Source organism: Caulobacter sp. 602-2, assembly GCF_011043625.1.
In the GTDB taxonomy this organism is placed as follows: Bacteria; Pseudomonadota; Alphaproteobacteria; order Caulobacterales; family Caulobacteraceae; genus Caulobacter.
Map to the genome: position 1 here is coordinate 1 of NZ_JAAKGT010000010.1, position 55,206 is coordinate 55,206.

Below are 55,206 nucleotides of genomic sequence, written 5' to 3' on the forward strand. Positions count from 1 at the left end.
CTGGACGAGGTGGATCCGGAACTGGCCAAGGCCTCGGCCTGATCCACCCCACGATCATCGAAACAGGAAGGGCGGGACCTCGCGGTCCCGCCCTTTTCTTTTGCCGCCGCCTCGAACGGGACGACCTAAAACGCCCCTTCAGGTGGTAAAAAAGGGGCGGCTTGACCATTGACGGCGAGGCTTCCAGGCCCAATCTTTCGCGCGAGGGACTGTGAGGATGAACGCAATGGTCAAGTTGAAAACCATCGCCCTGGCCGGTCTGGCCGGCGCGCTTCTCGCGGGCCCGGCCCTGGCGACCGAAGGCGCGGCCGCCGCCGAGAAGGCGCCCCGCCAGTGCTTCCAGCTGTCGGACTGGCAAGGCTGGAGCGCCCCCGACAAGAACACGCTCTACATGAAGGTCCGCAACCGCGACGTCTATCGCGTGGACCTGTCGTGGGGCACCAACTCGCTGACCGCGCCCGGCAGCTACCTCGTCTCGAACGTGCGCGGCATCGACACCGTCTGCCGCCCGCTGGACCTGGACCTGCGCGTCGCCGACGGCACGGGCTTCGCCATGCCGATCCGCGCCAAGGCCATCACCAAGCTGACGCCGGAAGAAGTGGCGGCCATCCCGCGCAAGGACCGTCCGTAGGACGCATCCGGCGCAAGGCCGAACACGTGAAGGGCGCGGATCGAAAGGTCCGCGCCTTTTCCTTATGCCCGCTCGCCAAGCGCGCTGGATCGGGTCTTAATCGCTCCCACGTCGGGCGGGCCCGCGGCGGGCCAGCGACGATCGAGCGGAGCGAGACATGAGCCTGCTGGACAATCTGATGGGCGCGCTGGGCGGCCAGGGCGATATCGCCGAAACGGTGAAGAGCCTGGGCGTCACCGGCGGGGTCGGGGGCCTCGTCGACGCCTTCCAGAAGGGCGGCCTTTCCGAAGTCGCCCAGTCGTGGGTGTCGAACGGCGCCAACCTGCCCGTGTCGCCCGAACAGATCCAGGCCGTCCTCGGCTCGGGCGCCGTCGGCCAGTTCGCCGAGAAGCTGGGAGTCGACCCGCAGACCGCGGCGGCCAAGCTGTCGGAGATCCTGCCCGGCCTGGTCGACAAGCTGACCCCCGGCGGCAAGCTGCCCGACGAGGGCCTGGGCGGGGCGGTCAGCGACCTCCTGGGCGGCTTCCTGAAGAGCTAGCCGGCCTCAGGGCGCGGGGCGCGCCAGCCGGCGCGCCTCGGCCAGGAACGGCGCGCGATCGTCGGCGAGAAAGGCGTGAGTGATGCGCCCCTGACGCCCATCGCTCCCGGCCGTCAGAACCACGTAGGCCGCCTGCCGGCTCATGCGCCGGGCGAACGGCTCCGCCCCGCACGACAACAGCGTCAGATCGGCGACCCACGCCCCATAGGCCGCGGCCTCCTTCGTCTGCAAGACCGGTTCGGGCGGCGGACCATCGACGACCTGGATGGCGGACGCCTGCTCGACCCACTCCTCTCGCGACGGCCCCTTCAGGGTCTCGACCACATGCACGCGCGTCCGGCCGGGGATGCAGGCCCCAAGATCTGCCTCATAGCTACGCCAGAGCTCTGCGAACTCAGCCTTCTGGGCCTTTCCTCGCGCCAACTCGGCCGGCGGCGGCGGATGGATGTTTCTGTCGCACGGCATCGGCCAAGCCGCGCCTTCAAGCGGCCCGGCGTCTGACACCATCACGAGATGCACCCCATCCGCCTTGACGAACCACTCGCCGAACGTCTCCCGCCAGGCATCGTCGAGCGGCAGCAGCGCCGGCTTCCGGACCGGCGAGCAGGCGAACGCCTGCTCCAGGGGCTGCAAGGCCAGGATGGCGACGACGGCGGCGGCGAGGACCTTCATGCCCCATCCCACCGCGAACCTGGCTGAACGGCAAGGCTTGTTCGCTACGCCCCCGCCGCCTCCAGCAGCGCCACGACCATGGCGTTGACCGGCGTGGCGACGCCGTGGACGGCGCCCTTTCGGACGATGACGCCGTTGCGGGCGTCGATCTCCATCGGGCGGCCGGCCTGACGGTCGGCGTGCAGCGAGTTGACGCCGTCGGCCGGACCGGCGCGATAGCCGGCGATCACCTGCCGGGGCAGGTCGTCCGGCAGGTCCGCGCCCTGCGCCCGACCGACGGCGACGCATTCGGCCACCAGATCGCGCATGATCGCGGCGATGTCGTCGCGGTGGGCGACGCCGGCCGGCTTCAGGGTCAGGGCGTTGACCGCCCCGGCGCAGTTCAGCGCCAGCTTGCTCCAGGCGACGGTGGCGAAGTCCTCGGTGGTCGCCACATCGATCGGCGCATGGGCGAAAAGGTCGACGAACGCCTGCCCGGCCTGACCGTCCGGAACCTTGATCCAGCCCATCCGCCGCTGGCGGATGACGCCCGGCGCCGTGCGCTCGGCCGGGATGTCGACCACCGCGGGCGTGATGCGCTCGGCCGGCAGCCAGGGCGTGAAGCGCTCGACGTGCTCGACGCCGTTCTGCAGCACGGCCACGCGGGTCTGCGGCCCGACCAGCCCCGCCAGCCAGGCCGCGGAGCCGGCGGCGTCATAGGTCTTGGTCGTAACCAGCACCCAGTCGACGGGCGCGGCGGCGGCCGGGTCGGTCAGCACCGTCGGCGTGGCGACGAGCGGCCCCTCGGGCGTCTCGACCTGCAGCCGGTCGAAGGCGGTGCGGGCGCACAGGGTCACCTCGTGGGCCTGCGAGAGCCAGGCCGCCAGGGTTCCACCGACCGCGCCAGGACCGATCACCGCGATGCGCATGGAATGCTCCCCCAAACGAAAAACGCCGCCGGGAATTACCCGGCGGCGTTCGTGTCGTCACGACGATTTGGCGAGGCTCAGTGCTCGGCCGGAACGTCGGTGCGCTTTTGCAGCATGGCCTCGAAGCTGGACCACACGCCCTCGGCGCCGTGCCACTGCCCCTTGGTCGCGGCCTTCGAGTATTCGGTGGCGCGGGCCTCGAAGAAGTTGGCGTGCTCGACGCCCGACAGCAGGGCCTGCAGCCACGGCAGCGGGTTTTCCCGCACGCCGTAGACTTCCGGCAGGTCCAGCTGGCGCAGGCGCCAGTCGGCGACGAAGCGGATGTACTTCTTGATGTCGTCCGGGGTCATGCCCTGGATGTCGCCGGCCTCGAAGGCCAGGTCGATGAAGTTGTCCTCCATGCCGACCACGGTCTTGCAGCAGTCGACGATGTCGTCGGCCACGGCCTTGGTCACCGCGCCCGTCTCCTTGTTGAAGGCGTGGTACAGCTTGATGATGCCGTCGCAGTGCAGGCTCTCGTCGCGGATCGACCACGAGACGATCTGGCCCATGCCCTTCATCTTGTTGAAGCGCGGGAAGTTCATCAGCATCGCGAAGCTGGCGAACAGCTGCAGGCCTTCGGTGAAGCCGCCGAACATGGCCAGCGTGCGGCAGATGTCGGCGTGGCTGTCGACGCCGAAGGTCTGCATGTAGTCGTGCTTGGCCTTCATGGCCTCGTATTCCATGAACGCCGAGAACTCGGTCTCGGGCATGCCGATGGTCTCGAGGAGCAGGGCGTAGGCCGCGATATGGATCGTCTCCATGTTCGCGAACGAGGCCAGCATCATCTTCACTTCGGTCGGTTTGAACACCCGACCGTAGCGCTCCATGTAGTTGTCCTGCACCTCGACGTCGGACTGGGTGAAGAAGCGGAAGATCTGCGTCAGCAGATTGCGCTCCTTGTCGTTCAGCTTGACGGCCCAGTCCTTGAGGTCCTCGCCCAGCGGCACCTCTTCGGGCATCCAGTGGACCTGCTGCTGCTTCTTCCAGAAGTCATAGGCCCACGGATAGCGGAAGGGCTTGTAACCGCCGGAGGGGATCATGAGGCCGGGCGTGGTGATCAACGGGGCGGACATGGGCGGTCTCCAGAGCGGTCGGACACGAATCGGTCGGGCGGGTAGTCTCTTCGTAGCCTAGGGCGACACGCCCCATCTAGTGGTCAAATTGACCCATGGCACAACATGTTGTGGGCAGAATGGGTAACCAAAGATGAACAGCGATTACACCATCTATGGCGCGCTCGGCTCCGGATCGGTGCCCGTCGAAGCGACTTTGACCCTATTGGGGCAGCCCTACAAGGTGGTCGAGGCGCCCACCTGGGAGGGCCAGGCGCAGCAGGCCAAGGTCGCCCCCGTCAATCCGATGAAGCAGATCCCGGCGCTTGTCACGCCCCAAGGCGAGACGATCACCGAGAGCGCGGCGATCCTGATCTGGCTGGCCGACAACCATCCGCAAGCCGGGCTGGCCCCGGCCATCGGCGATCCGCGCCGGGGCCAGTTCCTGCGCTGGATGACCTTCATCCCGGCCTCGATCTATTCGCTGTTCTGGGTGCGCGACGAGCCCTCGCGGCTGGCCGGACCCGATCCGGAAGCGCAAGCCCGGGTCAAGGCCGCCACCGCCGACCGCATCGCCGACTGCTGGGCGATGATGGACGCCCAGGTCGAACCGGGCGCCTACATCCTGGGCGACGAACTGACCGTGCTCGACCTCTATGTCGCCGTGGTCAGCCGCTGGGGCTCGCGCCGCGTGCGGTTCTACGAGCGCGCGCCGAAGATGGCCGACGTGGTGCGCCGCGTGGATAGCGATCCGCGACTGGCGGACTTCTGGGCCAAGCGGTTCCCGTTCGTCGACGGCTGGGAAAGCAAGGGGGCCAGCGGATGAGCCGCACTGCGTCCTTCGAGGCTCGGCTACGCCTCGCACCTCAGGATGAGGACCATCCTGCACTGAATTCCCTCATCCTGAGGCGCCCGCGCAGCGGGCCTCGAAGGACGCACCGACTTTACGCCGCCCCGCTTGCCCGCTATTAGCCCCGCTCGATGCAATTGGCCGCGACCAAAATTATTACCCGCAAAACGACCCGCTTCGGCGGGGCGGCGGGCATGCGCGCGATCTAAGCGGCATCCTCAGACCAGCCCCGCACTGCGCGGGGCGGCTCTCAATCCACGAGACCTCAAGGCTCCCCGCGCTCCACCAACCAGGAGACGCTACCCATGAGCCGCAAGTTTTCCCGTTCGAACCCGCCCGCCGTCGGCGTCGTCGGCGCCACCGGCCTGGTCGGCGGCATGATGCTGAAGCTGCTGGCCGAACGGGACTTCCCGCTGTCGGCCTTGCGGGTCTTCGCCTCGGCCCGCTCGGCCGGCCAGACCCTGCCCTGGAAGGACGGCCAGGTGGTCGTCGAGGACGCCGCCACCGCCGACTTCGCGGGCCTCGACATCGTGTTCTTCTCGGCCGGCGGCGGCACGTCGCGCGAGCTGGCCCCCAAGGCCGCGGCGGCCGGCGCGATCGTCATCGACAACTCGTCGGCCTGGCGCAGCGACCCGGAGGTTCCGCTGGTGGTGGCCGAAGTGAACCCCGAGGCCCTGGACGACAATCCCAAGGGCATCGTCGCCAACCCCAACTGCACCACCATGGCCGCCATGCCGGTGCTGAAGCCCCTGCACGACCACGCCGGGCTCAAGCGCCTGACGGTCAGCACCTACCAGGCCGCCTCGGGCGGCGGGGTCGAGGGCATCCAGGTGCTGTCCGAGCAGCTGCGCACGGGCGCTGAAGGCGACCTCGACGGCCTGGCCATGAGCCCGGAGGCCGCCCCGCTGCCGGAGCCGAAGAAGTGGGCCGTGCCGCTGGCCTACAACGTCGTGCCGCTGAACTATGTGCTGGGCGAGGACGGCTACACCGAGGAAGAGCTGAAGCTGCGCGACGAGAGCCGCAAGATCCTGGGCCTGCCGAACCTGCCGGTCAGCGGCACCTGCGTGCGCGTGCCGGTGTTCTCGGGCCACGCCCTGTCGATCAACGCCGAGTTCGATCGCCCGATCTCGGTGGACGAGGCCCTGGCCCTGCTGGCCAAGGCGCCGGGCGTGGTGATCGACGATGTGCCAAACCCGCTGGCCGCCACCGGCCAGGACCCGGTGTTCGTCGGCCGCGTGCGGCCCGACCCGACGGTCGAGCACGGCCTGGCCCTCTTCGTCGTCGGCGACAACCTGCGCAAGGGCGCGGCGCTGAACGCCGTGCAGGTGGCCGAGGTGCTGGTCGGGGCCTAGGGGCCCCGATGCGCGGCCGGGGCCTTGCGCCCCGGCTGCGACAGCATGCCACGCAGCCTGGACGTCAGGATTCACACCCTCTTCATGGCGCGAGCGCGAAGGCTGGCGGCGAGATGAAGATAGCCCAGCCCTACGCCACAGAAGCCGCAACCAGCGGGTCGGCCGTCGCCTATCCTGGCGGCGCGGCCGGCGCGGCGGCGGCGCTGAACGACACCGCCGGCGCGGTCGGGCTGGACCAGAAGCTGTCGGCCTATCACGCCCTGTCCAGTCGCTGGGCCGGCGCCGGCCATGCCGAGCGCGCCAGCCTCGCCCCCGCCCTCAACGACTCGCCGTTCGCAAAGACGGTGCAGTCGGCGCTGAACACCTTCACCAAGGCCGCCTGGGCGGGAGCGGACGCCGCGCCGCCGGCGCCGCAGGCCCAGGCGCTGAAAGCCTTCGACGGGCTTTCGCAAACCGACCAGACCATCGTCGCCTCGCTGCAGGTCGGCGTTCCCGGCGCACGGGGGCCGGCCACCGTCGGCGACTACCGCGCCCGCCTGCAATCGGATCTCGACGCCGCCCAGCCGGCCGCGTCGGCCCCGCGCGACACCGTCACCCTGTCGGCCGAGGCCCAGGCCCGCCTGGCCGGCGCCGCCGTGCCGCAGGCGCCCGCCGCGCCGGTGGTCGAAGCCGCGCCCCAGATGGCCGCCGCCCTCAGCGCCTACGGCAAGGCGGCCGGGTAGGCGACCATTGACGGCCAACTCGGCCGGCCATGTTATGCGCGCCCCTCAAGCGAAGCTCGCCCATGCCGATCCAACTTGTCTGCCGCGCCTGCCGCCGCCCCCTGACCGCCCCTCTGTGCTGGACCGATGAGACCAACCACGTCGTCGGCCAGGACCGCGAGCCGAGCGTGCTGGCCGGTTTAGCGGTTCGTTTGAGCAACGAGTCCGCCAGTTCGATCCACGGCCCCGACGGCCAGATCGTCGGCGTCCACGTCTTCTCTCCCGCCGGGGCCATAGCCACTCACCCCGACGACGTTCCGCCCGAGGCGCTGCGCTCTACGGGCGTCGACAATGGTTGCTGCGGCTCCGACGGTTCTGACGGTCCGAACCGGGCCTGCCTCTGCGGCGCGGTCGTCGGCACCGAATGGAGCGACTGCTGGACCCAAGCTGAACTGCGCTTCCACCCCGACGCCGTCGAGGCCGTTCCCGCCGATTGACCGGCGCCTAGACGTCCGAAGCCGCCTCAATCGCCTGCAGGGCCCGGGTGATCTCGCCCAGCGCCCCGTCGGGCGCCGCCACGGGGTCGTAGGCGAGGTCATAGGCCAGATCGAGAACCAGATCGCCCACGGCCGCCTCGTCCGCCTCGGCCGCGTCCCAGATCAGGGCCTGAAGCGTGAAGACCTGCCGCTGGGTCGGCGCTGCGCCGGCCGCGACCAGATCACGCAGGGCCTGGACGATCTCGGGGGTGGCCGCGGCGTGCGCCGGAGCAGGGATCTTCGTCGGCGTCTCCATGCTGTGACCCTAGCGTTGACGGCGGCGTCCCGCCAATCCCCTGGCTAGCCGACGAACTGGGCCAGCGCCGCCGGCTCGGTGCGGCCGACCTTCACCTCGGCCGCCAGCCAGTCGATGAACACCCGCACCCGCGCGGGCAGCTGGCCGCCATGGCCGACATAGACGGCGTGGATCTGCTCGATGTCGCCGGGGTTGAAGGCCTCCAGCACCGGAACCAGCCGGCCGGCGGCGATGTCGGGGCCGACATGGATCACCGACAGCCGGGCGATCCCCTGTCCGGCCAGGGCCAGGGCGCGGGCGCTCTCGCCATCGCCCACCTCGGCCCGGCCGTGGACCGGACGGAAGGCGACTTCGCCGTCGATCTGGAAGCCCCACGAGTCGCAGTGACGGGCGAAGTTGAAGGTCACCAGCTCCTGGCCGTCGAGGTCGTCGGGATGGGCCGGCGTTCCGGCCCGCGCCAGGTAGGCGGGCGAGGCGACCAACACCATGCGGCTCTGCGCGATCTTGCGGGCCATCAGCTGCGAGGCCCGCATAGGCCCCACTCGGATCGCCACGTCGGCCCGCTCGTCCATCAGGTCGATCACCTGGTCGGTGACGGTGATGTCGAGCTGGATCTCCGGATGCTCGGCCAGGAACCGGGGCGCCAGCGGCAACAGGTAGTGCTGGCCGAACGGGACGCTGGCGTTGACCCGCACCCGGCCGCGCGGGGCGGCGCTGGCGGCCACCGCGCGCTCGGCCTCGTCCAGGTCGGCCAGCACGCGCAGCGAACGCTCGTGGAAGGTCTGGCCCTCGGCGGTCAGGATCAGCTTGCGGGTCGAGCGGTTGACCAGCCGCGCGCCAAGCCGCGCCTCCAGCCGGGCCACCAGCTTGCTGACCGCCGACGGGGTCATCCGCAGGCTCCGCGCGGCCGACGAGAAGCCGCCCTGCTCCACCACGCGGGCGAAGACCTCCATCTCGGCCGTGCGATTGATTTCCTGCCGCGCCATCGTGCCTTCACGTCACAAGTGATAGTCTTGCCAGCAATCTAATTCATCGAAGACACCAGCGCTATCTGACGGCTCGAACAATCATCGGAGCCGGCAGCCATGCCTCTCGCCCTCTACGCCCTGACCGTCGGCGCCTTCGGGATCGGCGTCACCGAATTCGTCATCATGGGCCTGCTGATGCAGGTCTCCGCCGATCTCGGCGTCTCGATCCCCACGGCCGGTTGGCTGATGACCGGCTACGCGCTGGGCGTCTTCGTCGGCGCGCCGATCCTGACCCTGGCCACGCGTCGCCTGCCGCCCAAGACCACCCTGCTGGCCCTGATGGCCATCTTCACCCTGGGCAACCTCGTCGCCGCCCTGGCCCCCAACTTCGCCATACTGATGGGCGCGCGGATCATCACCGCCCTGGCGCACGGCACCTTCTTCGGCGTCGGCTCCCTGGTCGCCGTCTCGCTGGTGCCGCCCGAGCGCAAGGCCTCGGCGATCGCCATCATGTTCACCGGCCTGACGCTGGCCACCCTGCTGGGCGTGCCCTTCGGCGCGTGGCTCGGCCTGGCCTTCGGCTGGCGCTCGACCTTCTGGGCGGTGACCGCGATCGGCGCCGTCGCCCTGGTCGTGCTGGCCCTGCTCGTCCCCAAGGGCGAGAAGGCCGCCGCGCCCGCCGCCCTGAAGGAGGAATTCGCCGTGCTGGCCCGTCCGCAGGTGCAGCTGGGCCTGGCCATGACCGTGCTGGGCTTTGGCGGGGTGTTCGCCGTCTTCACCTACATCCAGCCGATCCTGACCGAGCTGGCCGGCTTCTCGAAGGCCGCCGTCTCGCCGATCCTGCTGGTGTTCGGCGCGGGCCTGGTGGCCGGCAACCTGGTGGGCGGACGCTGGGCCGACAAGGCCCTGAACACGGCGCTGGCCGGCAGCATCGCCATCCTGACCGTGGTCATGCTGGCCGCCGGCTGGGCCTTCCACGACAAGGTCGGCGCGGTCCTGGCCGCCTTCCTGCTGGGCGCGGCGGCCTTCGCCACCGTCGCTCCGCTGCAGATGCGGGTGCTGAGCCAGGCCGGCGGCGCGGGCCAGGGCCTGGCCTCCAGCCTGAACATCGCCGCCTTCAACCTCGGCAACGCCATCGGCGCGGCCCTGGGCGGCGCGGTCATCGCCCACGGCCTGGGCCTCTCGGCCATCGCCCCGATCGCGGCACTGGTGCCCCTGGCGGCGCTGGTCCTGGCCGGGATCAGCCTGGGCCTCGAGCGCAAGACCCGGCTGGCGACGGCCTGACCGACACCGGAAGGGGGCGCCGTGGCGCCCCCTCCCGGACGATCCAAAGCGGCAAGATGCCCGGGGTCGGCCCGGCCCATCCTGCGAAACGACCACGCCCTCTCCCCCTCCCCTTCAGGAGACACGCCATGGAATACCGCAGCCTCGGCCGGTCCGGCCTCAAGGTTCCCGCATTGAGCTTCGGCGCCGGCACGTTCGGCGGCCAGGGTCCGCTGTTCAGCGCCTGGGGCGACACCCGGGTCGAGGAAGCCCGCCGCCTGATCGACATCTGCCTGGAGGCGGGCGTCACCCTGTTCGACACCGCCGACGTCTATTCGAACGGCGCCTCTGAGGAGATCCTCGGAGAGGCCCTGGTCGGTCGTCGCGACGAGGCGCTGATCTCCACCAAGCTGGGCCTGCCGATGGGCGAGGGCCCGCTGGACGCCGGCGCCTCGCGCCTGCGGCTGGTGCGCGGGGTCGAGGCGGCGCTGAAGCGGCTGAAGACCGACCGCATCGACCTGCTGCAGTTGCACGCCTTCGACGGGACCACGCCGGTCGAGGAGACCCTGGCCGCCCTCGACGACCTCGTGCGCGCCGGCAAGGTGCTCTATGTCGGTGCCTCCAACTTCGCCGGCTGGGAGCTGATGAAGTCGCTGGCCGTCGCCGACCGCCACGGCTGGCCGCGCTACGTCGCTCACCAGGCCTACTACTCGCTGGCCGGGCGCGACTACGAGTGGGAGCTGATGCCGCTGGCCGCCGACCAGGGCGTCGGGGCCATGGTCTGGAGCCCGCTGGGCTGGGGCCGCCTGACAGGCAAGATCCGCCGCGGCCAGCCGCTGCCGGAAACCAGCCGCCTGCACCAGACCGCCGACGCCGGCCCGCCGGTCGACGACGAGCGCCTCTACCGCATCGTCGACGCGCTGGACGCGATCGCCGCCGAGACCGGCAAGACCGTGCCGCAGATCGCCATCAACTGGCTGCTGGCCCGCCCCACGGTCTCCAGCGTGATCATCGGCGCCCGCACCGAGGAGCAGTTGCGCCAGAACCTGGGCGCCGTCGGCTGGAGCCTTTCGCCCGAGCAGGTGGCGGCCCTGGACGCCGCCAGCGCGGTCACCCCGGCCTATCCCTACTACCCCTACTGGCGCGAAGGCGGCTTCAGGCAGGTGAACCCGCCGCGGGTGTGAGCGCTTCCCCCATCAACTTCCGTTGTCATCCCGGCCGTAGCGAAGCGGAGCGCCGGGACCTCCCACGCTGGCCACATCTGAAACGTGGGAGATCCCGGCTCTACGGACCGCTGACGCGGTCCTTCGACCGGGATGACACGCTTCTCGCGTGTTCAAGAAGGCGCCCGGAGCATGGTCGGGCGGCGCCCCATGGTCCGCCCGCCCCTCCCCTGCTAAAGCCCCGCCATGCTCACCGACCCCTTCTTCTACGCCGTCGCCATTCCCGCCGTGATCCTGGTGGGCCTGGCCAAGGGCGGGTTCGCGGGGATCGGGGTGGTGGCCACGCCCTTGATGGCCCTGGCGGTCGGGCCGGTGAAGGCCGCGGCGATCCTGCTGCCGCTCTTGATCGTGCAGGACGTCGTCGGCGTCTGGGCCTATCGCAAGACCTGGGACAAGGGCCTGCTGATCCTGATGACCCCGCCGGCGGCCTTCGGCATCTTCCTGGGCTGGGCGCTGGCGGCGCTGGTCTCGTCGGCGGCGGTGGAGCTGGCGGTGGGCCTGGTCTCCATCCTGTTCGCCGCCCAGCGGCTGTGGGCCGAGCGGGCGGTCAAGGCCGCCGCCGCCATCGAGACCGGCCCGGCCCGCCCGTGGCTGGGCGTGCTGTGCGGCATGGCCTCGGGCTTCACCAGCCAGATCGCTCACGCCGGCGGCCCGCCCTTCCAGATCTACGTGCTGCCCCGCCGCCTGCCGCGCGACGTCTTCGTCGGCACCAGCGCCATCTTCTTCGCCGTGGTCAACTGGATGAAGCTGCCGGCCTATATCGCCCTGGGCCAGTTCACGCCTCAGGTGCTGGCCACGGTGGCCGTGCTTCTGCCGGTGGCGATCGCCTCGACCTGGGCCGGCGTCCTCCTGGTGCGCAAGGTGCCGGCCGAGGGCTTCTACAAGGTGATCTACGTGCTTCTGATCCTGGTCGGAACCAAGCTGGCCTGGGACGGCTTCTTCGGATTGGCATGACGATTGGTCACGCTTGCGCGCCGCCCTTTCGGCGCCATGATGATCGACGTTTATACGTCACCGATTTTGAGTAGGCTGGGCGGGCCATGACGATCTCAGACTTCACCAAGCACTACCCGACGACGGGCGCCAAGCTGGCCGACCTGATCGTGCACCTGGCCGGACTGGCCTGCGCCCTGCTGGGCGGCGGCATCCTGCTGGGCCTGGCCTTCGGCCTGGGTTCGCTGGGCCAGATGGCCGCGATCGGGGTCTACACCATCGGCCTGGTGACCATGCTGTCGCTGTCGACCGCCTACAACTTCTCCAAGGCCCGCTGGCAGCCGCTGCTGCGCCGCTTCGACCACGCCGGCATCTTCATCATGATCGCCGCCTCCTACACCCCCTTCACCACCCAGAACCTCGAGGGCTGGTGGGCGATCGGCATGACCACGGCGGTGTGGAGCGTCGCGGCCCTGGGCGTGGCGGCCAAGCTGTTCCTGCCGGGCCTGGACAAGCGTTTCTGGGTCGGCCTCTACATGGCCATGGGCTGGCTGGTGCTGGTCGCCATCAAGCCGATGATCGAGGGCCTGTCGTGGGTGGCGCTGCTGCTGCTGGCCATCGGGGGCCTCGTCTATTCCACCGGCACCGTCTTCTACCTGATGCGCCGGCTGAAGTTCCGCCGCGCCATCTGGCACGGCCACGTGATCGGCGGGGCCGGCCTGCACTATGCGGCCGTGCTGGTCGGGGTCGTCCTGGCCGGCGCCCGGGCCTAGGCCATGGAGCGCGGAGGGGACCGCGGGGGCGACAACAAGATCACGATCCAGGGCTTCTTCCGCGACTGGAAGGGCCCTGATCCCCTGCGCGGCAAGCGCCTGCCCGCCCCGCCGGCCGACGCCCACCACGTCGAGGCGGTCGATTTCCCCGGCGTGCGCCTGTCGATCGAGCAGGCCGAGGACGCGCTGAAGGCCGCGGCCGACCGGCTGGCGCCGGTGCGCTCGCTGATCGGCCTGGACGAATTCAACATCCTGGCCCTGTCGGGCGGCGCAGCGGGCGGAGCCTATGGCGCCGGCGTGCTGACGGGCCTGACCAAGGCCGGCCGGCGGCCCGACTTCGCCATCGTCACCGGCGTCTCGACCGGCGCGCTGATCGCCCCCCTGGCCTTCCTCGGCCCGGCCTGGGACGACCGCCTGACCGAGGCCTATCTGGGCGGTCACGCCGCCGAACTGCTCAGCCTGCGCCGCCTGGCGCCCGCGCTGGGCCCCAGCATCTTCAAGGGCGAAAGCCTGGACGCCCTGGTCGAGCCGTTCGTCGACGAGACGATGATCGACGCCGTGGCGGCCGAGCACGCCAAGGGCCGGCGCCTGCTGATCGCCACCACCAATCTCGACAACCAGCGGGCCTCGATCTGGGACATGGGCGCGATCGCCAGCCGGGGCGGCCCCCAGGCGGTGAAGCTGTTCCGCGAGGTGCTGGTGGCCTCGGCCACCGTGCCCGGCCTGTTCCCGCCCAAGATGATCGAGGTCGAGGCCGACGGCCGGCGGCACCAGGAGATGCACGTCGACGGCGGCGTGGCCGCGCCGCTGTTCCTGATGCCCGACGCCCTGCTGCACTGGCGCAATCTCGGCCAGCGCCTGCGCCGGGGACGGGTCTACGTCATCGTCAACACGGTGCTGGATCCCTCGCCGCGCTCGACCCCGCCGGGCGTGGCCTCGATCATGGGCCGCAGCTTCGAGACCATGCTGCGCTTTTCCTATCGCCAGGCCCTGAGCCTGGCCGAGGGCTTCTGCACGCGCCACAACCTGCCGCTCAGCGTGGCCTCTATCCCTGGCGACTTCGACGGCATCAACATGCTGCGGTTCGAGACGCCGACCATGCGCAAGATCTACGACGCGGCCGAACGTCTGGCGATGGAAGACAAGATCTGGGCCAGTCCCGCGCTGGAGCCGACCGGCTGGCGGGGCCTGTTCAAGCGGGCGGGAGGCCGGCCCAAGGCCGAGCCGGGCGCGAGCAGCCTGGATCCGGCCGCCGACGCTTGAACACCGCCCGTCGTTTCAGGACCGAAATCGAGCGCAGTCATCGCGCAGCACTGCGCCGCTAGGCAGGGCGGGTCTCAGCCACGCTCGATCCGGTCATGCGCAAGTTCATCCTTCCCGCCCTCGCCGTCGCCCTTATCGCCACGACCGCCCACGCCCAGCCGCCCGGCGGCGGTCGGGGCCCTGGCGGCGGCGGCCCGCCTCCCGGCGGCGCGGGCGGTCCGGGCGGAGGCCCCGGGGGCGGCAAGCAGGCCGATCTCGGCAAGGTGGTGGTCGTCGGCGTCGTGCGGGCGATCGATCCCGCGACCGAACGGGTGACCATCGCCTACCAGGCCAACGAGGCGCTGAACTGGCCGGCGGGGGCCATGCCCTTCGCCATGGCCAAGCCCGGCATGCTGGGCGGCGTCGCGGTCGGCCAGACGGTGCGCTTCACCCTGTCGAACCATCGCATCGCCGCCTTCCTGCCGGAGGGCGGCCCCGGCGCCCCGGCAGGTCGGGAAGGCCCTGGCGCGCCTCCGCCGCCCGGCGGCGGGCCGGGCCCCGATGGCGGCGGCGACCGTCCGCCGCCGCCGCCGCGCTGACCTGGCTCAGACCTGGGCCAGGCCGCCGTCGACGAACACCTCGCCGCCGGTCATGAAGCTGGAGTCCGACGAGGCCAGGAACGCGGCCACCGCGCCGGTCTCGGCCGGATCGCCCATGCGCCCCAGCACCGTCGAGGCGCCCATGGCGGCCACGCCGTCCTCCCCCAGCACCTCCTGCGCCAGTTCGGTGGTGATCGGGCCGGGCGACATCACGTTGACCCGAACGCCCGTGCCGCGCAGGTCCAGCGCCCAGCTGCGCGCCAGGTTGCGCACGGCGGCCTTGGTGGCGCTGTAGATGCTGAAGGCCGGGGTGCCCATCACGCCGGTGCTGGAGCCGGTCAGGATGATCGAGCCGCCCTGCCCCATCAGCGGCAGCGCCTTCTGCACGGTGAACACCAGGCCCTTCACGTTGAGATCGAAGATCTGGTCGTAGTGCTCAACCGTGATCTCGCCCAGCGGCGCGAACGATCCAGTGCCGGCGTTGGCCAGCAGGATGTCGAGCCCGCCGCGCTCGGCCTTCACCGTCTCGTACAGCCGATCAAGATCGGCCGCCTCGGTCACCGACCCGCGCACCGCCCGGGCGTTGGGGCCCAGCTCGCGCAGGGCCGCGTCCAGCGCCTCCTGCCGGCGTCCGAAGATGTAGACGAACGCGCCTTCCTCGACGAAGCGCTTGGCCGCGCCCAGGCCGATGCCGCTTGCGCCGCCGGTGATCACGGCGGTCTTGCCTTCAAGTCTGCTCATGTCTTGCCTCCTTCAGTGTGGCGGCAAGGGAGTTGGCGACCTACATACCTATCGACAAGTATGCACCTTTTGGTAAGTGCCCAGAAAGTTCGGATCCCGGAAACATGAGCGACGCTCCCCTCTGCGCGACCGGCTTCAGCTGCGGGCTGGACGCCACGCTTCGCGTGATCTCCGGCAAGTGGAAGCCGCTGATCCTCTATTTCCTGCTGCAGGGCCCCACCCGCTACGGCGAGTTGCGCCGGGCCGTGCGCGGCGTCAGCGACAAGGTGCTGATCCAGCAGCTCAAGGAGCTGGAGGGCGACGACCTGGTCGTGCGCACCGACTACAAGGAGGTGCCGCCCAGGGTCGATTACAGCCTCACCCCGCTAGGGCTGAGCCTGACCAAGGCGCTGGAGCCGTTGTGCCTGTGGGGAACCGAGAACATGGCCGAAGTGGCCCGGGTGCTCGCCCAGCGCCAGAGTTGGCCGGGACGATCGGAGCCGGTCGGCTCGCCTTCAGCTTCTTGAGAACCGGGGCCCGGGCGTGATGGGCAGGGCATCGACCGCCGGACGGATGAGCCCAGACTCGGCGCCCGGTCACCTGGGTCCCGGATAAGCGCTACGCGCTTTCCGGGATGACGGGTGTAGGCGCTTCGATCTTTCGCGTCCGCCCCATCGGATACGGACGCAGGCCTGCGGCTCAGCCGGCCTTCTTCAGGTGGCGGGCGCGCAGCTTGGCGACGTTCGGCGGGTCGGCGCGGAAGTCGGACGCCAGGCCCAGGCGCGCGTTGCACGAGGGGCAGCGCACGTGGTCGCTGTCGGCCAGTTCGACCGGCGGATCAAAGCGGGTGCCGCAGGGCTTGCACTTCCAGTCGCCGACGGCCGGCGGCGGCGGCGGGGCCGGCTCGGGGGTGACGACCTTGGCGGCCTTCTGCAGCCGCTCCAGCGGCGGCGGGCCGCCGGGCGCGGCGACGCCGCTCTTCAGGCTCAGGATCTTGCGGCGCGGGGGCTCGCTCTCGCTCATGACGCTCGACGATTTTGCGGACGGATCGACGCTAGCTGCATGATCGCGGCCGGAAACTCAAGCGCCGCGAGGTCGCGGCGCAAATCAAACGCCGGTCACCAATGCGGTTTGAGGCTGAACGACAGGGCCACGACCGAGTCTTCCTGGGTCGCCATGCCCATGATCTGGTCCTTGGACTTGATCTCGCGGCGGATGTAGCCGACCGAGGCCTGCATCGGCCCGCGCCGCCAGCCCACGCCCGCCTGGGCGTCGCCGACCAGGCGGCTGCCGGTGTCGGAGGTGACGCCGGCCCGGGTCCAGTCGCCGTCCTGGCCGCGCAGAAGATTCATGCCGACCAGCTGACCGCTGGCGCCGGCGAACAGGTACCAGCGCCCGCGGTCGCCGAAGGTTTCGCTGCCGTCACGCACGCCCAGGCCGCTGATCACCCGGTCCTCGACGCTCTTGCCGATGCGAACCATGCCGCCGGCCTCGGCCGAACCGCCGGCCCCGCCGAAGCCCAGGCCCGCATGGGGCGTGAAGTCGACGGCCAGCTTGCCGGCGCCGAACTTGACCGCCGCCGGCCAGCCGCGCGAGACGCTGACATCGACGCTGTCGGCGTCGAAATTGGCCGCGCCGGGGCGCACCAGGCTGAGCGGGGCGCTCTGGGCCAGACGCGAGGAGCTGGCGACCGACACGCGCACGGAATCGACGCTGTGGCCGTTGTCGCCGACCACATAGCTGCCCGAGCGCCAGCTGACCGGCCCGCGCTCGTTGTAGTAGCGGTCGGCGTCCAGCAGGTTGGCGTCGCCATAGAGGCCCGCCGGCGACACCGAGAACAGCTCGCCCTCGGCCTCGACGGCCCGGGAGTCGGCCGGACGGGCGGTGAAGGCGGCGGCCGACGCCGGCGCGGCCTGCGACGGCTCGCGGCGGGTCAGATCCAGTTTCTGCAAGGTGGGTGTAAGAGGCGGCGCGGCGGCCGCCGGCTTGGCCGACGCCTTGCGCTTGCCCTTCCGGACAGCAGCTTCCGACGATGCCGCGGAAAGCGCCAGAGCGGCGCCGCAGCACGTCGCGATCGTCACGCAAACGATACGCATTGCGGATTCCCCAATCCCAATCCTGCCCACCGTATCCGCCTGATCGGATACGTCCACCGGGAAAACGCCGGCGTTCGGTGAACAGTCAGTGACTGTATTGGTTCCGCGCAAAGAAACAGCGGCGCGATGTGTCGCGCCGCTGTGGTTAATCGTCGCTGCCGCGCCCTAGCGCGCCCGCATCACTGGCAGGCGAGGCACTCTTCGTAGTCGGTCTTGGCCGGGGCGTCGAAGCCGCCGGCGGCCTCCTCGCCCTTGCCGTCGGCGCCGGCGTAGGCCGCGCGCTGAACCGACTTGGAGCGCAGGTAGTATAGGCTTTTGACGCCGCGTTCCCAGGCCATCCAGTGCAGCATGTGCAGGTCCCACTTGTCGACGTCGCCCGGCAGGAAGACGTTGACCGACTGGCTCTGGCAGATTTCCGGCGTGCGGTCGGCGGCCAGTTCGACCACCCAGCGCTGATCCAGTTCGAAGGCGGTCTTGTAGACGTCCTTCTCGTCCTGGCTCAGGAACTCCAGGTGCTGGACCGAGCCTTCGTTCTCCAGGATCGAGCCCCAGACCACGTCGGTGTTCTGGCCCTTCTCCTCGAGCAGCTTCTCCAGGTAGGGGTTCTTCACCGCGAACGAGCCCGACAGGGTCTTGTGGGTGTAGATGTTGGCCGGGATCGGCTCGATGCCGGCGCTGGTGCCGCCGCAGATGATCGAGATCGAGGCCGTCGGGGCGATGGCCAGCTTGTGCGAGAAGCGCTCCATCGAGCCGCGGTCGGCGGCGTCCGGGCACGGGCCCTTCTCTTCACCGATCTTGATGCTGGCCTTGTCGGCCTCGCGGCGCAGGTGCTTGAACATCCGCATGTTCCAGCTCTTGGCCAGGGCGCTTTCGAACGGCACGTTCTGGCTTTGCAGGAACGAGTGGAAGCCCATCAAACCGAGGCCCACCGAACGCTCGCGCATGGCGGCGTAGGCGGCGGTCGAGGCCGCGTCCGGGGCGCGATCGATGAAGTCCTGCAGGACGTTGTCGAGGAAGCGCATGACGTCCTCGATGAAGGTCGGGTGGTCGCGCCACTCCAGATAGGTCTCGGCGTTGACGCTGGAGAGGCAGCACACCGCGGTGCGCTCCTGGCCCAGGTGGTCGGTGCCGGTGTGCAGCATGATCTCGCTGCACAGGTTCGACTGGCGCACCTTCAGGCCCAGTTCGCGCTGGAACGAGGGCATGGCGCGGTTCACGCTGTCGGAGAAGATCAGGTAGGGCTCGCCGGTCTGCAGGCGCAGCTCGAGGATCTTCTGCCACAGGCCGCGGGCGTCGACTTCGCGCAGGACCTCGTTGGTCTTGGGCGAGCGCAGGCCGAACTTCTGGCCGTCGCGCACGGCGTGCATGAACTCGTCGGAGATCGAGATGCCGTGGTGCAGGTTCAGGGACTTGCGGTTGAAGTCGCCCGACGCCTTGCGGATCTCGAGGAACTCTTCGATTTCCGGGTGGTGGATGTCGAGATAGACGGCGGCCGAGCCGCGGCGCAGGGACCCTTGCGAGATCGCCAGCGTCAGGCTGTCCATCACGCGGATGAAGGGGATGATGCCCGAGGTCTGGCCCTGGCCCTTGACCTTCTCGCCGATCGAACGGACGCCGCCCCAGTAGGTGCCGATGCCGCCGCCGTTGGCCGCCAGCCAGACGTTCTCGTTCCAGACGCCCAGGATGCCGTCGAGGCTGTCGTTGACGGCGTTGAGGAAGCAGCTGATCGGCAGGCCGCGATCGGCGCCGCCGTTGCTGAGCACCGGGGTGGCCGGCATGAACCACAGGCGGCTCATGTAGTCGTAGACGCGCTGGGCGTGGTCGGCGTCGTCGGCGAAGGCCGTCGAGACGCGCGCGAACATGTCCTGGTAGGACTCGCCCGGCAGCAGATAGCGGTCTTCCAGCGTGGTCTTGCCGAAATCGGTCAGGAGCGCGTCGCGCGAGCGGTCCACCTGGACCTTGCGCACCAGCGCCAGGGCCGGACGCTCCTTGAAGGCCGACGCAGGGCGCGCGGCAGGTTGAATCTTGGTCGCTTCACCAGCGGTCATGAGCAGAACCCGTCCATTTACCATGCGCTTGCGAGAAGCCGTCCGCTTCCAGCGAAGCCGCTAGATATAGTAGGGCGTTGCGCCCCCAGAGCCCATATATGGGGCCACAGGCGCCGCCGTTTCGTCAACGGCTTGTAACGCCTCCGAGGCGAGTTTTTCGTTAACAACCTGTGAACGCGTTGAGGTTCTCGGTGTGGATCAAGGGTTTGCCCACACGATAATTTTTCGCCGCGTCATCGCGCCGCACCGGCGTTAACGAAGCTCCGCGACCGGAGCGCCTGCCCACCCGTCGATTCCGGATTCTTCGGAAGGGTTCGGAGCAAAAAAGAGCGGGGATATTCCAACAGAGATCCCTCTCCCCCTGCGGGAGAGGGTGGCCCCGCAACGCGGGGTCGGGTGAGGGGTCGAAGGCCCTCTGAGCCGCGAAAACCGATCGACCGGGCGCGACGTCAGAATTCTGAGAAACCCCTCATCCGACGGCTGCGCCGCCACCTTCTCCCGCAAGGGGAGAAGGGGAGCCAGACTTGACCAAACAGCAAAAGGCCCCGGAGTTTCCTCCGGGGCCTTCGCATTCGTCGGGAAGCCTGAGCTTCCGTTCGGTCTCGATCTTAGAAGTTGATCGAGATGGTCGAACGGCGGTTCAGCGGTTCCTTCACGCCGTCGCCGGTGGCGACGGCCGGAGCGGTTTCACCCTTCCAGTCGACCGCCAGGGTCGATTGGGCGACGCCCAGACCGACCAGAGCGTCGGCCACGGCCTTCGCACGACGTTCCGACAGGCGGACGTTGTACTTCGGCGAGCCCGAGGTGTCGGTGTGACCGACGACCACCAGGCGGGTGGCCTTGCCGTCGTTGGCGTACTTGGCGGCTTCCGAAACCACCGACTGGGCTTCCGGCGTCAGCACGTACTGATCGAACGGGAAGTAGACGATGAATTCACGCGCTTCGTACACCGGGGCCGGCGGAGGCGGCGGCGGGGGCGGAGGCGGCGGAGGCGGCGGGGGCGGAGGAGGCGGCGGCGGCGGCGGGGGCGGCGGCGGGGGCGGCGGAGCCGCGAACGAGTACCGCAGGCCGACCGTCAGCGACTGGTCCTTGTACTGGCCTTCGAAGGTGCCGGGCTGCAGAGCGCCCGAACCCGTCGACTTCCAGCTGTGGTCGTCGGTCGAGAAGTAACGGTAGGTGACGTCGAGCTTCAGCTTGTCGGTCGCCTTCCAGGCCAGACCGGCGATGCCCTGCCAGGCGATCGCGATGTCGTCGTCGTCGACGGTCAGGTTCTGGATGGCGGCTTGGCCGGCCGGAACGCCCGAGAACTGGCCCAGGGTGGTGACGTCGAGACGGTTGACGCCGAGGCCGGCGCCGACGAACGGGTTCAGCTTGGCGTCCGGAGCGAAGTCGTACAGGACGTTGAACATCAGCGACCACGACTCGATCGAGCCCGACGGCGAACCGCACTTCGGGTTCGCGGCGGTGCGCGTCACGCCCGGGGTGCAGAGGCCGATCGGCTGCTGACGGACGGGGTTGCCGCGGACGCCTTCCAGGTCGCCCGGACGGTAGCCGCCTTCGAGTTCAGCGCGCCAGTTCGGGGTGAACTGGTAGCCCAGACGCACGAAGCCGGCCCAATCGGACTCCGACTTCCAGGTCCAGTGATAGTGCTGACCGTCCGGAGCGTTGGCGTCCGACTCGCTGTTGACAGCCGTCGGCCAGTGGTAGCCGAGGTCGACCGCGCCATACCAGCCGGTCTCTTGGGCCGAAGCGCCCGACGCGGCGAACACCGCGGCCAGGGCGGCTCCCGCCAGGAGTTTGAGTTTCATATCAAGAGCCCTCTATTGCCCTGCACGGCCCAACGGCCGAGCATCGTTATACCAAGGCGCACGTCCCGCGAAAGTGTCGGCTCGGCAACACCGTCCAAAGTTTCACAGCGGCGGAGTCCCCCGCGACACCTCGCGGTCACGCCTTGCGAATTCCCCCCCGCCGAATCCGACGGCGTGGTCTCCTCGAAAGGCGCCCGCGCCTCTCGGTTCGCACGCAAAGCGTTTCCGCGCAAGGCCTTCCGTAGCGTCCGGCCGGTCTTGAGGGCTGAAAAGCGACGCAAATAGTCAAGTTTTGATCGCGGTGTCGGGATACCAACCGGGCGAGCCGGCGATCTCGCCCCCTTCCCCTCACCCCGCGTCGCGAAGACGGCGGCGGCGTCCGCCCAGGGCGTCCGGACGGTTGAGCACCTTGCGATACTCGTCGCGACGCTCGTGGATCGAGGCGATCACCAGCCCCATCGGCACGCCGACGTCGACCAGAACCGCCTCCGACAGCTGCAGCGAGGCCTCGATGGTCTCGGGCACGGCGTCGGTGGCGCCCAGCTCGTACAGGCGCGCGGCGTGGCGGGCGTCGCGGGCCCGGGCGACGATGGTCAGGTCGGGACGATGGCCCCGCGCGGCCTCGACCACCGCCTCGGCGGCTTCCGGACCGTCCATGGTGACCACCACCGCCCGGGCGTGGTCGAGGCCGCAGCGCTCGAGCAGCTCCACGCGTGCGGCGTCGCCGAAATAGACCCGGTGGCCGGCGCGGCGGCCCTGCTCGACCAGGCGCGGGTCGCGGTCGATGGCGATCCACGGCAGGTCGTGGCGGTCGAGCATCTCGCCGACCAGCCGGCCGACGCGGCCGAAACCGACGACCAGCACCCGGCCCTTGGGCTCTTCCACCGACAGGTCGACGCCGTCCGGCGCCTCGGTGGTCTCGGCCGGCGCCTTGCGGCCGAGCCGCGCGCCGATCCCGGTCAGGACCGGGATCAGGAACATGGTCAGGGTGGCCGCGACCAGCACCGCCTGGCCGATGGCCGGCTCGACCACCTCGGCGTCCATGGCGTTGGCCAGCAGCACGAAGGCGAACTCGCCGCCGGCCGCCAGGGCCAGGGCCGCCTCGCCCGAGGCCCGGTTGGAGAGGCCGAACAGCTTGCCCAGGCCGAACACCATGGCGGCCTTGATCACCACCAGGCCCACCGCCGTGCCCAGCACCAGAACCGGCGAGGCGACCAGCAGCGACAGGTCCAGGCGAATGCCCAGCGACACGAAGAACAGCGACAGCAGAAGGCCCTTGAACGGCTCGATCTTGACCTCGACCTCGTGGCGATACTCGGTCTCGGCCAGCAGCACGCCGGCGACGAACGCGCCCAGCGCCATCGACAGGCCCGACAGCGAACTGACCAGGCCCGCGCTGATGATCACCAGCAGGCAGGCGGCCATGAACATCTCTTCGCTCTTGGCCTTGGCGACCGAGCGCATCATCGGACGCAGGGCCAGGCGCCCGACCAGCACGATGACGCCCAGGCCCAGGGCCGCGGGCAGCAGCGCCAGCAGGCCGCGGGCGTCGAACTCGCCGTGACCGCGCCCCAGGATCGCCAAGGTGATCAGGATCGGCGCCACCGCCAGGTCCTGGAACAGCAGCACCGAGAAGGTCGCCCGCCCGCCTTCGGCGTGCAGCCGCTTGCGCTCGGCCAGCACCGGCACGGCGATGGCGGTCGACGACAGGGTCAGGGCCGAGCCGATGGCCAGGGCCGCCACCGGCGTCTGGCCCAGCATCATCGCCACCGCGCCCAGCGCCAGCGAGCAGCCGATCACCTGGGCCGCGCCCAGGCCGAACACGTACTTGCGCAGCAGGCGCAGCCGCTCCCACGACAGCTCCAGCCCGATCATGAACAGCAGGAAGACGACGCCGAACTCGGCCAGCTGGCCGATCTCGTCGGGATTGTCGACGGTGACGTAGTCGAGCCACGGGGCGACGCCGATCAGGCGGCCCAGGCCGAACGGCCCCAGGATCACGCCGGCCAGCAGGAAGCCGAGGATGGGATTGATGCGAAGGCGCTTGAACAGCGGCGCGACGATCCCGGCCGTGGCCAGGAACAGGACCAGATCCTTGTAGTCCGCCGGTGAAACCTCGTGGTTCAACGCCCCCGCCCCTCCTCGATCAGGTTTCTGTCCTAGTCCACGACCATCTTAAGCCGCACGCCCGGTCCCGGCTCGCCGGTCTCCGCGCCCGGGATCAGCACCGCGCCGCCCGCTTCCAGCGCCTCGATGAGGAGCCTTTCGGTGCTATGGTGCAAGGCGTGGCGCTCGGTCTCGAAGTCCTTGACCGTGCTGCGCGACACCCCCGCCTTGTCCGCGAGCTCGCCTTGCGACCAGTTGAGCAGCCCGCGGGCGCCCCGACACTGGGCAGGAAGGAGAATTTTTGCGTGTGGCATCTGGAATCCCACGGGCTCGTCACCCATAATGGGTGAGTACGCCCGAAAAAGATGACCGTCAAGGAGGCCCTTTGCACCACACCTCGCTGATCGCCACCATCGTCGCGGGCCTGGGCCTGGCTTTCGTCTTCGGCGCGCTCGCCAATCGGTTGAAGCTGCCGGTGCTGGTCGGCTACCTGCTGGCCGGGGTCATCGTCGGGCCGTTCACGCCGGGCTATGTCGCCGACCAGGAACTGGCCCCGCAGCTGGCGGAGATCGGCGTCATCCTGCTGATGTTCGGGGTGGGCCTGCACTTCTCGGTCAAGGACCTGATGGCGGTGCGCAAGATCGCCATCCCCGGCGCGGTGGCCCAGATCACCGCCGCCACCCTGATGGGCGTGGGCCTGGCCGTGGCGCTGGGCTGGGGATGGGGGCCGGGCGTGGTGTTCGGCCTGGCCTTGTCGGTGGCCTCGACCGTGGTGCTGCTGCGCGCCCTGCAGGAGCGCCGGCTGATCGAGACCGACCGCGGCCGCATCGCTGTCGGCTGGCTGATCGTCGAGGACCTGGCCATGGTGCTGGCCCTGGTGCTGCTGCCGGCGCTGTCGGGCGTGCTGGGCGGAACCGCCCCGGCCCACGCCTCGGGCGGCATCCTGGGCGCCTTCGCCCTGACCATCGGCAAGGTCGCCGCCTTCGTCGCCTTCATGCTGATCGTCGGCCGCAGGGTCATCCCGTGGATCCTGCATCGCATCGCCCACACCGGCTCGCGCGAGCTGTTCCGCCTGGCGGTGCTGGCCATCGCCCTTGGGGTGGCGTTCGGCTCGGCCGCGCTGTTCGGCGTCTCGTTCGCGCTGGGCGCCTTCTTCGCCGGCATGATCATGGCCGAGAGCGAGCTGTCGCATCAGGCCGCCAACGAGACCCTGCCCCTGCGCGACGCCTTCGCGGTGCTGTTCTTCGTCTCGATCGGCATGCTGTTCGACCCGATGGTGCTGCTGCGCGAGCCGCTGGCGGTGCTGGCCACCGTGGCGATCATCGTGCTGGGCAAGTCGGTCGCCGCCTATTTCATCGTCGTGGCCTTCAAGCGCCCCAAGAGCGTGGCCCTGACCATCTCGGTCAGCCTGGCCCAGATCGGCGAGTTCTCGTTCATCCTGGCGGGCCTTGGCGTGTCGCTGAAGCTGCTGCCGCCGGAGGGTCGCGACCTGATCCTGGCCGGCGCGATCCTGTCGATCCTGATCAACCCGCTGCTGTTCGCCTGGCTGGACAAGGCGCTGGTCAAGGTCTCGGCCAAGGAGGGCGCCAGCGAGCCGGTGGCCGCCGCCGCCCAGCCGCACGCGGTGCTGGTCGGCTACGGCCGGGTGGGCAAGGCCGTGGCCGAGGGCCTGAAGAACCGCACGCCGCTGGTGGTCATCGAGGACGAGGTCGAGCGCGCCGCCGAGCTGCGCGAGGCCGGCTACGAGGTGGTGCAGGGCAACGCCGTGCGCCCCGAGGTGCTGATGAAGGCGGGCCTGGACAAGGCCACCCACGTCTTCGTGGCGGTGCCCAGCCCCTTCGAGGCGGCGCGGATCATCGAGCAGGCCCGCGCGGCCAATCCCGACGCCCGCATCATCGCCCGCGCCTACACCGACGCCGACGTCGAACTGCTGGGCCAGATGGGCGCCACCGAGGCCCTGATCGGCGAGCAGGAGATCGCCCGCGGGATGCTCCAGCGCGCCCCAAGGCGGCAGCCGCCGCCGGCTCCGGCGCATTGAGATCAAAAGAAACGCCGCGACAGCCCAAGCCGTCGCGGCGTTTTCATTCGGGGCGAAGACCCCCTCAGTCGCTTCGCGACAGCTCCCCCAACGGGGGAGCATTCTGGCGCTCAAGATCCTCCCCTTCTGGGGGAGGTGGCCCGGAGGGCCGGAGGGGGCCGCCCCGCCAGGGGCGGCTACTCCTTCTTGTGCTTCCGCTCCGCCGCGCGGCGCGAGAGCATGTTCAGGCCCTCGACGCCGGCCGAGAAGGCCATGGCGGTGTAGATGTAGCCCTTGGGCACGTGCACCCCGAAGCCCTCGGCGATCAGCACCGTGCCGATCATCAAGAGGAAGCCCAGGGCCAGCATGACCACGGTCGGGTTGGCGTTGATGAAGTTGCCCAGCGGGTCGGCGGCCAGCAGCATCACGGTCACGGCGGCGATCACGGCGATGACCATGATCGGCAGGTGATCGGTCATGCCCACGGCGGTCAGGATCGAGTCGATCGAGAACACCAGGTCCAAGAGGATGATCTGGAAGATCGCCGCGCCGACGTTCGAGATCACGACGCCCGTCTTGTCGAGCACGTCGCCGCTCTCGTGCTTGGGGTCGACCGTGTGGTGGATCTCCTTGGTGGCCTTCCAGATCAGGAACAGGCCGCCGGCGATCAGGATCAGGTCGCGCCAGGAGAAGGCCGTCTCGAAGGCCGGCTCGCCGTGGCTGCCCAGCGGGCCGACGATGCCCAGATTGAAGACCGGGGCGGTCAGGCCGACGATGAAGGCGATGGTCGACAGCAGCGCCAGGCGCATGATCAGCGCCAGCGAGATGCCGATGCGGCGCACGCGCTGGCGATGCTCGGGCGGCAGCCGGTTCGACAGGATCGAGATGAAGACCAGGTTGTCGATCCCGAGGACGATTTCCATGGTCACCAGGGTGACGAGGGCGGCCCAGGCGCCCGGGTCGGTGGCGAGTTGAAGGAGTTCGTTCATGGGTCCCGGTTAGGCTGAGTGAGAATTGAGCAGGTCCCAGCCCGCCGCAGAGCCCGCCGCGGCCGCCAAACGGCGGTCGGCGAATTGCGGCGAAACTCGGACACGGAAGAAGCAGATATGCCTGACGCCGCCCATATCAAGCCCCTAACCGCTTTGCGGTTTTTCGCCGCCTTCTGGGTGGTGATGTACCACTACTGGCCAAACCTCGCCGTGGACGGAACGGTTCCCGGCGTCGTGGCCAAGGGCTACCTGGGCGTCGAGGCCTTCTTCATCCTCTCGGGCTTCATCCTCTGCCACGTCTATCTGACGGCTTTCGGCGAGGGCCGGTTCGGCTATGGCGGCTTCCTGTGGAACCGGCTGGCGCGGGTCTATCCGCTGCACCTCTTCACCCTGGCGGGCGTGGGCCTGATGGCGGTCGCCGCCGGGATCGCCGGCATCGCCGTCGACAAGAACATGCTGGCCTGGGACGCCCTGCCGGCCAACCTGCTGCTGGTCCAGGCCTGGGGCTTCGCGCCGGTGTCGGGCTGGAACCACCCCTCGTGGTCGATCTCGGCCGAGTGGTTCGCCTATCTCAGCTTCCCGGCCTTCGCCTTCGTCGCCTGGAAGCTGCGGCAACGGCCGCTGGTGCTGCTGGGCGCGGCTCTGCTGGTGATCGCCGGGCTCTATCCGGCCTTCGAAAAGCTGGCCGGATTCTCGCTGACCGAGGCCACGATCCGCTGGGGCGCCCTGCGCATCGTGCCGTGCTTCTTCTACGGCTGCGCCCTCTACACCCTGTGGAAGAGCCAGGACCTGAGCCTTCGCGGCGCGGGAATCGGCGCCGCTTTCGCGGGCCTCCTGCTGCTCGCTACAGTGCAGCTCCAGGCGCCCGATGCGTTGATCGTGACCATTTTGGGCGGATTTATTCTATCCCTGGCGCGCCTGGCCAAGGCCGGTTCGACCTTCGCTTCGCAAAGCATGTTCGTGTATCTGGGCGAGATCAGCTACTCGACTTACATGATCTGCATCCCGTGGAAGATCCTGGCGATCAACGGCGCGGCAAAGCTCTTGAACATAGAGGGCGACAAACTGCCGCTGGCCGTCTGGGCGTTAATCGTCGCAGCCTTGGTTCCACTGTCGGCGGCGTCGTATCACCTGGTGGAAAAGCCGGCCCGAGACTTCATGAAATCTGTGGCCAAGCGACGCCGTAGCGCGGCCGCAACCGCCACTGTGGCCTAATAAACACTCTTTTCATATTTTTCCGTCAGGGTTATCCCCCTACCCAGTGACGCGGGGGAGTACCCAAGCATGACGAAACGGAAGAGAGCCCTTTGGGGTTCCCTGGCCGCTGCGGCCATGATCAGCCTCGCGCCGATCTCGAGCGCCGTGGCCGACGGGTACTGGCAGTGCGTCCCCTTCGCCCGCCTGATGTCGGGCATCCAGATCTTCGGCGACGCCCGCACCTGGTGGGGCCAGGCCACCGGCAAGTACGAGACCGGTTTCACGCCCAAGGCCGGCGCCGTCCTCTGCTTCAAGCCCACCGGCCGCATGAACCTCGGCCACGTCGCCTTCGTTTCGCAGGTGCTGACCGACCGGGTGATCCAGGTCACCCACGCCAACTGGTCCGTCATGAACGGCGCCCGCGGCCAGGTCGAGAAGGACGTCACCGTCGTCGACGTCTCGCCCGCCGGCGACTGGAGCCAGGTCAAGGTCTGGTACGACCCGATCCGCGATCTGGGCACCACGGTCTATCCGACCCACGGCTTCATCTATCAGAACCAGCAGGCGATCACGATCGCCGCGGCCACCAGCAAGCTGGCGCTCGCCCAGAACGCCGCCGTGTCGCTGGCCAAGCAGGCCGCCAACCAGGTCGCCTCGTCGGTCCGCGCCAACCCGCTGGACATGATCAACCAGGCCGCCGACTCCACCGACCGCATCGCCGCCCTGATCGCCGCCGCCCAAGGCGACGACAAGCAGGCCCAGCAGCCGCGCTGATCTCCGCATCGATCGACGCCCAGGTGCGTTGACGCGACCCAAAGCCCCTGCCACACCCGTGAGGTGAAGGTCCGGGTCGATCCATGCTGAGAGTTCTCCGACAAGGCGCCCCGGGCTTCGAGCCGGGCGGCCATACGCCCGACTGGCGGCTGCCGGCCGACGCCGTCTGGATCGAGCTCGTCGACCCCACCCGCGCCGAGGAAGTGGCCGTCGAGCAGTCGATCGGCCTGCTGCTGCCCACCCGCGAGGAAATGGCCGAGATCGAGGCCTCCTCGCGCCTCTACCAGGAGGACGGCGGCACCTTCATGACCGCCACGATCCTGGTCAACGCCGAGGGCGAGCTGCCCACGGCCGCGCCGGTGACCTTCGTGCTGGCAGGCGACAAGCTGGTGACCATCCGCTACGTCGAGCCCCGCGCCTTCTCGGTGTTCGCCGCCCAGGCCGAGCGCCAGCCCAGCCTGTGCCCGCACGGCCCGCAGACCTTCCTTGGCCTGCTGGACGCCATCGTCGACCGCACCGCCGACATCCTCGAGCGCACCGCCGGCGAGGTCGAGGCCCAGTCGCGCACCATCTTCAGCCGCCCGCGCGGCGCGGCCTTCGAAAAAATCCTCAGCCGCCTGGGCCGGGCCCAGAACGTCAACGCCAAGGCCCGCGACAGCCTGGTCAGCCTGGCGCGCCTGCTGTCGTTCGCCAGCCTCGCCGAGCAGTTCGAGGGCGACAAGGACCTGCGCGACCACCTCAAATCGCTGCAGCGCGACGTGCAGTCGATCACCGACCACTCCAGCTACCTGTCGGGCAACATCACCTTCCTGCTCGACGCGGCGCTGGGCTTCATCAACATCGAGCAGAACCAGATCTTCAAGATCTTCTCGGTGTTCTCGGCCGTGTTCCTGCCGCCGACCCTGATCGCCGGGATCTACGGGATGAACTTCGAGCACATGCCTGAACTGCGCTGGATGGAGGGCTATCCGATGGCGCTGGGGCTGATGCTGGCCGCGGCCCTGTTCCCGCTGATCTGGTTCCGCCGAAAAGGCTGGCTGTGACTTGTTTCACAGCCGCAAAACAAACCGTTCCTTAAGCGGAGCTTCGGCATAAACGGCCGGAACACTTGATAAAAACACCGATGTCGCCCCTTCCCGCCCCTTCGCCGCAGAGCCTGATCCGCAAGGCTCCCGCCGCCGCCGTCAAGGCCGCGGTGGAGGCGCACGCGCGGTACCTCAAGGGCCTGCCGGCCGGGCGGCGCGCGACCCTGGCCTATCTGGACCTGTCGCACTTCGAGCTGGACGGCGCCGACCTGTCCGAGGCCGACCTGACCGGCGCGCTGCTGGCCGGGGCCTCGCTGCGCGGGGCGGTGCTGGATCGGGCGGTTCTGTACGGCGCGGACCTGCGCGACGCCGACCTGCGCGGCGCGCGCCTGACCCGGGTCGACATGCGCGGGGCCTATCTGCGCGGGGCCAACCTGTCGGGCGCCGACCTCTCCGGCTGCGACCTGCGCGAGGGGCTGACCGCCGTGCAGGACGGGGCCGAGGGCTTCCGCCTGCTGCGCCATGCCGAGGACGGCGCCGGCCTCGACTACGCCCTCTTGAAGGGCGCCAAGATGAGCGGGGCCCAGATGTCGGGCGCCTTCGCCCGCGCCGCCGACCTGACCGACGCCGACCTGTCGGGCGCCACGCTGTCGGGCGCGCGGCTGAACAACGCCACCATGAACCGGGTCGACCTGACCAACGCCGAGATCTTCGGGGCCGACCTGTCGGGCGCCCTGCTGCGCCGCGCGGTGCTGACCGGCGTCGACACTTCCGGCGCCAATCTCGAGGACGCCGACCTGGCCGAGGTGCTGCGCGCCCCGCCGCCGCTGATCTATGTCGACGACCAGCCTCTGCACGAGCTTCTGGAAGCCCACGAGGCGTTCTGCGCCAGCAGCGGCGCCAAGGGTCGGGCGGCCAGCATCCCGCAGGTCGACTTCCGCCCCCTGCGCCGCCTGAAGGGCCGCAAGCTGAGCGGCCTTTCCGCCCCCGGCGCGATCTTCTTCGGCATGGACCTGGAGGGCGTCGAACTGCAGGGCGCCAACCTCGTCGGCGCCGACCTGCGCGGGGCCAACCTGCGCAAGGCCGACCTGCGCGGCGCGCGCCTGGCCGACGCCGACCTGGCCCGGGCCGACCTGACGGGCGCCAAGCTGGGACCGCTGGTCATCGGCGAGGGCCGCGCCCTGCGCGCCGACCTGACCCGCGCGGTGCTGCGCGGCGCCAACCTGTCTGGGGCCAGCGCCGCCCGCGCCCGCCTGATCGGCGCGGACCTGTCGCGCGCCAACCTTTCCGGCTGCGACCTGCGCGGCGCGGAGCTTCCCGAGGGCCTCGTCCCGCCCAAGGGCTGAGCAATACCTTTTCCGACTTTCCTTATTGCGCCCACCCGCTACACGAAGGCCCTCGCATACGAACCGGAGGGCGCGATGGGATTTCGAGGGCTTGTGACGGCCGCGGCTCTGGCCGCCCTGGTTCCCGTCCTCGCGCTGGCCCAGCCGCGCCTGGCCCCCGCTCCCGAAACGCCCGCCCTGACGCCCCTGCCCGCCCTGGCCGGCGGCCGCGTCGTCGCCGGGCCGGAAGGCTGGACCTACCAGTGGCCCAGCGCCCGCTTCGAGGCCGCCTTCGCGGGCGAGGCTGTGCTGTTCAAGGTCGGGGCCGGCGACCAGATCCTGCACCTTTCCATCGACGGCGCGCCGGTCGGCCGCCTGGTCAAGCCCGCCCCCGGCCTCTACCGCATCGAGGGCCTGGCCAACGGCCGCCATCTGGTGCGCGCCAGCGTCGTCAACGAGATGCAGGCCGCCCCGGCCCGCTTCGGCGGCTTCTTCCTGGACGGCGGCCAGGCGCAGTCCCTCCCCTTGCCCCTGGCCGCGCCCCGTCGCCAGATCGAGTTCATCGGCGACTCCCACAGCGTCGGCTACGGCGACGCCTCCGACGTCCGCGCCTGCCCGGGTGACGGCGTGTGGATGACCACCGACAACTCCATCGCCTTCGGACCGCTGACCGCCCAGCGCTTCGGCGCCGACCGCCAGGTCAACGCCATCTCGGGCCGGGGAATCGTGCGCAATTTCGACGGCATGGGCGGCGACACCCTGCCGATCGCCTGGCCCAAGGCCCTGCTGGGCGACGCCCCCGGCTACCGCGACGACAACTGGCGCCCGCAGGTGGTGGTGATCAACCTGGGCACCAACGACTTCTCCACGCCGCTGAAGGCCGGCGAGCGGTGGAAGGACCGCCAGGCCCTGCGCGACGACTACGTGGCCGCCTACGCCCGCTTCGTGCGCGACATCCGCGCCCGCCAGCCCCAGGCCTTCGTGATCCTGCTGGCCCCGCCCAGCGCCGAAGGCGAGATCGCCGCCCAGGTCGACCGCGTCGCCGAGGCGCTGAAGGCCGATGGCGAGACCCGCCTGGCCGTCATTCCGGTGGGCGAGATGGAGCTGACCGGCTGCGACTGGCACCCCTCGGCCCGCGACCAGCAGGGGATTTCCGCCCGCCTGTCGGCCTTCCTCGATCAGCGGCCGGAGATCTGGCAGGGACGCTGATCCCGGCGCTTGACGAGGCCCCTCGGCGCGCCTCAACCTTGAGTGATGAACGCGCGTACCCTCCTGGCCCTGTCCGCCGCCGGCGCCGCCCTGCTGGGCGGCGGGGCCCTGGCCGTCTCGGCCGTCTCCAAGCCCGTCGCCCCGCCGAACCTGAGCAGCGAACTGGCGGCCTTCCGCGACGTGTGCATCGCGCCGGCCTCGCACCTCGAGATCCGCCGCAAGGCCCGCGCCACCGGCTGGACGGCCATGGACCCGAAGGCCGCCCCGCCGCTGCTGGCCGGCATCGGCGCCAGCGACATCCAGGAGATCCGCACCGGAACGATCGCCGGCCGCCCGGCCATGCTGATGGTCAGCAACCTGGGCGGAACCTCCGAGTGCCGCCTCTATCTGCAGCCCGCCGATCCGGTCGCCACCGTCGCCCGGCTGAAGGCCGAGCCGGTGCTGGGCTCGCCGCTGGGCGAGCCCGACTTCGACGACGTGATGAACTATCCCGCCGGCTGGAAGGCCATCGGCTGGCATCGCAGCAACGCCGGCGGCTGGCGCACCGTGCACTACAGCTTCGACCCCGACGGCCAGGGCCCCAACGCCGGCTGGCAGGCGATCGAGATCACCCGCAAGATCTGATGCGAGGCGGGGTCAGATCCCCGCCTTGATCGGCGCCAGGTCCGGATAGACCGGTTCGCGCTTGCCCGCCTTGGCGGCGAAGGCCTCGGCCATGTGCGGCCCCGCCAGCATGCCCGACTGCCAGACCGCCAGATAGTCCAGCGTATCGGCCACCGAGTGGTCGCGGGCGTAGTTGATGATCACCTTGCTGCCGGTCACCGCCAGCGGCGTCTTGCCGGCGATCTCGCGGGCGGTCTCCAGGGCGTGGGCGACCACGGCCTCGTGGCTGTCGAACACGGCGTTGACGAGGCCCAGCTCCAGGGCCTTCTGCGCCGGCAGCTTGCGGCCGGTATAGGCCAGCTCCTTGACCCAGCCCTCGGGGATCAGCTTGCACAGGCGCGGGAAGGTGCCCACGTCGGCGGTCATGCCGATGTTGATCTCCTGGATCACGAAATAGGCGTCGGCCGTGGCGTAGCGGATGTCGCAGGCGGTGGCGAAGTCGACCGCGCCGCCGATGCAGCCGCCCTGGATGGCCATGATCACCGGCATCCGCGCCCGCTCCAGACACGAGAAGGTCTCCTGCAGGCCCTTGACCTTGTGGCGGAAGGCCTCGGCGGCCACGTGGCGGTCGACGGGCTCGCCGCCGGTGATGCCCTCGTCGGCGAACACCGAAAGATCCATGCCCGCGCTGAAGTGCTTGCCGGTCGAGGAGATGACGATGGCCCGCACGCCGCCCCGCCCGTCGAGGTCGTTCACGATCGCCGGCAGCTCACGCCAGAACGAACGCGTCATGCTGTTGAAGCTTTCCGCCCTTATCAGCTTGAGGTGAGCGACGCCCGCTTCGACCTCTACCTTAAAGCAGCTATAGTCGGACGGTGTTTCATTACCCATCGTCGCCTCCCTTATCATTGTTCACCTGAACGATAGCACGGGCGGCGGCGGCGACGTCAAATCCGGCGGACGCATCGTCCTTTCCCCAGAGGACGACGATCCGCCCCGCGCAAGGAGCCACGTCATGAGCAAGTCCATCCCCGCCGCCCTGTCGATCGCCGCCCTGCTGGGCGCGGGCCTGGCCGCGCCCGCCCCCGCCCTGGCCCAGGGCAAGCCGCTGGGCGGCCTGTTCTCGTGCGACGCCAGCGGCGGCAAGCAGGAGGGCGGCGCCCTGATCGGGGCCGGCGTCGGCGCCCTGCTGGGCACCCAGGTGGCCAAGAACGAGAAGGGTCTGGGCGCCCTGGTCGGCGCGGCCGCCGGCGCGGCGGCGGGCTCGTACATCGGCTGCCGCATGCAGTCGACCGACACCGCCCGCGCCCAGGCCGCCACCAAGAAGGCCCTGGAAACCGGCCAGTCACAGGCCTGGAGCAACCCGCGCACCGGCGCCTCGGGCCGCATCGACGTGGTGGCCTCGACCTACGGCCCGCCGATCGCCGGCGACCAGCTGCGCTTCGAGCGCAACATCCGTCAGCTCGCCAGCTACGACGCCGTCGGCGCCGACTACACCGTCCGCTCGACCGCCAACCTGCGCGCCGGTCCGTCGACCAGCGAGAGCGTGGTCGGCAAGCTGTCGGCCGGCGAGCGCGTCGAGGTGCTGGGCGGCGTGCCCGGCTCCAACTGGCTGCTGGTCGGCCGCGGCGGCTACGGGACGGGCTACGTGTCGAGCAGCCTGCTGACCGCCAGCGGCTACGGCCCCGAGCCGTCGTGCCGCACCATCGCCGCCCAGATCTCGACCCGCGGCCAGCGCCCGGCCACCGAGCGCTACAACGCCTGCAAGGACGGCCGCGGCGAGTGGCAGCTGACGCAGGTCTGATGGCCGCACGCCTCTCCCGCCCGGTGGGAGAGGCGTCACCATCCGTCAGTCCCGCGCCTCCAGGCCGGAAACATAGGCGTCCACCGCAGCGATCATTCGCGGCCACTCGGCCAGGCGCGGCTCGCCGCGCAGGTCGAAGGTGACCGCAGCGCCCCTTCGCGTGACGAACCACACGCGGCACGACCCCCGCGCAGGCTCGGCCGCGAACGGCATGCAGGAGGCGCCGACGGGTGAAGACCAGACGCGGCCGGCCGGACTGAACACATGGATCGGCCCCTTCGTCGGCGTCACCTCGAAGCCGGCCTCCTCATGCGTGGGGTAAGCGGACGGAGCCAGGCGCTTCGGCGCGACGGGCCGGCCGATGATCAACAGGTCCACCCCCTCCAGCCCGGCGCCGGAAGGACGGAACGAGATCGACGTCGCGCGCGCCGGCGGCTCTGAAGCATCCTGACAATAGGCCCATCCGCCGTGCGCGTCGCGACGGGCGCTGCTCGGAAGGCGCGCCTCGCCTTCCACGCCCAGGATCGCCGGCCGCAGGCGGGTGGGAACGCGAAAGGTTCGCGCGTCGATGCTCACCCTCACCTCGGGGCTCGCCACGCACTCGGCCTGAGGCCGCCCGCAGGCCGTCAGGGATAGAAGCGAAAGCATGGCCACGAGAGCCTTCATCGCCCCTGCCCCTCGAAACACACCCACGTCCAGGTCACCCCCGCCGCCTGATTGCCCGCCTGCACCGAGGCCGCCTCGGCGCGGTGGACCAGCCGCAGCCCGGCGTCGCGCGCCAGCGCCACGGTCGCCTCCACCTCCACCGGCCAGACCGGCCGCGACGGCGCGCCGGGGCCATGGCGCAGCGACATCACCAGCACCCCGTTCCTCGCCAGCAGGTCGGCCAGCACCGGCATCGCCTCGGCGCGGGCCGGATCGTCCAGGTGCTGCCAGACGCCGCTCAGCAGCACGCGGTCGAAACGCTGGCCGCGCAGGCGGGAAAGCTCAGGCAGGCGGTCGTCGATCCAGGCCAGTTCGGGATGCAGCGCCCGGCCCGCCTCGCGCAGGGCCGCGACCGGCTCGACGGCGACCACCGCGTGGCCCAGGCCCGCCAGCCAGGCCGCGTCGCGTCCCGTGCCGGCCCCGATGTCGGCGATCCTGGCCCGCGCCGCCGGAATGAATTGGGCCACCGGCGCGTAGAGCCCGGCGGGGTCTATGGCCTCGAACCGGTCGACCAGGTCCCGCCCGTCGGCCTCGTAACCGGCCAGCACCGCCTTAATCACAGGTCCACGACCTCGCATTTGAGCGCCTGGCGGATGTGGTCGGCGACGATGCGGCGGTGGCAGCAGGCCGGGTCGTCCTCGTAGCACAGCAGGGCAATGCGCTTTTCGCCCGCCAGCTGCGTGGCCTGGGCCAGGGCCAGCTGGGCCTTGGGCTCTTCCAGATGGGCGGCGAAGATCGCCCGCATCTCGTCGGTGCGGCCCGCGCGGGCGGCGTCGCGGCCGGCCTTGGGCGTGCCCAGCGGCTGCAGGTGCAGATAGCCGATGCCCTGGTCCTGCAGGCTGTTTCCCAGCAGGGTCTTGGAGAAACCGGCCTTGCGCGACGAGGCCACCGCCCGCACGTCGACCACCAGCTCCACCCCGGCCGCCTTGAGCCGATCGATCATGCCGCCCTGGGTGTCGGTCTCGTAACCGATGGTGGCGAGCGGATTCATCGTCGGCTCCATTGGACGGCGGGGCTGTGGGCGCCTACGTTAGCGGGAAGAGCCGAAGAAGGAACCTCTGGCCGATGGACGCCGCCGTCTTCCGCGAGCCCAAGCGGCGTTTCATCGCCATCGACAGCCCCGCCGGCGACGGCGAGATGGCGGCGCTGGACTTCGGCCCGGCCAGCCGCGCGGTCGACGTCGTCTTCGTGCACGCCAACGGCTTCAACGCCCAGACCTATCGCGCCCTGCTGGCCCCGCTGTCGGCCGGCCTGCGGGTGCTGGCCGTCGACCAGCGCGGCCACGGCGACAGCCGCCTGGCCGCCGATCCCGACGGCCGCCGCTCGTGGCTCGACCTGCGCGACGACCTGCTGGCGCTGCTGCGCGCGCTGGACCAGGCCCCGGTGGTGCTGGCCGGCCACTCGATGGGGGCCACGGTCAGCCTGCTGGCCGCCGCCCAGGCCCCGGGCAAGGTCTCCAGCGTCGTGCTGCTGGATCCGGTGATCATGCCGCGGCTGGTGGCCCTCTACGCCAAGGCGCCGTGGACTTCGGGGCGCCTCTGGAAGCGCATGCCGATCGCCCAGGCCGCCAGCCGCCGGCGCGAGGTGTTCGACAGCCGCGAGGCCGCCTTCGCCGCCTATCGCGGTCGCGGCGCCTTCAAGACCTGGCCCGAGACCATGCTGGCCGACTATGTCGGCGGCGGCTTCAAGGACCGTCCCGACGGCAAGGTCGAGCTGGCCTGCACGCCGGCCTGGGAGGCCTCCAACTACGCCGCCCAGGGCCACGATCCGTGGCGGGCCGTCAGCCAGTTCCGCGGACCCGTGCGGATCCTGGCGGCCGAGACCGGCTCGACCTGCCGCATCGGCGACGGCGCCGCCTTCGCCCGGCGCGGCAAGGCCGTGCGCATCGAGACCCTGGCCGGAACCAGCCACTTCCTGCCGATGGAGCGCCCCGACCTGGTGCGCGAGGCCATCCTCGACGCGGCGACGTGAGGCCAAAGAAAAACCCCGGGCGGTGAAGCCCGGGGTTTCGCTTATTTAGATCCTCCCCCTCTGGGGGAGGTGGCCCGGAGGGCCGGAGGGGGGACGTTTTCAGCTGCCGCTGAAGCGGACTTCCCTCTCCGTCGCCTGCGGCGACACCTCTCCCTTCAGGGAGAGGGCCTCCCGACAGATCACCAGATCTTCACGCGATCTTCCGGCGCGATGTACAGCTTGTCGCCCGGCTGGACGTCATAGGCCTTGTACCAGCCCGGCTGGTTCCGGATGGTGCCGTTGACGCGGTAGTAGGCCGGCGAGTGCGGGTCGCTGGCGATCTGCTGCTTGAGCGCATCGTCGCGGCTCTTCTGGCGCCACACCTGTGCCCAGCCCAGATAGACGCGCTGGTCGCCGGTGAAGCCGTCCAGCACCGGGGCCGGCTTGCCGTGCAGCGAGGCGTGATAGGCGTCGAGGCCGAAGGACAGGCCGCCCATGTCGCCGATGTTCTCGCCCATCGTCAGGTCGCCGTTGACGTGCACGCCCGGGAAGGGCTCGAACGCCGAGTACTGCGCGCCCAGCTTGGCCTTCTGCACGTCGAACTTGGCGGCGTCTTCCGCCGTCCACCAGTCGCGCAGCACGCCGTCGCCGTCGGACTTGCGGCCCTGGTCGTCGAAGCCGTGACCGATCTCGTGGCCGATCACGCCGCCGATGCCGCCGTAGTTGACGGCCGGGTCGGCGTCCGGATGGAAGAACGGCGCCTGCAGGATGGCGGCCGGGAACACGATCTCGTTGTTGACCGAGTTGTAGTAGGCGTTGACCGTCTGCGGGGTCATGCCCCACTCGGTCTTGTCGACCGGCTGGTTCAGGCGCTCGACGTCATGGCGCCATTCGAAGGCGCCGGCCCGCAGGGCGTTGCCGTAGGCGTCGTCGGCGCGGATCTCCAGCTTGGAGTAATCGCGCCACTTGTCGGGATAGCCGATCTTGACGGTGAACTTGGCCAGCTTGTCGAGGGCCTTGTCCTTGGTCTCCGGACCCATCCAGTCGAGGCCTTCGATGCGGGCCTTCAGCGCGGTGCGCAGGTTGGCCACCAGGTCGACCATCTTGGCCTTGGAGTCCGGCGGGAAGTACTCGGCCACATAGACCTTGCCGACGCTCTCGCCGAGCATGCCGTTGACCTGGGCGACGCCGCGCTTCCAGCGCGGGCGCTGCTCGGGCTGGCCCGACAGGGTCTTGCCGCGGAACTCGAACGCCGCGTCGGCGAAGCGCTTGGACAGCATCGGGGCCGCGCCGTCGACGACCTTGAACGCCTGCCAGGCCTTCAGGGTGTCGAGCGAGGTGTCGGCATAGACCTTGGCGAACTTCGGGAAGGCGGTGTCGGTGGTCACCACCACGCGGTCGAGCTTGGGCAGCTCGGTGCCGACCAGATAGCGGTTCCAGTCGTAGCCCGGGGTCAGGGCCTGCAGCTCGGCCCAGGTCTTGGGGTTGTAGGTCTTGTCGCGGTTGCGGCGCTCGACGCGGGTCCAGCTGGCTTCGGCCAGCTGGGTTTCGAAGGCCACGACGGCCTTGGCGCTCTCGGCCGGATTGGCCCAGCCGGCGAAGCCCAGCATCTTGGCGACGTAGAGCTCGTAGGCGGCCTTCTTGTCGGCGAACTTGGCGTCGAGATAGTAGTCGCGGTCAGGCAGCGACAGGCCGCCCGTGCCGGCATAGACGGCGTAGCGGGTGGGGTTCTTGGCGTCGGTCGAGACGTAGAGGCTGAGGATCGAGGCGAAGGCCGTGGTCGGGCTCTTGCCCATCAGGGCGGTGAACTCGTCCTTGGTCTTGATGGCCTTGATCTGCTTCAGCTCGCCGGCGATCGGCGCGGCGTCCAGCTTCTCGATGCGGGCCTCGTCCATGAAGGCCTTGTAGGCCGCGCCCACCTTGACGCTGTCGGCGTCGGTGGTCTTGCCGGCGGCGGCGCCCTCGATGATGGCGCGGGTGCGGGCTTCCGACAGCTCGGCCAGCTTGTCGAAGTTGCCGTAGCGGGTGCGGTCGGCGGGGATCTGGGTGGTCTCGTCCCACTTGCCGTTGGCGTACTTGTAGAAGTCGTCGCCCGGCTTGACCGAGGTGTTCATGCCCGTGAGGTCGAAGCCCCAGGCGCCGTAGCGCGGCGACTCCAGCGAGACGGCCGAACCGCCGCCTTCCGCGCCCTGGGCGAACAGCGACTGGACGGTGCAGGCGTCGTCGAGACAGGCGTGCTCTTCGTGAGCCTGGGCGCCGAAGGCGGAGATCGAAAGGGCGACCGCCGCGGCGGCGCCGAACCAAGCTTTTTTCATCGAAAGGCAGATCCGTTGGAAAACCGGCGGCAATCTGCGCCGGAGATCGGAATTTCCTGCCTTAAAATTCTGTCATGTTTCCACAGGCGGGCCCGGCGCCCATGCAAGCGCCACCTTGGGTCAGTGCCGATGCGGCGCGGCGGGCGCGGCCGCAGCCACGGGTTGCGGCGGAGCCGTCCGCACCGCCAGTTGCGCCTCGACCTTGCGGCCGCCGTCGAAGGTCAGGGTCAGCGGCAGGCGCTCGCCCGGCTTGAGCGGGCGCTTGAGGCCCATGACCATGAAGTGGTTTCCGCCCGGGGCGAAGGCGACCTGGCCGCCTGGCGGGATCACTAGGCCCTGGGTCATGGCCCGCATCGACGAGACGCCGTCGGCCTGCGTCGTGCGATGGACCATCACCTCGCGGGCCAGCGGGCTGGAAGCGCCCGTCAGGGTGAGCGGCGCGCGGCCGCGATTGGCCAGCACCATGTAGCCGGCGCTGTTCATCCCCGCGGCCGCCACCGGCCGGGCCCAGGCCTGGCGGATGTCGACCTCCACCGCCCGCGGCGCGGCCGCGCCGAGCACGGGGGCGAGAGCCAGCAGAGCCAGCAGCGGAGTGAAACGACGCATGGAACATCCTTGAAAGGCGCCAGAACGACTTACGCCGGTTGGACCCGGGCGGCGAGCGACCAGAGGTTGGATCAAGGATCGGAGAGCCTGCTCCTTCTCCGTGAAGCGGAGCGGGGAAAGTCGGCTTCACCGCCCCTCGACCTGTCTTCGCATCGCACCTGCCCTTGGCCCGGCGAACCGTGCTAGGCGGGGCGACCAAGATCGACGGACCACCGCATGACCGGTCAATTCACCGACGCCGAACGCCGCACCACCCTGGCCGGCCTGATGATCGTCTTTCTGCTCAGCGCGCTCGACCAGACCATCGTCTCCACCGCCATGCCGCGGATCATCTCCGAACTGCACGGCCTGACGCTCTACAGCTGGGTGACCACCGCCTACCTCCTGAGCTCGACGGTGATGGTGCCGATCTGGGGCAAGCTGGGCGACATCTACGGCCGCAAGCCCGTGCTGGTGGTCGGGATCTCGATCTTCATGGTCGGCTCGTGGCTGTCGGGCCTGTCGGGCGAGTTCGGAACCCTGGCCGGCATGAGCGGCATGGTGCAGCTGATCGTCTTCCGCGCCCTGCAGGGGATCGGCGGCGGGGCCCTCTTCACCACCGCCTTCGCGATCATCGCCGACCTCTATCCGCCGCGCGAGCGGGGCAAGTTCGCTGGCATCTTCGGCTCGGTGTTCGGGCTGTCCAGCGTGCTGGGCCCGCTGATCGGCGGCTATTTCACCGACCACGGCACGGTCCACCTGGCCGGCCACGTGATCGCCGGCTGGCGCTGGGTGTTCTACGTCAACCTGCCGCTCTGCCTGCTGTCGCTGTTCATGATCCTGGTGAAGATGCCGGCCCTGCCGCACCAGCGCTCGGGCAATATCGACTTCCTGGGCGCGGCCCTGCTGATCGCCGCCTTCGTGCCGCTGCTGCTGGCGCTCAGCCTCGGCGGCCACGACATCGCCTGGGCCTCGCCCCAGAGCATCGGCCTGTTCGTCGGCGCGGCCGTGGCGCTGGGCCTCTTCGTCTATGTCGAGAGCCGGGTGTCGAACCCGATCGTCCCGCTGCACCTGTTCAGGAACAAGACCTTCGTCACCGCCAACCTGGCCGCCTTCCTGATCTCGATGGCCTTCATGGGGGTGGCGGTGTTCCTGCCGCTCTACATGCAGCTGGGCCTGGGCGTCGACGCCACCACCTCGGGCCTGGCCATGCTGCCGCTGATGGGCGGGCTGATCGTCGGCTCGGCGGTGTCGGGCCAGCTGGTCACCCGCACGGGCAAGTACAAGCCGTTCATGCTGGGCGGGGCGTCGCTGCTGCTGGTCGGCGTGATCCCGATGACCCACCTGGCCGGGATCCAGCACCTTTATCTGCTGTGCCTGCTGCTGCTCGTGGTGGGCGTGGGCCTGGGCCCCAACCAGAGCCTCTTCAACCTGGCCACCCAGAACGCGGTGTCGCCGCGCGACATCGGCGTGGCCACCAGCTCCAACCAGTTCTTCCGGCAGATCGGCTCGACCGTGGGGGTGGCCGTGGCCGGCGCCCTGCTGACCACGCGGCTGGCGGCCTATGGCGGCGGCAAGCTGGATCTGGGCGCCCTGCAGGGCCTGGCGCTGGAAAGCGGCGTGGTCGGCGGAACCCGCGACCCGGCGCTGGGCCAGGCCCTGGCCTTCGCCGTCAGCGGCGTGATGCAGGCCGCGCTGGTGGTGATCGTGCTGGGCCTGGTCGTGATCCTGTTCGTGCCCGCCCTGCCCCTGCGCTCGCGCATGCCCGCCGCCGAGCCGGTGCTGGAAAGGGAAGAGGTCGCGGGCTGATCCGCCCCCGGCCGTCGGCCCCCTCCCCGAAGGGAGGGGGACGCAAGGCTCAGCGCGGGGCCATGCGGATGCCGCCGTCGAGGCGCACGTCCTCGCCGTTGAAATAGCCGCAGGTGATCATCGTCAACGCCAGCTGGGCGTACTCGGCCGGGTTTCCCAGGCGCTTGGGGAACGGCACGCTGGCGGCCAGGGCGTCCTTCACGTTGTCGGGCGCCGCGTTCATCAGCGGGGTGTTGAAGATGCCCGGCAGGATGGTGTTGACGCGGATGCCGTCGTTCATCAGGTCGCGGGCGATCGGCAGGGTCATGCCGATGACGCCGCCCTTGCTGGCCGAATAGGCGGCCTGGCCGATCTGGCCGTCCTCGCCCGCCACGCTGGCGGTGTTGACGATCGCGCCGCGCTCGCCGTCCTGCAGCGGCGGGAGGTCGAGCATGCCCTTGGCCGACTTGGCGATGCAGCGGAAGGTGCCCACCAGGTTGATCTGGATCACGCGGTCGAAGATATCGAGCGGGAAGTGCTTGGTCTCGCCGGTCGCCTTGTCGCGGCTGGCGGTCTTGGCGGCGTTGCCGACGCCGGCGCAGTTGACCAGGATCCGCTCCTGGCCGTGGGCGGCGCGGGCCTTTTCGAAGCCGGCGTCGACATCGGCGTCGCTGGTGACGTTGACCTTGCAGTAGACGCCCCCGATCTCCTTGGCGACCTCTTCGCCGCGAGCCTCGTTCATGTCGAAGATGGCGACCTTCACGCCCTGGGCGGCCAGAGCGCGGGCGGTGGCCTCGCCAAGGCCCGAGGCGCCCCCGGTGACGACGGCGGCGACGGTGTTGTCGAGTTTCATGGACGTTTCCCCTGGGGTTGCGTTTAATTGGTGTGTTGAGGAGCGGTTTAACCCGATGAGCGCCGACGCCAAACCATCCCCCGACGTCAACGGCGGCGTCACGCCCGACGACGTGCTGGATCCGAGGAAGGCCCTGGTGCCGGCCACGGTGCGGGTCAACGAGCAGCGGGTGACGCGCGGCTTCTGGCCGAAGATGCGCAAGGTGGCCTCGAAGATCCCGTTCGCCGCCGACGCCCTGTCGCTGTGGTGGTGCGCGCGCGATCCAGAGACCCCGACGGCGGCCAAGGGCATGATGTTCGCCGCCCTGGCCTATTTCGTGCTGCCCACCGACGCCATCCCGGACGTGCTGCCGGCGCTGGGCTTCACCGACGACGCGGCGGTGATCGCCGCCCTGCTGGCCATCGTCGGCAAGAACCTCAAGGCCCGCCACAAGGACGCGGCCCAGGCCTTCCTCGCCAAGCTCTCCAAGGATGACTGACACGGTCCTGTGGGCGATCTGCGGCGCCTGCGCCCTGGCCTACGGCCTGGTGCTGGTCGAGCGCCCGCCGTCGTTCCTGCGCACGCTGGTCAAGACCGCCGCCACCAGCGCCCTGGCGGTGCTGGCCTATCTGGAAGGCGGCACGGTGCTGCTGGCCGTGGCCCTGACCCTGTGCGCGCTGGGCGACGCCTTCCTGGCCGGCGATCCCAAGCGCTGGCTGCCCTTCGGCCTGGCGGCGTTCCTGGCCGGACACGTCGTCTACGTGATCGTCTTCTGGCGCGAGCGAGCGGCCCCCGGCCAGGCCTTCTTCGTCCTGGCCCCGGTCGCGGCCCTGGTCGGGGCGGTGATGCTGCGGCGGCTGTGGGGGTCGCTGGGGCCGCTGCGGCCGGCGGTGCTGGCCTATGTGGCGGCGATCCTGGCCATGGTGGTCAGCGCCGCGGCCCTGCCGGCCGCGCGCTGGCCGGCCACGGCGGGCGCCGTGGCCTTCATGGCCTCGGACGCCATCCTGGCCTTCGACCTCTTCAAGAACGCCAAGCTGTTCGGCTCGGCGCGCCTGACCGCCTGGGCGGTGTGGTTCCTCTATATCGGCGGCCAGGCCGCGATCGCGGCGGGGATGCTGCGCTAGCCCCCTTCGCCCTAGGCCCGCGCCTTCCATTCCGACCGGGTCTGGCCCCACACCTCGTTGGGGGTGTCCTGGTAGGGCGGGGGCAGCGGCGCCGGCCCGCGGTTCCTCGACCCCAGCCGCGTCGCCACCTGCTGGGAGGGCGTGTTGTCGGGGTGGATGCAGTGGATCACCTCGTCCCAGCCCAGGTGATCGAAGGCCCAGTCGATGGCCGCCTGCGCCGCCTCGACCGCATAGCCCTTTCCCCAGGCGCTGCGCAGCAGGCCCCAGCCGACCTCCGTGCCCGGCCAGCCCTCCGGCCGCCACGGACCGATGCGGCCGACCCACAGGCCGGTGTCGCGGGCGATCAGCGAGAACATGCCAAAGCCGTTGATCGCCCACGAGCCGGCCATGCTGGCCATGCCGCGCCAGGCGGCCTCGCGGGTCTGCTGGCCGCCGATGTACTGGGCGGCCTCGGCGTCGGCCATCAGCTCGGCCCAGCCGTCGAGGTCCTGGGCGCCGGTGGGGCGCAGGATCAGGCGGGCGGTCTCCAGCGTCGGACCGGGGGCGATGGCCATCGTCGTTTCCTTCCCTCTTGTTCTTTGTCTTCGGCTTCTTCGTCGTTGTCAGATCACGCAGGCGGCCAGGCCGTCGCGGCGCACCGTGCCCGAGGCCGCGCCGATCCGGCGCGAGCGCTTCTGGACGTAGCGGCCCGGCTTGACCGCCTTCCACTTCAGCGGGCTGGGCAGGATCGCCGCCAGCCGCGCCGACTGGGCGGGGGTCAGCTTGGCGGCGCTGACGCCGAAATAGCGCTGGGCCGCGGCCTCGGCGCCGTAGATGCCGGGGCCGAACTCGATGGAGTTCAGATAGACCTCCATGATCCGCTGCTTGCCCCAGCCCAGCTCGATCAGCACCGTGAACCAGGCCTCCAGGCCCTTTCGCAGGTACGAGCGGTCGGGCCACAGGAAGACGTTCTTGGCGGTCTGCTGGCTGATGGTCGAGCCGCCGCGGACCTTCTTGCCCTTCTCGTTGTTCTCGTAGGCCTTCTGCAGGGCCTCGACGTCGAAGCCGTGGTGCTCGCAGAACCGCGCGTCCTCGGCCGCGATCAGGGCGCGCGGCAGGCTGGGCGAGACCTTCGACAGCGGCCGCCAGCGGTGATCCCAGCCCTTGCCCTCGGCGGCGCGGATGACCATCAGCGGCGTCGCCGGCACCGGCACGAAGCGATAGACCAGCACGGCCAGGATCGGTCCTGCGATCAGCAGGATGAACAGCGCCAGGAAGATGTTGCGCAACAAGACCTTCAAAACCCGACGCCCCTTGCCTTGACCTTGCGGCCGGATGCTAACCAACGATGGAGACGCTCGATAGGGTGCGTTGGTTAGGGAGGCCTTGATGCCGGAGACGATGAGCGTGTCCGAGGCGGTGGCGCGGCGGTTTTCGGCGCGGGCCTTCAAGGCCGATCCGGTGCCGGGACAGACGGTGCGGGCCATCCTCGAAGCCGCGGCCCGCGCGCCGTCCGGCGGCAACCTCCAGCCTTGGAAGGTGCACGCCATCGCCGGCGAGGTGCTGGCCGAGTTCAAGGCCAAGGTGGCCGCGCGCCTGGGCTCGCCCGACGAGGCGCAGTACGCGGTCTATCCGGCCAATCTGTGGGAGCCGTTCCGCAGCCGCCGCTTCCAGGTGGGCGAGGACCTCTACGGGGCCTTGGAGATTCCGCGCGAGGACAAGATCGGCCGCCTGCGGCAGTTCGCCCGCAACGCCGAGTTCTTCGGGGCGCCCGTGGGCCTGTTCTTCTCCATCGACCGCAACCTCGGCCCGCCGCAGTGGTCGGACCTGGGCATGTACATGCAGACGGTGATGCTGCTGGCCGCCGAGGCGGGCCTGGCCACCTGCGCCCAGGAGTTCTGGTCGGCCTACGGCGCGCTCTCGGCCGAGTTCCTGGGCCTGCCGGACGATCACATGGTGTTTTCCGGCATGGCGCTGGGCGTCGCCGACGAGGCCGCGCCGGTCAACGCCTGGCGCTCGCGGCGCGACGAGTTCGAGGTCTGGGGCGAGCTTCGCGGGTTCTGACGGCGGTTCTCGCCGCAAGGGAGCGCTTCCACCTCGCCGCGAGGCTCTTCGGGGGCGAAACTCCCTGCGCCACAAGGGCCGGCGCGCGAGAAACATAAATTTCGCTCCGGGCAAGGAGATGGTTGATCACTTAAGGTTGCGGGCGTAGCGTCGCCAAAAGCGTTGGAGGAAAGCACCCCATGAAGATGATCCTCGCCGGTCTGGCCGCCCTGTCGTTCGTTGCGCCGGCCGCGGCCCAGGAGTGGCCCAAGCAGGATTGGCGGGTCAGCCGGATCTCCAACCTTTCGGCCCAGGCGCCGTCCTTCTACGAGCCCGACGGCGGCGCCCGGCCGATCCAGAGCGTGTATTCCACGAGCGTCACCTTCCGTCAGCCGGCGCCCACCGGCCGCTCGAACATCGCCCTGGACGTCGGCTCGATCCGCCGCGAGGGCAAGGTCGCCCTGGTCAACTACTTCGTGTGGCCGGACGACAAGTCGAGCTACACCGAGATCTCGTCGCGCATCGACTGCGGCAAGACCGGCGAACAAATCAACGCCGTCCGCCATTACGACCAGGACTTCGCCCTGGTCGGCGGCCACGACATGCGCCTGCGCCGCACCGACGCCACGGCCCGCGCCGTGGCCATCCAGGTCTGCGGCGCGGCCCGCACCAACGTCAGCGGCAAGTCGCTGCCGGAACTGGTCAAGGGCGGCTGATCCTTCGCCCCCCGACGGACAACAAAAAAGCCCCGGCCTTGCGGCCGGGGCTTCTTCGTTTCGAGGGGGCAGGCTGCGCTTAGGCGGTCTGCTTGACGCCGGCTTCGGCCAGCCACTCGACGATCTTGCTCTTGGGCATGGCGCCGACCTTCATCGAGGTCATCTGGCCGCCGCGGAACAGCATCATCGTCGGGATGCCGCGCACGCCGTAGCGGGCGGGGGTCATCTGGTTCTCGTCGATGTCGATCTTGGCGACCACGACCTGGTCGGCGAGCTCCTCGGAGATCTGCTCCAGGGCCGGGGCGATCTGCTTGCACGGGCCGCACCACGTGGCCCAGAAGTCGACGAGCACGGGGCCCTCGGCTTGCAGGACGTCTTGTTCGAAGGTGGCGTCGGTCACCGCAACGGTGCTCATGGTCTGGCTCCTGGCTGGCGCGGCGGGTCGGGGGATCGCGGCGCGAAATTGAGAACAGTGGCGGTTGCGACCGCCTCTTGATCGAAGATGTAGGCGCGGGGGGCGCGTCCGGCAATAACTCAGAAGAGGCGCGAAAGCGCCGCGGCCCGCACGTTTTCTGGAACGACCATCAGTTTGGGACCATCCGTCCACACGATCGCCGCCTCGATCCGGCGGCCCGGGAAGATCTCGGCCAGCACCGCCGCATAGACCGCCATCTGCGACAGATAGGCCGGATCGGCGTCCTCGATGCGGTCGGGCGAGGGGCGGTTGGTCTTGTAGTCGACCACCAGCACCCGCTCGGGATCGACCACCAGCCGGTCGACCCGGCCCGAGATCGCCATGCCCGCCGGCAGCTGCGCGGCGGCCCCGGCCAGCGAGGCCTCGGCCCGCGAGCCCGGCCCGAACACGGCGGCGAACCGCTCGTCCTCCAGCACCCCGAAGGCGGCGGCGGTCATCTCGGTTCTCTGGGCGTCGGTCAGGTCGCGTTCGGCCGCCAGCAGGCGGGCGGCGGCGGCCCGGCGCCCGGCCGGCGCGATGTCGGGCAGCAGCTGCAGCAGGCGGTGGATGATCTCGCCCCGGCGATAGCGGCCCAGGCCCTCGATCCTGGCCAGGGGCGAGGGCGCCGAGCCTGCCGCCTCCTCCTCGGCCTCCAGCGCCGAGGGCGCGGCCCAGCGGGCGCCGGCCGAGACGGGTTCAGCGGCCCGCCGCGCCCAGTCGGGCAGCAGCGCGGGCGGCGCCTCGACCAGCTCGGCGGCCGGCGGCGCGGGCCGCGGATCGGGGCCATAGCGCAGGATCCCGGTCTCCGCGTCGATCGTGCGCACGTCCTCGACGATCCGGGCATGGGCGAAGGCGGCGCGGGCGGCGGCATACCAGCCGCCGACGTTCTCGTCCTTGGTGCGCGCGTCGATGCGGCCGCACAGCACCAGCCGATCGCGCGCGCGGGTCAGGCCGACATAGAGCAGGCGATAGGCCTCCTGCTGGGCCTTGTCCTCCCGCAGCTTGCGCGCCGCCGCCGAGGCCTCGCAGTCCTGCTTGCCCGAGGCGCACCAGAGGAAGCCCTTCTTCTCGGTGGCCAGCAGCGGCGAACCGCGCGCCCCGCCCTTCATCGTCGTCTCGGGCAGGAAGACGATCGGCGCCTCCAGGCCCTTGGCGCCGTGGGCGGTCATCACCCGCACCTGCCGGCGCACGCCCTCCATCTCGCGCTTGACCACGATGTCCAGCGCGGCGAACTCGGCGACCAGGGTCTCCAGATCGCGCACACCGCGGGCCTCGGCGTTGGTGATCTGGGCCAGGAACTCGTCCAGGGCGTCGGCCGCCTCTTCGCCCAGGCGCGTCAGGGCGCGGGCGCGGTTGCTGACGCCGTTGATGTCGAGCTTGCCAAGGAACAGGGCGTAGAACTCATACGGCTGGCGGCGACGGCGAGCGGTCAGGGCCCAGTCCAGCAGGGCGTGGGCCTCGCGCCAGGCCGGGCGCTCGTCGGCCCGCGCCGACAGGACGCCCCACAGCGTTCCCTTGCGCCCCTTGGCCAGGGCGTAGAGATCATCGTCCGTCAGCGCGCAGAACGGGCTCTTGAGCAGCGCCGCCAGCGTCAGATCATCGTCGGGGAACAGGCAGAAGCGGCCCAGCGCCAGCAGGTCGTCGAAGACGATGTGGGCCGACAGCGACAGCCGGTCGGCGCCGGCCACCGGCACGCCGCGCCGCTTCAGCGCCCGCAGCACCTCCTCGAACAGCGCCTTGCGCCGCCGCACCAGCACCAGCACGTCGCCGTAATGGGCCGGACGCCAGACGCGGGCGTCCTTGTCGAACACGCCGTCGCCGCGCTCGACCAGGGCCTTGATCTCGGCGGCGATCCTTTCGGCCAGGCGGCGGTTGGCGCCCTGCTCGGTCTCGATGTCGAGCGGCGCGTCCCAGGCCTCGCGCTCGGCGGCCACCGGCTCGCGCTCCAGCGGCCACAGGTCGACGCAGCCCGGATGATCCTTGCGGAAGGCCACGTGGGCGGGGATGTCCTCGCCGGTGGGGGCAAGACCCAGCCGCGCGTCGGGCGCCTCGAACAGCGCGTCGACGAAGTCCAGCACCTGCCGGGTCGAGCGGTACGAGGTCGACAGCGGCACGGCCTTGCCCACCCGGCCGACGGCCTCGATGCGGGCGATGTAGTCCTGCGTCTCGATCAGCAGGCGCTCGGGCTGGGCGCCCTGGAACGAATAGATCGACTGCTTCTCGTCGCCGACGATGAACAGGGTGCGGCCGTCCGCCGCCTTGCCGTCTCGCCCCGGCGCCCCGGCCCCGGCGAAGAAGTCCTCGGTCAGGGCCGACAGGATCTCCCACTGCTCGGGCGCGGTGTCCTGGGCCTCGTCGAGCAGGATGTGGGAGACCCCGCCGTCCAGCTTGTAGAGCACCCAGGCCGCGTCGACCTTGCGGGTCAGGAGGTCGCGGGTCTTCTCGATCAGGTCGGAGAAGTCGAGCGCCCCCTGCGCCTGCTTCTCGGCGATGAACTCGGCCAGATACAGGGCCGCCAGCCGCATGGCCGCGACGCTGTCCTCGGCCACCCGGGCCGCGCGCATCCATTCGCGGGCCTCGCCCAGGCGCTCCTGCTCGGCCAACAGGCGCTCGCGCAGGTCCTCGCGGCTTTTCAGGCCCGAGGTCTTGCCCGGCCACGTCGCCGGGGTGCCGACGCCCTTCTCGGTGAACAGGACCGCCAGGGCCTCGTCCAGCGTGGCGGCGGGGTTGGTCGCCACCGCCCGCATCTGGTCGGCGCACTTGATGTCGGTCTTGCCGCCGCCCGACAGCACGTCGGCGACCGACCGCCAGAACGTCGGGTCCAGGTCGTCCATCGCCTGGGCGGCGACCTCCTCCACCGTGGTCGGCTCGGCGAAGCCGCACAGATCCCAGATGTCGGCGATCACGCCTTCCAGGCCGCCAGCGCGGTCCAGATAGGCGGCGATGTTGGCCCGCTGGTGCTCGAAGGTGGCGAACATCGCCTCGAACGAAGCGAAGTCCAGCGCCACCGAAAAGCGGGCATAGGCCTGGGAGAATTCGTTGTCGGTGGCGGTGACGAAGGCGGCCAGCTTGTGCAGCGCGGCCTGGGCCACGGCGGCCGAGGCGCCGTCGTCCATCACCTCGAAGCCGGGCGAGACCCCGGCCTCGATCGGAAAGCGCCGCAGCAGCTTCTCGCAGAAGGCGTGGATGGTCTGGATCTTCAGGCCGCCCGGCGTCTCCAGGGCTTTGGCGAACAGGCTGCGGGCCTTCGACAGGGCGACCGCGTCGAACTCGCTCTGCGGCCGGTCGACCAGGCCGGCGATCTCGGCGCGCAGGGCGTCGTCGGGCGTGACGCACCACTTGCCCAGGCGATCGAACAGCCGGTGCTGCATCTCGGCGGCCGCGGCCTTGGTGTAGGTCACGCACAGGATCGCCGCCGGCTCGGCGCCGCCCAGCAGAAGGCGCGCGACCCGGTCGATCAGGGTCTTGGTCTTGCCCGAACCGGCGTTGGCCGTGACGAAGGCCGAGATGGCCGGATCGGCGGCGATACGTTGGGGATCGATCACAGGGAACCTCCCCCTCTGGGGGAGGCGATCGCGCAGCGATCGGTGGGGGGAAACTTTGCGGCGCAGGCCAGCGCGGCGGCAGTTGAAAACGCCCCCCCACCGGCCTTCGGCCGCCTCCCCCAAAGGGGGAGGTTCCTTGAGGCTTTCCCCGCCCTCATTCCCCGTCCCCTTCATCGCCGCTGGTCGACCACTCGAACACCCGCGCCAGGTGGCCGTAGTCCCCGGCGTGGTCGTGCACGAACTGCGGCGCGGTGCGCGACAGGTAGGGGCGGTCGGGTTCGTCGTACTTGCGGATCAGCTCGACCAGGCCGTCGAAGGCCTTGCGGGCGGCCTCCTCGCTCTCCGGGCCGGCGGCGGCGCGCACCTGCTCCTCGCCGGCCGGGCGGCGGCCGGTGACGCGCACATAGGTCAGGTCGCCCGGCGCGCGCGCGCCGATCTCGCCAAAGCCGCCGTTCTGCAGGATCGCCGCCGTCAGGGTCAGCTGCGGGGAGAAGCCGGTGTCGACCTGCTTCTGGCTGGGGGCCGCCCCGGTCTTGTAGTCGAGGATGTGGGCCGCCGCGCCGTCGCGCGTCGGCTCGATGCGGTCGGTCTTGGCCGTCAGGGTGAAGGGGCGGCCGTTCACCTGGAAGGTGATCTCGCCGGCCGCTTCGACGATGATCTTCTGCGCGCCCGCGCGGCGGCGGGCCTCCAGGTCCATCACCCACAGCGCGGCCTCGCGGGCCAGCGCCCGTTCCCGGGCCAGGGCCGAGGGCGGCATGCCGGCGGCGACCAGTTCGGCGATGTACAGGCCCTCGAAGATCTCCGCGCCATTGGCCGGCAGGGCGTCAGGATAGGTCAGGGCGAACACCTCGAAGGCGGCGTGGATCGCCGTGCCCCGCGCCCGCGCCTCCACCGGCTCGTCGGGCCGGTCGAGGGGATAGAGCTTGAGGATGTCGCGCGCCCACACCGCATAGGGGTCGCGGGTCAGGGCCTCGACGCGGGTGACGGCCATCCTGCGCGGCCGATCCTCGACCGGCGGACAGGGCGCCGGGCGCTTGACCGGGGCGTACGGGCCCGGCGCGTCCAGGGCGCGGGCCCAGTCCAGCACATCGCCGCGTTCGGTCAGCGTCAGGCCCGCGCCGCGCGCCAGGGTCTTCATCCGCCACAGCCAGCGGCTCTCGACGGCCGGCGCGCCGCCCCGGCGCTGGCTGTGCACCAGGATGACGTCAGGCGCGCTGGCGGCCTGGGCGAAGTCGTGGGCGGTCAGGCCGATCTTGCGCTCGGGCGGCGGCAGGCCGAGCTTGGCGCGCATCGGCCGCGACAGGAACGGGTCGATCGGCGCGGCCTGGGGCCAGACGCCCTCCTCCAGCCCGGCCAGGATCAGCCGGTCGGCGCGTACGAGACGGGCCTCGATGGCGCCCAGCATGCGCAGCTGCGGATGGGTGGCGCCGCCGACGCGCAGGGTCTCCTCGTCGACCAGCCGGCCCAAGAGATCCAGGAAGCCCAGCGGATTGGTCGGCGGCAGGGCCTGGCCGTCGTCGATCAGGGCCGAGATCAGCGCCGCCAGGGCCTCGCCACCCGAGCCTGCCCACAGCGAAGACGGCTCGACCAGGCTCTCCAGCGCCTTGGCCAGCGCCTCGGCGGCCAGGTGCGGCGGCGCGACGGGGCCGGCGGCGTAGGGCGCGCAGGCGATCTCGACGGCGGCATGGATGCGGCGAGCCAGGTCCGCGGCCTCCGGGAAGGCGGCGATGCGGCGCTCCAGCGCGGCGGCGTCGACGGGCGCTGGCCCGCGCAGCCCCTTCAGTTCCAGCGTGCGGGCGGCCTCGTCGGCCTTCAGCAGCGGGTGCTTGGCCACCGACAGCAGGCCGACGGGGTCCAGCGGCGCCAGCACCAGGCCCGCCAGCTTGCGGGCCAGCACGGCTGGGGCCGAGGCCGCCAGCGGCGCGCCGGCCGAGCTGTCGGGCACGACGCCCCAGCGGGCGAGATAAAGCCCCGCCCGGCGGGCCAGCTGCTGGTCGGGGGTTACCAGGGCGGCGGTCTTGCCCGGCGTCTCCAGCGCCTCGCGCAGCAGCAGGGCGCAGGCCAGCGCCGCCTCCTCCTCGCCCGAGGCGTTGACCAGCGACAGGCCCGACAGGCCCTCGGCGATAGGATCGACCTTCTCGGACTCCGCGCGCAGCTTGGCGATCTGGGCCAGCCAGTCGGCGGTGGCCTCGGCCGGTCGCAGGGCCTCGTTGACCAGGCGGCGGCGCCAGCGCCCCCGGCTGTCGGCCTCGTTGCGCCAACGGCGCACGACGCCGCGATCCACGCCCGCGCGGTGCAGCAGGCGGCGCATGGCGCCCTGCGGGTGCTGCTCGCCGACCTGGTCCCAGGCCTCGCCGGCCAGGTCCTCGTCCAGGCCCGGCAGCACGACGCAGCCCTGCGGGGCGCGCGAGACGGCGATCAGCAGGTCGGCGGTGGCCGGCGCGGTGCCGGTCGAGCCGGCCGCGACCAGCACGCCCGGCGGCGGATTGGCCGTCCATTGCTTGGACAGTTCCCGCAGCAGCGCCACCCGGCGGGCGCTGACGTCCATCATCTGCAGATCGGAAAGGCGCTGGCGCCAGCCCTCGACCATGGCCCGGATGAACCGCGCCGACACCTGCCAGTGGGCGGCCAGATCGCCGTCGGCCAAACCATCGAGGCGCTCGATGATCGGGACCTCCTCGATCTGACAGCTGTCGAGCAGGTCGGAGACGGCTTTCGCCATCTCCAGGGCCTGGCCGGCGCTGGGCGGACTGTCCAGCAGCGAGGCGTTGTCGTGCACCAGGCGCGCCAGCTCGAACCGCCGGCGGCGGCTGGAGACGGCGGGCGGCAGGTCCAGCGCCAGGTCGCCCGGCTCGAACGGCGGCTCGCCCTCGTCGAGGTCGCCCAGGGGACGGATCTGCGGCAGCAGCACGGCCCGTCCGCCGTTCACGGCCAGGAAGGCGTCGGCCAGGGCGCGCGCCCCGCGCCGGGTGGGGGTCAGCAGGGTGGCGTGCGACAGGGCGTCGGGGCCCAGGTGCGACAGCCGCTCCACGAGGCCGGCGGCCACGTCGTCGACGAACGGCCGGTGGGCCGGGATCGAAAACCAGCCGGAGCCGGCCAAGCCGCTCATCCCCCGGCCAGCTTGGCTTCGGCCTCGTCGCGCGCGCCGGGATCGCCGACGTGCATCCAGAAGCCGTCCATCACCACCCCGTGCACGCGGCCCAGCGGCGCCAGCTTGCGCCAGATCGTGGCCAGCGAGAACGCGCCGTCCGGGCCGTCGTCGACCAGGCCCGGCTTGCAGATGTGCACGCCCATATAGGCGAAGGGCGCGCTGGGCGCCTCGCCCCGGAAGGTCAGCGCCCCGTCGTCAGCCAGGAAGAAGTCGCCGGCCCCGTCGAAGCCCAGCGTGCGGTCCAGCCGCGCCAGCAGCAGGCAGACGTCCATGCGCTCCGGATCCCAGGCCTTGGCCAGGCTGTCGATCGCGGGCGCGCCGTCTTCGGTCCAGACGGAGTCGATGTTGGCGACGAACACCGCGTCCTCGCCCAGCAGCGGCCGGGCCTTGCGCAGGCCGCCGCCGGTTTCCAGCAGTTCGCCGCGCTCGTCGGAGATGACGATCGCAGGCGCCCCGGTGCGGGCCTTCAGGTGGGCTTCCAGACGGTCGGCGAAGGCGTGGACGTTGACCACCGCGGTCTCGACCCCGGCGTCGGCCAGACGGTCGAGCATGTGGTCGATCAGGGTGCGGCCGGCGACCTCGACCAGCGCCTTGGGGCGGTCGTTGGTCAGGGGACGCATGCGAGTGCCCAGGCCCGCGGCCAGCACCATCGCTTTCTTGGGAGAGGCGCTCACGAGCGGACCTCCGCCGGCACGTGGGCGTCGAACCAGGCCTTCAGGCCCGAAAGCGCCGGATCAGCCAGGCAGCTGTCGAGATAGCGCCACAGGCGGGGCATGAAGCTTTCGTACTTCGGCTTGCCGTCGCGGGTGACCAGGCGGGCGAAGATGCCGAGGATGCGGGCGATGTTGAGCGCCCCCAGCGCGTGGTAGTCGGCCAGGAACTGCGTGCGGTCGAGGTCGGGCCGGGCGGCCAGGTAGCGGTCGAGGCCGCGCTGCTCGATCTGCGGCGACACGTCGCGGCGGGCGTCGTGCAGCAGCATCGAGAAGTCCCAGGCCGGGTGGGCGACCACCGCATCCTGGAAATCGATCAGGCCGACGCGGGCCGGGCCTTCGCGATCGGGAAGCCACAGCAGGTTCTCGGCGTGATAGTCGCGGTGGCAGAACACCGAAGCGCCGGCCTCGGCCCGGGCGCGGATCGGCGTCCACAGCGCCTGCCACTCGGCAAGAGCGGCCGCGCCGAAGGTCACCGGCTTGAGCTTGGGCAGCCACTCGACGAACAGGTCCTGGGCCATCTGCAAGGCCAGGTCGTCATAGGTCAGCAGCGGCCAGGTCGAGCCGCCCGCCTCCAGCACCGCCGGCGGCCTGGCCGCGTGCAGGGCGACCAGGGCGTCGACGGCCGCGTCGTACATCAGGGGCTCGTCGCCGCCATTGGCGATCACGCTGGCGTAGAGATCATCGCCCAGGTCTTCCAGCACGGCCAGGCCCAGGGCCGGCTCGGCGGCCAGCACCTCGGGGGCGGAAAGGCCTTGGGCCCGCAGCCAGCCGGCCACGGCCACGAAGGCGTCCACCCGGCCCGCGGCCAGGCGATAGGCGGCGTTGAAGCCCAGGGCGCGGCGCTCGTCCGGCGTGGCGCCGGGCGGGCACGGCGCGGTCTCCAGGGCCGGCGGCTGGTCCATGAAGATGAAGGTCGCCTCGCCGCGATACAGGCGCTCGTACGACCGGGTCGAGGCGTCGCCGCCCAGCGGCTGGCGGCGGACGTCGCCATAGCCGTGACGGGCCAGGAAGTCGGCCTTCAGGGTCTCGCGGTCAGAGCTCAAGCT

General features: G+C 70.4%; 55 protein-coding genes (1 of these 55 only partly in view). 27 read left to right on the top strand and 28 right to left on the bottom strand.

Annotated elements, in window-relative coordinates; genetic code table 11:
- Nucleotides 1-226 precede the first annotated feature (226 nt).
- The gene (locus tag G5B46_RS17930; protein ID WP_109099608.1) at nt 227-631 is read left to right on the top strand and encodes a DUF6491 family protein; all 405 of its coding nucleotides are present in this window, start codon (nt 227-229) and stop codon (nt 629-631) included.
- 157 nt (nt 632-788) lie between these two features.
- On the top strand, nt 789-1,169 hold the full coding sequence (locus tag G5B46_RS17935) for a YidB family protein (protein WP_165261001.1): 381 nt from the start codon (nt 789-791) through the stop codon (nt 1,167-1,169).
- Nucleotides 1,170-1,175: 6 nt separating this feature from the next.
- Here G5B46_RS17935 and G5B46_RS17940 read toward each other — a convergent pair whose 3' ends face one another.
- The 3 genes from G5B46_RS17940 to G5B46_RS17950 form a co-directional block, all read right to left on the bottom strand.
- Nucleotides 1,176-1,841 carry a hypothetical protein gene (locus G5B46_RS17940; RefSeq protein ID WP_165261004.1) on the bottom strand — a complete coding sequence of 222 codons (666 nt, stop codon included), beginning with the start codon at nt 1,839-1,841 and terminating at the stop codon, nt 1,176-1,178.
- A gap of 44 nt (nt 1,842-1,885) precedes the next feature.
- A complete protein-coding gene (locus tag G5B46_RS17945) occupies nt 1,886-2,749 on the bottom strand; it encodes a 2-dehydropantoate 2-reductase (protein ID WP_165261006.1) in 864 nt (287 codons plus the stop codon).
- A 77-nt stretch (nt 2,750-2,826) separates the two neighbouring features.
- Nucleotides 2,827-3,864, bottom strand: a complete 1,038-nt coding sequence (locus G5B46_RS17950; RefSeq protein ID WP_165261008.1) for a ribonucleotide-diphosphate reductase subunit beta — start codon at nt 3,862-3,864, stop codon at nt 2,827-2,829.
- A gap of 133 nt (nt 3,865-3,997) precedes the next feature.
- Between G5B46_RS17950 and G5B46_RS17955 the strand changes: the two genes are divergently transcribed.
- From G5B46_RS17955 to G5B46_RS17975, 4 genes are all read left to right on the top strand, one after another.
- Complete coding sequence (locus G5B46_RS17955) at nt 3,998-4,669, top strand: glutathione S-transferase family protein (RefSeq protein ID WP_165261010.1); 672 nt, start codon at nt 3,998-4,000, stop codon at nt 4,667-4,669.
- A 329-nt stretch (nt 4,670-4,998) separates the two neighbouring features.
- Complete coding sequence (locus G5B46_RS17965) at nt 4,999-6,045, top strand: aspartate-semialdehyde dehydrogenase (protein WP_165261028.1); 1,047 nt, start codon at nt 4,999-5,001, stop codon at nt 6,043-6,045.
- Between the two features lie 113 nt (nt 6,046-6,158).
- Entirely contained in the window at nt 6,159-6,767 is a 609-nt protein-coding gene (locus tag G5B46_RS17970; protein WP_165261031.1) for a hypothetical protein, read from the top strand.
- A gap of 62 nt (nt 6,768-6,829) precedes the next feature.
- Nucleotides 6,830-7,243, top strand: a complete 414-nt coding sequence (locus G5B46_RS17975) for a hypothetical protein (RefSeq protein ID WP_165261033.1) — start codon at nt 6,830-6,832, stop codon at nt 7,241-7,243.
- A 7-nt stretch (nt 7,244-7,250) separates the two neighbouring features.
- Here G5B46_RS17975 and G5B46_RS17980 read toward each other — a convergent pair whose 3' ends face one another.
- Both G5B46_RS17980 and G5B46_RS17985 read right to left on the bottom strand, forming a co-directional pair.
- On the bottom strand, nt 7,251-7,538 hold the full coding sequence (locus tag G5B46_RS17980) for a hypothetical protein (RefSeq protein ID WP_165261036.1): 288 nt from the start codon (nt 7,536-7,538) through the stop codon (nt 7,251-7,253).
- A 44-nt stretch (nt 7,539-7,582) separates the two neighbouring features.
- Nucleotides 7,583-8,524 carry a LysR family transcriptional regulator gene (locus tag G5B46_RS17985; RefSeq protein ID WP_165261039.1) on the bottom strand — a complete coding sequence of 314 codons (942 nt, stop codon included), beginning with the start codon at nt 8,522-8,524 and terminating at the stop codon, nt 7,583-7,585.
- A gap of 99 nt (nt 8,525-8,623) precedes the next feature.
- Between G5B46_RS17985 and G5B46_RS17990 the strand changes: the two genes are divergently transcribed.
- The 6 genes from G5B46_RS17990 (at nt 8,624) to G5B46_RS18015 (ending at nt 14,539) form a co-directional block, all read left to right on the top strand.
- Nucleotides 8,624-9,790, top strand: coding sequence for an MFS transporter (locus tag G5B46_RS17990; protein WP_165261042.1), 1,167 nt, complete (start codon nt 8,624-8,626; stop codon nt 9,788-9,790).
- 128 nt (nt 9,791-9,918) lie between these two features.
- Nucleotides 9,919-10,953, top strand: coding sequence for an aldo/keto reductase (locus G5B46_RS17995; protein ID WP_165261045.1), 1,035 nt, complete (start codon nt 9,919-9,921; stop codon nt 10,951-10,953).
- Nucleotides 10,954-11,178: 225 nt separating this feature from the next.
- A complete protein-coding gene (locus G5B46_RS18000) occupies nt 11,179-11,946 on the top strand; it encodes a sulfite exporter TauE/SafE family protein (protein WP_165261048.1) in 768 nt (255 codons plus the stop codon).
- A gap of 86 nt (nt 11,947-12,032) precedes the next feature.
- On the top strand, nt 12,033-12,698 hold the full coding sequence (locus tag G5B46_RS18005) for a hemolysin III family protein (protein WP_058350211.1): 666 nt from the start codon (nt 12,033-12,035) through the stop codon (nt 12,696-12,698).
- A 3-nt stretch (nt 12,699-12,701) separates the two neighbouring features.
- Complete coding sequence (locus G5B46_RS18010) at nt 12,702-13,961, top strand: patatin-like phospholipase family protein (protein ID WP_165261051.1); 1,260 nt, start codon at nt 12,702-12,704, stop codon at nt 13,959-13,961.
- Between the two features lie 95 nt (nt 13,962-14,056).
- Entirely contained in the window at nt 14,057-14,539 is a 483-nt protein-coding gene (locus G5B46_RS18015) for a copper-binding protein (protein ID WP_165261054.1), read from the top strand.
- Between the two features lie 6 nt (nt 14,540-14,545).
- Here G5B46_RS18015 and G5B46_RS18020 read toward each other — a convergent pair whose 3' ends face one another.
- Nucleotides 14,546-15,280 carry an SDR family oxidoreductase gene (locus G5B46_RS18020; RefSeq protein ID WP_165261057.1) on the bottom strand — a complete coding sequence of 245 codons (735 nt, stop codon included), beginning with the start codon at nt 15,278-15,280 and terminating at the stop codon, nt 14,546-14,548.
- 104 nt (nt 15,281-15,384) lie between these two features.
- On the opposite strand from G5B46_RS18020, the gene G5B46_RS18025 reads away from it, so the two are divergent.
- Complete coding sequence (locus G5B46_RS18025; protein ID WP_165261060.1) at nt 15,385-15,786, top strand: helix-turn-helix domain-containing protein; 402 nt, start codon at nt 15,385-15,387, stop codon at nt 15,784-15,786.
- 172 nt (nt 15,787-15,958) lie between these two features.
- Here the strand turns inward: G5B46_RS18025 and G5B46_RS18030 are convergent, their stop codons facing one another.
- From G5B46_RS18030 to G5B46_RS18055, 6 genes are all read right to left on the bottom strand, one after another.
- A complete protein-coding gene (locus G5B46_RS18030; protein WP_165261062.1) occupies nt 15,959-16,282 on the bottom strand; it encodes a hypothetical protein in 324 nt (107 codons plus the stop codon).
- Nucleotides 16,283-16,377: 95 nt separating this feature from the next.
- On the bottom strand, nt 16,378-17,355 hold the full coding sequence (locus tag G5B46_RS18035) for a lipid A-modifier LpxR family protein (protein ID WP_165261065.1): 978 nt from the start codon (nt 17,353-17,355) through the stop codon (nt 16,378-16,380).
- 179 nt (nt 17,356-17,534) lie between these two features.
- Nucleotides 17,535-19,409, bottom strand: a complete 1,875-nt coding sequence (locus G5B46_RS18040) for a ribonucleoside-diphosphate reductase subunit alpha (protein WP_165261365.1) — start codon at nt 19,407-19,409, stop codon at nt 17,535-17,537.
- A gap of 602 nt (nt 19,410-20,011) precedes the next feature.
- Nucleotides 20,012-21,211 (bottom strand): OmpA family protein, encoded by a 1,200-nt coding sequence (locus G5B46_RS24745; protein ID WP_165261068.1) that lies wholly within the window; start codon nt 21,209-21,211, stop codon nt 20,012-20,014.
- A 348-nt stretch (nt 21,212-21,559) separates the two neighbouring features.
- Nucleotides 21,560-23,338: a cation:proton antiporter gene (locus tag G5B46_RS18050; protein ID WP_165261071.1), complete on the bottom strand. Its 1,779-nt coding sequence runs from the start codon at nt 23,336-23,338 to the stop codon at nt 21,560-21,562.
- Between the two features lie 32 nt (nt 23,339-23,370).
- Nucleotides 23,371-23,631 (bottom strand): helix-turn-helix transcriptional regulator, encoded by a 261-nt coding sequence (locus G5B46_RS18055; RefSeq protein WP_165261367.1) that lies wholly within the window; start codon nt 23,629-23,631, stop codon nt 23,371-23,373.
- Between the two features lie 71 nt (nt 23,632-23,702).
- On the opposite strand from G5B46_RS18055, the gene ybaL reads away from it, so the two are divergent.
- The gene (ybaL, locus tag G5B46_RS18060) at nt 23,703-25,355 is read left to right on the top strand and encodes a YbaL family putative K(+) efflux transporter (protein WP_165261073.1); all 1,653 of its coding nucleotides are present in this window, start codon (nt 23,703-23,705) and stop codon (nt 25,353-25,355) included.
- Nucleotides 25,356-25,531: 176 nt separating this feature from the next.
- Here ybaL and G5B46_RS18065 read toward each other — a convergent pair whose 3' ends face one another.
- Complete coding sequence (locus tag G5B46_RS18065) at nt 25,532-26,323, bottom strand: TerC family protein (RefSeq protein ID WP_165261075.1); 792 nt, start codon at nt 26,321-26,323, stop codon at nt 25,532-25,534.
- A gap of 117 nt (nt 26,324-26,440) precedes the next feature.
- Between G5B46_RS18065 and G5B46_RS18070 the strand changes: the two genes are divergently transcribed.
- The 6 genes from G5B46_RS18070 (at nt 26,441) to G5B46_RS18095 (ending at nt 32,477) form a co-directional block, all read left to right on the top strand.
- Nucleotides 26,441-27,538, top strand: a complete 1,098-nt coding sequence (locus G5B46_RS18070; RefSeq protein ID WP_165261078.1) for an acyltransferase — start codon at nt 26,441-26,443, stop codon at nt 27,536-27,538.
- 69 nt (nt 27,539-27,607) lie between these two features.
- A complete protein-coding gene (locus G5B46_RS18075) occupies nt 27,608-28,294 on the top strand; it encodes a CHAP domain-containing protein (RefSeq protein ID WP_165261081.1) in 687 nt (228 codons plus the stop codon).
- Nucleotides 28,295-28,377: 83 nt separating this feature from the next.
- Nucleotides 28,378-29,337 (top strand): magnesium/cobalt transporter CorA, encoded by a 960-nt coding sequence (gene corA, locus G5B46_RS18080; RefSeq protein ID WP_165261083.1) that lies wholly within the window; start codon nt 28,378-28,380, stop codon nt 29,335-29,337.
- Nucleotides 29,338-29,417: 80 nt separating this feature from the next.
- Nucleotides 29,418-30,665, top strand: a complete 1,248-nt coding sequence (locus tag G5B46_RS18085) for a pentapeptide repeat-containing protein (RefSeq protein ID WP_165261085.1) — start codon at nt 29,418-29,420, stop codon at nt 30,663-30,665.
- A 93-nt stretch (nt 30,666-30,758) separates the two neighbouring features.
- Entirely contained in the window at nt 30,759-31,853 is a 1,095-nt protein-coding gene (locus G5B46_RS18090) for an SGNH/GDSL hydrolase family protein (protein ID WP_165261087.1), read from the top strand.
- 45 nt (nt 31,854-31,898) lie between these two features.
- A complete protein-coding gene (locus tag G5B46_RS18095) occupies nt 31,899-32,477 on the top strand; it encodes a hypothetical protein (RefSeq protein ID WP_165261089.1) in 579 nt (192 codons plus the stop codon).
- Nucleotides 32,478-32,489: 12 nt separating this feature from the next.
- Here the strand turns inward: G5B46_RS18095 and G5B46_RS18100 are convergent, their stop codons facing one another.
- Complete coding sequence (locus G5B46_RS18100) at nt 32,490-33,347, bottom strand: crotonase/enoyl-CoA hydratase family protein (RefSeq protein ID WP_165261091.1); 858 nt, start codon at nt 33,345-33,347, stop codon at nt 32,490-32,492.
- 124 nt (nt 33,348-33,471) lie between these two features.
- On the opposite strand from G5B46_RS18100, the gene G5B46_RS18105 reads away from it, so the two are divergent.
- Nucleotides 33,472-34,260 (top strand): SH3 domain-containing protein, encoded by a 789-nt coding sequence (locus G5B46_RS18105; protein ID WP_165261093.1) that lies wholly within the window; start codon nt 33,472-33,474, stop codon nt 34,258-34,260.
- Between the two features lie 45 nt (nt 34,261-34,305).
- On the opposite strand, the gene G5B46_RS18110 is transcribed toward G5B46_RS18105, so the two are convergent.
- The 3 genes from G5B46_RS18110 to G5B46_RS18120 all read right to left on the bottom strand — a co-directional run bounded on the left by G5B46_RS18110 (nt 34,306) and on the right by G5B46_RS18120 (nt 35,956).
- Nucleotides 34,306-34,836, bottom strand: a complete 531-nt coding sequence (locus G5B46_RS18110) for a hypothetical protein (RefSeq protein WP_165261095.1) — start codon at nt 34,834-34,836, stop codon at nt 34,306-34,308.
- 86 nt (nt 34,837-34,922) lie between these two features.
- Complete coding sequence (locus G5B46_RS18115; RefSeq protein ID WP_205691760.1) at nt 34,923-35,525, bottom strand: class I SAM-dependent methyltransferase; 603 nt, start codon at nt 35,523-35,525, stop codon at nt 34,923-34,925.
- Entirely contained in the window at nt 35,522-35,956 is a 435-nt protein-coding gene (locus G5B46_RS18120) for a DUF488 domain-containing protein (RefSeq protein WP_165261097.1), read from the bottom strand. Before G5B46_RS18120 ends, G5B46_RS18115 begins: the two co-directional genes overlap by 4 nt.
- A gap of 74 nt (nt 35,957-36,030) precedes the next feature.
- Between G5B46_RS18120 and G5B46_RS18125 the strand changes: the two genes are divergently transcribed.
- Nucleotides 36,031-36,936: an alpha/beta hydrolase gene (locus G5B46_RS18125; protein WP_165261099.1), complete on the top strand. Its 906-nt coding sequence runs from the start codon at nt 36,031-36,033 to the stop codon at nt 36,934-36,936.
- A 179-nt stretch (nt 36,937-37,115) separates the two neighbouring features.
- On the opposite strand, the gene G5B46_RS18130 is transcribed toward G5B46_RS18125, so the two are convergent.
- Together G5B46_RS18130 and G5B46_RS18135 are read right to left on the bottom strand one after the other, a co-directional pair.
- Entirely contained in the window at nt 37,116-39,230 is a 2,115-nt protein-coding gene (locus G5B46_RS18130; RefSeq protein ID WP_165261101.1) for a M13 family metallopeptidase, read from the bottom strand.
- Nucleotides 39,231-39,350: 120 nt separating this feature from the next.
- The gene (locus G5B46_RS18135; protein WP_165261103.1) at nt 39,351-39,836 is read right to left on the bottom strand and encodes a copper chaperone PCu(A)C; all 486 of its coding nucleotides are present in this window, start codon (nt 39,834-39,836) and stop codon (nt 39,351-39,353) included.
- Between the two features lie 216 nt (nt 39,837-40,052).
- Between G5B46_RS18135 and G5B46_RS18140 the strand changes: the two genes are divergently transcribed.
- Complete coding sequence (locus tag G5B46_RS18140) at nt 40,053-41,624, top strand: MDR family MFS transporter (protein WP_165261105.1); 1,572 nt, start codon at nt 40,053-40,055, stop codon at nt 41,622-41,624.
- A gap of 49 nt (nt 41,625-41,673) precedes the next feature.
- Here the strand turns inward: G5B46_RS18140 and G5B46_RS18145 are convergent, their stop codons facing one another.
- Nucleotides 41,674-42,456 carry an SDR family NAD(P)-dependent oxidoreductase gene (locus G5B46_RS18145; protein ID WP_165261107.1) on the bottom strand — a complete coding sequence of 261 codons (783 nt, stop codon included), beginning with the start codon at nt 42,454-42,456 and terminating at the stop codon, nt 41,674-41,676.
- Between the two features lie 55 nt (nt 42,457-42,511).
- On the opposite strand from G5B46_RS18145, the gene G5B46_RS18150 reads away from it, so the two are divergent.
- Nucleotides 42,512-42,934 carry a YkvA family protein gene (locus G5B46_RS18150; RefSeq protein ID WP_165261109.1) on the top strand — a complete coding sequence of 141 codons (423 nt, stop codon included), beginning with the start codon at nt 42,512-42,514 and terminating at the stop codon, nt 42,932-42,934.
- A complete protein-coding gene (locus tag G5B46_RS18155) occupies nt 42,927-43,559 on the top strand; it encodes a lysoplasmalogenase (RefSeq protein WP_165261111.1) in 633 nt (210 codons plus the stop codon). Before G5B46_RS18150 ends, G5B46_RS18155 begins: the two co-directional genes overlap by 8 nt.
- 11 nt (nt 43,560-43,570) lie before the next feature.
- Here G5B46_RS18155 and G5B46_RS18160 read toward each other — a convergent pair whose 3' ends face one another.
- A complete protein-coding gene (locus tag G5B46_RS18160) occupies nt 43,571-44,113 on the bottom strand; it encodes a GNAT family N-acetyltransferase (protein ID WP_165261113.1) in 543 nt (180 codons plus the stop codon).
- Between the two features lie 48 nt (nt 44,114-44,161).
- Nucleotides 44,162-44,875: a monofunctional biosynthetic peptidoglycan transglycosylase gene (mtgA, locus tag G5B46_RS18165; RefSeq protein ID WP_346764952.1), complete on the bottom strand. Its 714-nt coding sequence runs from the start codon at nt 44,873-44,875 to the stop codon at nt 44,162-44,164.
- 64 nt (nt 44,876-44,939) lie between these two features.
- On the opposite strand from mtgA, the gene G5B46_RS18170 reads away from it, so the two are divergent.
- Nucleotides 44,940-45,602, top strand: coding sequence for a nitroreductase (locus G5B46_RS18170; RefSeq protein ID WP_165261117.1), 663 nt, complete (start codon nt 44,940-44,942; stop codon nt 45,600-45,602).
- A 179-nt stretch (nt 45,603-45,781) separates the two neighbouring features.
- A complete protein-coding gene (locus tag G5B46_RS18175; RefSeq protein WP_165261119.1) occupies nt 45,782-46,297 on the top strand; it encodes a hypothetical protein in 516 nt (171 codons plus the stop codon).
- A 79-nt stretch (nt 46,298-46,376) separates the two neighbouring features.
- Here G5B46_RS18175 and trxA read toward each other — a convergent pair whose 3' ends face one another.
- The 6 genes from trxA to tsaE all read right to left on the bottom strand — a co-directional run.
- The gene (trxA, locus tag G5B46_RS18180; RefSeq protein ID WP_101717002.1) at nt 46,377-46,712 is read right to left on the bottom strand and encodes a thioredoxin; all 336 of its coding nucleotides are present in this window, start codon (nt 46,710-46,712) and stop codon (nt 46,377-46,379) included.
- Nucleotides 46,713-46,831: 119 nt separating this feature from the next.
- Complete coding sequence (gene addA / locus G5B46_RS18185; protein ID WP_165261121.1) at nt 46,832-50,296, bottom strand: double-strand break repair helicase AddA; 3,465 nt, start codon at nt 50,294-50,296, stop codon at nt 46,832-46,834.
- A gap of 154 nt (nt 50,297-50,450) precedes the next feature.
- Entirely contained in the window at nt 50,451-53,396 is a 2,946-nt protein-coding gene (gene addB, locus G5B46_RS18190; protein ID WP_240903564.1) for a double-strand break repair protein AddB, read from the bottom strand.
- A 5-nt stretch (nt 53,397-53,401) separates the two neighbouring features.
- Entirely contained in the window at nt 53,402-54,097 is a 696-nt protein-coding gene (gene murU / locus G5B46_RS18195) for an N-acetylmuramate alpha-1-phosphate uridylyltransferase MurU (protein WP_165261371.1), read from the bottom strand.
- A 20-nt stretch (nt 54,098-54,117) separates the two neighbouring features.
- Complete coding sequence (gene amgK, locus G5B46_RS18200) at nt 54,118-55,203, bottom strand: N-acetylmuramate/N-acetylglucosamine kinase AmgK (protein ID WP_165261125.1); 1,086 nt, start codon at nt 55,201-55,203, stop codon at nt 54,118-54,120.
- Nucleotides 55,193-55,206, bottom strand: partial view of a tRNA (adenosine(37)-N6)-threonylcarbamoyltransferase complex ATPase subunit type 1 TsaE gene (gene tsaE, locus G5B46_RS18205; RefSeq protein WP_165261127.1) — the 3' portion only. Its footprint extends 481 nt past the window's final position; 14 of the gene's 495 nt are visible here — the last part of the coding sequence; its start codon lies off the right edge, out of view; its stop codon occupies nt 55,193-55,195. Before tsaE ends, amgK begins: the two co-directional genes overlap by 11 nt.

Bases quoted from the DNA above. Each gene is read 5' to 3' on its own strand.
- G5B46_RS17930 (WP_109099608.1), top strand. From the start codon at position 227: ATGGTCAAGTTGAAAACCATCGCCCTGGCCGGTCTGGCCGGCGCGCTT.
- G5B46_RS17935 (WP_165261001.1), top strand. From the start codon at position 789: ATGAGCCTGCTGGACAATCTGATGGGCGCGCTGGGCGGCCAGGGCGAT.
- G5B46_RS17940 (WP_165261004.1), bottom strand. From the start codon at position 1,841: ATGAAGGTCCTCGCCGCCGCCGTCGTCGCCATCCTGGCCTTGCAGCCC.
- G5B46_RS17945 (WP_165261006.1), bottom strand. From the start codon at position 2,749: ATGCGCATCGCGGTGATCGGTCCTGGCGCGGTCGGTGGAACCCTGGCG.
- G5B46_RS17950 (WP_165261008.1), bottom strand. From the start codon at position 3,864: ATGTCCGCCCCGTTGATCACCACGCCCGGCCTCATGATCCCCTCCGGC.
- G5B46_RS17955 (WP_165261010.1), top strand. From the start codon at position 3,998: ATGAACAGCGATTACACCATCTATGGCGCGCTCGGCTCCGGATCGGTG.
- G5B46_RS17965 (WP_165261028.1), top strand. From the start codon at position 4,999: ATGAGCCGCAAGTTTTCCCGTTCGAACCCGCCCGCCGTCGGCGTCGTC.
- G5B46_RS17970 (WP_165261031.1), top strand. From the start codon at position 6,159: ATGAAGATAGCCCAGCCCTACGCCACAGAAGCCGCAACCAGCGGGTCG.
- G5B46_RS17975 (WP_165261033.1), top strand. From the start codon at position 6,830: ATGCCGATCCAACTTGTCTGCCGCGCCTGCCGCCGCCCCCTGACCGCC.
- G5B46_RS17980 (WP_165261036.1), bottom strand. From the start codon at position 7,538: ATGGAGACGCCGACGAAGATCCCTGCTCCGGCGCACGCCGCGGCCACC.
- G5B46_RS17985 (WP_165261039.1), bottom strand. From the start codon at position 8,524: ATGGCGCGGCAGGAAATCAATCGCACGGCCGAGATGGAGGTCTTCGCC.
- G5B46_RS17990 (WP_165261042.1), top strand. From the start codon at position 8,624: ATGCCTCTCGCCCTCTACGCCCTGACCGTCGGCGCCTTCGGGATCGGC.
- G5B46_RS17995 (WP_165261045.1), top strand. From the start codon at position 9,919: ATGGAATACCGCAGCCTCGGCCGGTCCGGCCTCAAGGTTCCCGCATTG.
- G5B46_RS18000 (WP_165261048.1), top strand. From the start codon at position 11,179: ATGCTCACCGACCCCTTCTTCTACGCCGTCGCCATTCCCGCCGTGATC.
- G5B46_RS18005 (WP_058350211.1), top strand. From the start codon at position 12,033: ATGACGATCTCAGACTTCACCAAGCACTACCCGACGACGGGCGCCAAG.
- G5B46_RS18010 (WP_165261051.1), top strand. From the start codon at position 12,702: ATGGAGCGCGGAGGGGACCGCGGGGGCGACAACAAGATCACGATCCAG.
- G5B46_RS18015 (WP_165261054.1), top strand. From the start codon at position 14,057: ATGCGCAAGTTCATCCTTCCCGCCCTCGCCGTCGCCCTTATCGCCACG.
- G5B46_RS18020 (WP_165261057.1), bottom strand. From the start codon at position 15,280: ATGAGCAGACTTGAAGGCAAGACCGCCGTGATCACCGGCGGCGCAAGC.
- G5B46_RS18025 (WP_165261060.1), top strand. From the start codon at position 15,385: ATGAGCGACGCTCCCCTCTGCGCGACCGGCTTCAGCTGCGGGCTGGAC.
- G5B46_RS18030 (WP_165261062.1), bottom strand. From the start codon at position 16,282: ATGAGCGAGAGCGAGCCCCCGCGCCGCAAGATCCTGAGCCTGAAGAGC.
- G5B46_RS18035 (WP_165261065.1), bottom strand. From the start codon at position 17,355: ATGCGTATCGTTTGCGTGACGATCGCGACGTGCTGCGGCGCCGCTCTG.
- G5B46_RS24745 (WP_165261068.1), bottom strand. From the start codon at position 21,211: ATGAAACTCAAACTCCTGGCGGGAGCCGCCCTGGCCGCGGTGTTCGCC.
- G5B46_RS18055 (WP_165261367.1), bottom strand. From the start codon at position 23,631: ATGCCACACGCAAAAATTCTCCTTCCTGCCCAGTGTCGGGGCGCCCGC.
- G5B46_RS18065 (WP_165261075.1), bottom strand. From the start codon at position 26,323: ATGAACGAACTCCTTCAACTCGCCACCGACCCGGGCGCCTGGGCCGCC.
- G5B46_RS18070 (WP_165261078.1), top strand. From the start codon at position 26,441: ATGCCTGACGCCGCCCATATCAAGCCCCTAACCGCTTTGCGGTTTTTC.
- G5B46_RS18075 (WP_165261081.1), top strand. From the start codon at position 27,608: ATGACGAAACGGAAGAGAGCCCTTTGGGGTTCCCTGGCCGCTGCGGCC.
- corA (WP_165261083.1), top strand. From the start codon at position 28,378: ATGCTGAGAGTTCTCCGACAAGGCGCCCCGGGCTTCGAGCCGGGCGGC.
- G5B46_RS18085 (WP_165261085.1), top strand. From the start codon at position 29,418: ATGTCGCCCCTTCCCGCCCCTTCGCCGCAGAGCCTGATCCGCAAGGCT.
- G5B46_RS18095 (WP_165261089.1), top strand. From the start codon at position 31,899: ATGAACGCGCGTACCCTCCTGGCCCTGTCCGCCGCCGGCGCCGCCCTG.
- G5B46_RS18100 (WP_165261091.1), bottom strand. From the start codon at position 33,347: ATGGGTAATGAAACACCGTCCGACTATAGCTGCTTTAAGGTAGAGGTC.
- G5B46_RS18105 (WP_165261093.1), top strand. From the start codon at position 33,472: ATGAGCAAGTCCATCCCCGCCGCCCTGTCGATCGCCGCCCTGCTGGGC.
- G5B46_RS18120 (WP_165261097.1), bottom strand. From the start codon at position 35,956: ATGAATCCGCTCGCCACCATCGGTTACGAGACCGACACCCAGGGCGGC.
- G5B46_RS18125 (WP_165261099.1), top strand. From the start codon at position 36,031: ATGGACGCCGCCGTCTTCCGCGAGCCCAAGCGGCGTTTCATCGCCATC.
- G5B46_RS18130 (WP_165261101.1), bottom strand. From the start codon at position 39,230: ATGAAAAAAGCTTGGTTCGGCGCCGCCGCGGCGGTCGCCCTTTCGATC.
- G5B46_RS18135 (WP_165261103.1), bottom strand. From the start codon at position 39,836: ATGCGTCGTTTCACTCCGCTGCTGGCTCTGCTGGCTCTCGCCCCCGTG.
- G5B46_RS18140 (WP_165261105.1), top strand. From the start codon at position 40,053: ATGACCGGTCAATTCACCGACGCCGAACGCCGCACCACCCTGGCCGGC.
- G5B46_RS18145 (WP_165261107.1), bottom strand. From the start codon at position 42,456: ATGAAACTCGACAACACCGTCGCCGCCGTCGTCACCGGGGGCGCCTCG.
- G5B46_RS18150 (WP_165261109.1), top strand. From the start codon at position 42,512: ATGAGCGCCGACGCCAAACCATCCCCCGACGTCAACGGCGGCGTCACG.
- G5B46_RS18155 (WP_165261111.1), top strand. From the start codon at position 42,927: ATGACTGACACGGTCCTGTGGGCGATCTGCGGCGCCTGCGCCCTGGCC.
- G5B46_RS18160 (WP_165261113.1), bottom strand. From the start codon at position 44,113: ATGGCCATCGCCCCCGGTCCGACGCTGGAGACCGCCCGCCTGATCCTG.
- G5B46_RS18170 (WP_165261117.1), top strand. From the start codon at position 44,940: ATGAGCGTGTCCGAGGCGGTGGCGCGGCGGTTTTCGGCGCGGGCCTTC.
- G5B46_RS18175 (WP_165261119.1), top strand. From the start codon at position 45,782: ATGAAGATGATCCTCGCCGGTCTGGCCGCCCTGTCGTTCGTTGCGCCG.
- trxA (WP_101717002.1), bottom strand. From the start codon at position 46,712: ATGAGCACCGTTGCGGTGACCGACGCCACCTTCGAACAAGACGTCCTG.
- murU (WP_165261371.1), bottom strand. From the start codon at position 54,097: ATGGTGCTGGCCGCGGGCCTGGGCACTCGCATGCGTCCCCTGACCAAC.